Source organism: Rhodococcus sp. HM1, from assembly GCF_023218075.1.
GTDB lineage: Bacteria > Actinomycetota > Actinomycetes > Mycobacteriales > Mycobacteriaceae > Rhodococcus.
Genome location: NZ_JALPTB010000004.1, coordinates 1 through 57288, shown reverse-complemented (window position 1 = coordinate 57288; position 57288 = coordinate 1). Strand labels below are relative to the sequence as shown.

At 69.5% G+C, this 57288-nt stretch carries 54 protein-coding genes and 1 pseudogene (1 of these 55 only partly in view); 38 read left to right on the top strand and 17 right to left on the bottom strand.

Annotated elements, in window-relative coordinates; translation table 11 throughout:
- The 11 genes from M1M07_RS03555 to holA form a co-directional block, all read left to right on the top strand.
- Positions 1-966: the 3' portion of an NADH-quinone oxidoreductase subunit G gene (locus M1M07_RS03555; RefSeq protein ID WP_248673320.1), read on the top strand. 1449 nt of this gene lie to the left of the window's left edge; the window shows 966 of its 2415 coding nt (coding positions 1450-2415); the start codon falls outside the window, past its left edge; the stop codon is at positions 964-966.
- A complete protein-coding gene (gene nuoH / locus M1M07_RS03550; RefSeq protein ID WP_197252197.1) occupies positions 966-2228 on the top strand; it encodes an NADH-quinone oxidoreductase subunit NuoH in 1263 nt (420 codons plus the stop codon). The genes M1M07_RS03555 and nuoH overlap by 1 nt, the downstream gene beginning before the upstream one ends.
- 2 nt (positions 2229-2230) lie before the next feature.
- Positions 2231-2764: an NADH-quinone oxidoreductase subunit NuoI gene (nuoI, locus tag M1M07_RS03545; protein WP_197252219.1), complete on the top strand. Its 534-nt coding sequence runs from the start codon at positions 2231-2233 to the stop codon at positions 2762-2764.
- Positions 2761-3546: an NADH-quinone oxidoreductase subunit J gene (locus M1M07_RS03540; protein WP_197252196.1), complete on the top strand. Its 786-nt coding sequence runs from the start codon at positions 2761-2763 to the stop codon at positions 3544-3546. The genes nuoI and M1M07_RS03540 overlap by 4 nt, the downstream gene beginning before the upstream one ends.
- Positions 3543-3842, top strand: a complete 300-nt coding sequence (gene nuoK, locus M1M07_RS03535) for an NADH-quinone oxidoreductase subunit NuoK (protein WP_197252195.1) — start codon at positions 3543-3545, stop codon at positions 3840-3842. Before M1M07_RS03540 ends, nuoK begins: the two co-directional genes overlap by 4 nt.
- 48 nt (positions 3843-3890) lie before the next feature.
- Positions 3891-5804, top strand: a complete 1914-nt coding sequence (gene nuoL / locus M1M07_RS03530) for an NADH-quinone oxidoreductase subunit L (protein WP_248673319.1) — start codon at positions 3891-3893, stop codon at positions 5802-5804.
- Between the two features lie 7 nt (positions 5805-5811).
- Positions 5812-7449: an NADH-quinone oxidoreductase subunit M gene (locus tag M1M07_RS03525; protein ID WP_248673318.1), complete on the top strand. Its 1638-nt coding sequence runs from the start codon at positions 5812-5814 to the stop codon at positions 7447-7449.
- Positions 7446-9026, top strand: coding sequence for an NADH-quinone oxidoreductase subunit NuoN (gene nuoN / locus M1M07_RS03520; protein WP_248673317.1), 1581 nt, complete (start codon positions 7446-7448; stop codon positions 9024-9026). Before M1M07_RS03525 ends, nuoN begins: the two co-directional genes overlap by 4 nt.
- Positions 9027-9123: 97 nt before the next feature.
- The gene (locus M1M07_RS03515; RefSeq protein WP_248673316.1) at positions 9124-9984 is read left to right on the top strand and encodes a ComEA family DNA-binding protein; all 861 of its coding nucleotides are present in this window, start codon (positions 9124-9126) and stop codon (positions 9982-9984) included.
- On the top strand, positions 9981-12329 hold the full coding sequence (locus tag M1M07_RS03510; protein WP_248673315.1) for a DNA internalization-related competence protein ComEC/Rec2: 2349 nt from the start codon (positions 9981-9983) through the stop codon (positions 12327-12329). Before M1M07_RS03515 ends, M1M07_RS03510 begins: the two co-directional genes overlap by 4 nt.
- Positions 12326-13288 (top strand): DNA polymerase III subunit delta, encoded by a 963-nt coding sequence (holA, locus tag M1M07_RS03505; RefSeq protein ID WP_197252191.1) that lies wholly within the window; start codon positions 12326-12328, stop codon positions 13286-13288. The genes M1M07_RS03510 and holA overlap by 4 nt, the downstream gene beginning before the upstream one ends.
- Positions 13289-13382: 94 nt before the next feature.
- Here holA and rpsT read toward each other — a convergent pair whose 3' ends face one another.
- Positions 13383-13643 carry a 30S ribosomal protein S20 gene (gene rpsT, locus M1M07_RS03500; protein ID WP_197252190.1) on the bottom strand — a complete coding sequence of 87 codons (261 nt, stop codon included), beginning with the start codon at positions 13641-13643 and terminating at the stop codon, positions 13383-13385.
- A 335-nt stretch (positions 13644-13978) separates the two neighbouring features.
- On the opposite strand from rpsT, the gene M1M07_RS03495 reads away from it, so the two are divergent.
- The 4 genes from M1M07_RS03495 to M1M07_RS03480 all read left to right on the top strand — a co-directional run bounded on the left by M1M07_RS03495 (position 13979) and on the right by M1M07_RS03480 (position 18170).
- Positions 13979-15505: a circularly permuted type 2 ATP-grasp protein gene (locus M1M07_RS03495; protein WP_231610515.1), complete on the top strand. Its 1527-nt coding sequence runs from the start codon at positions 13979-13981 to the stop codon at positions 15503-15505.
- A complete protein-coding gene (locus M1M07_RS03490; protein ID WP_248673314.1) occupies positions 15505-16476 on the top strand; it encodes an alpha-E domain-containing protein in 972 nt (323 codons plus the stop codon). Before M1M07_RS03495 ends, M1M07_RS03490 begins: the two co-directional genes overlap by 1 nt.
- A gap of 8 nt (positions 16477-16484) precedes the next feature.
- On the top strand, positions 16485-17315 hold the full coding sequence (locus M1M07_RS03485; protein WP_197252217.1) for a transglutaminase family protein: 831 nt from the start codon (positions 16485-16487) through the stop codon (positions 17313-17315).
- A gap of 72 nt (positions 17316-17387) precedes the next feature.
- Positions 17388-18170: an aquaporin gene (locus M1M07_RS03480; RefSeq protein WP_197252188.1), complete on the top strand. Its 783-nt coding sequence runs from the start codon at positions 17388-17390 to the stop codon at positions 18168-18170.
- 31 nt (positions 18171-18201) lie between these two features.
- On the opposite strand, the gene M1M07_RS03475 is transcribed toward M1M07_RS03480, so the two are convergent.
- Positions 18202-18792 carry a type II toxin-antitoxin system PemK/MazF family toxin gene (locus M1M07_RS03475; RefSeq protein ID WP_197252187.1) on the bottom strand — a complete coding sequence of 197 codons (591 nt, stop codon included), beginning with the start codon at positions 18790-18792 and terminating at the stop codon, positions 18202-18204.
- Between the two features lie 48 nt (positions 18793-18840).
- On the bottom strand, positions 18841-19185 hold the full coding sequence (locus M1M07_RS03470; protein WP_197252186.1) for a hypothetical protein: 345 nt from the start codon (positions 19183-19185) through the stop codon (positions 18841-18843).
- Between the two features lie 78 nt (positions 19186-19263).
- On the opposite strand from M1M07_RS03470, the gene M1M07_RS03465 reads away from it, so the two are divergent.
- A complete protein-coding gene (locus M1M07_RS03465) occupies positions 19264-19557 on the top strand; it encodes an antibiotic biosynthesis monooxygenase (protein WP_197252185.1) in 294 nt (97 codons plus the stop codon).
- Positions 19558-19647: 90 nt separating this feature from the next.
- Here M1M07_RS03465 and M1M07_RS03460 read toward each other — a convergent pair whose 3' ends face one another.
- Together M1M07_RS03460 and M1M07_RS03455 are read right to left on the bottom strand one after the other, a co-directional pair.
- Positions 19648-20343 (bottom strand): SDR family oxidoreductase, encoded by a 696-nt coding sequence (locus M1M07_RS03460; protein ID WP_197252184.1) that lies wholly within the window; start codon positions 20341-20343, stop codon positions 19648-19650.
- Between the two features lie 19 nt (positions 20344-20362).
- Complete coding sequence (locus M1M07_RS03455) at positions 20363-21532, bottom strand: thiolase family protein (protein WP_197252183.1); 1170 nt, start codon at positions 21530-21532, stop codon at positions 20363-20365.
- Positions 21533-21669: 137 nt separating this feature from the next.
- On the opposite strand from M1M07_RS03455, the gene M1M07_RS03450 reads away from it, so the two are divergent.
- The 4 genes from M1M07_RS03450 to M1M07_RS03435 all read left to right on the top strand — a co-directional run bounded on the left by M1M07_RS03450 (position 21670) and on the right by M1M07_RS03435 (position 25623).
- Positions 21670-22179: a helix-turn-helix domain-containing protein gene (locus M1M07_RS03450; RefSeq protein ID WP_197252182.1), complete on the top strand. Its 510-nt coding sequence runs from the start codon at positions 21670-21672 to the stop codon at positions 22177-22179.
- Between the two features lie 185 nt (positions 22180-22364).
- The gene (lepA, locus tag M1M07_RS03445) at positions 22365-24209 is read left to right on the top strand and encodes a translation elongation factor 4 (RefSeq protein WP_197252181.1); all 1845 of its coding nucleotides are present in this window, start codon (positions 22365-22367) and stop codon (positions 24207-24209) included.
- A gap of 27 nt (positions 24210-24236) precedes the next feature.
- Positions 24237-25175 (top strand): nitronate monooxygenase, encoded by a 939-nt coding sequence (locus M1M07_RS03440; protein WP_248673313.1) that lies wholly within the window; start codon positions 24237-24239, stop codon positions 25173-25175.
- Positions 25176-25227: 52 nt separating this feature from the next.
- Positions 25228-25623, top strand: coding sequence for an ABC transporter substrate-binding protein (locus M1M07_RS03435; RefSeq protein ID WP_197252216.1), 396 nt, complete (start codon positions 25228-25230; stop codon positions 25621-25623).
- 2 nt (positions 25624-25625) lie between these two features.
- Here the strand turns inward: M1M07_RS03435 and M1M07_RS03430 are convergent, their stop codons facing one another.
- A complete protein-coding gene (locus M1M07_RS03430; RefSeq protein ID WP_197252180.1) occupies positions 25626-27593 on the bottom strand; it encodes a glycoside hydrolase family 15 protein in 1968 nt (655 codons plus the stop codon).
- 87 nt (positions 27594-27680) lie between these two features.
- Here M1M07_RS03430 and M1M07_RS03425 point away from each other — a divergent pair, with 87 nt between their 5' ends.
- The 6 genes from M1M07_RS03425 to M1M07_RS03405 all read left to right on the top strand — a co-directional run bounded on the left by M1M07_RS03425 (position 27681) and on the right by M1M07_RS03405 (position 32024).
- On the top strand, positions 27681-27902 hold the full coding sequence (locus M1M07_RS03425; protein WP_197252179.1) for a hypothetical protein: 222 nt from the start codon (positions 27681-27683) through the stop codon (positions 27900-27902).
- A 123-nt stretch (positions 27903-28025) separates the two neighbouring features.
- The gene (locus M1M07_RS33175; protein WP_368862555.1) at positions 28026-28118 is read left to right on the top strand and encodes an Ms4533A family Cys-rich leader peptide; all 93 of its coding nucleotides are present in this window, start codon (positions 28026-28028) and stop codon (positions 28116-28118) included.
- A 179-nt stretch (positions 28119-28297) separates the two neighbouring features.
- The gene (locus M1M07_RS03420) at positions 28298-29326 is read left to right on the top strand and encodes a sulfate ABC transporter substrate-binding protein (RefSeq protein ID WP_197252178.1); all 1029 of its coding nucleotides are present in this window, start codon (positions 28298-28300) and stop codon (positions 29324-29326) included.
- A 60-nt stretch (positions 29327-29386) separates the two neighbouring features.
- Positions 29387-30211, top strand: coding sequence for a sulfate ABC transporter permease subunit CysT (gene cysT / locus M1M07_RS03415; RefSeq protein ID WP_248673372.1), 825 nt, complete (start codon positions 29387-29389; stop codon positions 30209-30211).
- Positions 30208-31017, top strand: a complete 810-nt coding sequence (gene cysW, locus M1M07_RS03410; RefSeq protein ID WP_248673312.1) for a sulfate ABC transporter permease subunit CysW — start codon at positions 30208-30210, stop codon at positions 31015-31017. Before cysT ends, cysW begins: the two co-directional genes overlap by 4 nt.
- A complete protein-coding gene (locus tag M1M07_RS03405; protein ID WP_197252175.1) occupies positions 31014-32024 on the top strand; it encodes a sulfate/molybdate ABC transporter ATP-binding protein in 1011 nt (336 codons plus the stop codon). Before cysW ends, M1M07_RS03405 begins: the two co-directional genes overlap by 4 nt.
- Positions 32025-32043: 19 nt before the next feature.
- Here the strand turns inward: M1M07_RS03405 and M1M07_RS03400 are convergent, their stop codons facing one another.
- From M1M07_RS03400 to M1M07_RS03370, 7 genes are all read right to left on the bottom strand, one after another.
- A complete protein-coding gene (locus M1M07_RS03400; protein ID WP_248673311.1) occupies positions 32044-32892 on the bottom strand; it encodes a universal stress protein in 849 nt (282 codons plus the stop codon).
- A 76-nt stretch (positions 32893-32968) separates the two neighbouring features.
- The gene (ppk2, locus tag M1M07_RS03395) at positions 32969-33859 is read right to left on the bottom strand and encodes a polyphosphate kinase 2 (protein ID WP_248673310.1); all 891 of its coding nucleotides are present in this window, start codon (positions 33857-33859) and stop codon (positions 32969-32971) included.
- Between the two features lie 92 nt (positions 33860-33951).
- A complete protein-coding gene (locus tag M1M07_RS03390) occupies positions 33952-34707 on the bottom strand; it encodes a sirohydrochlorin chelatase (RefSeq protein WP_248673309.1) in 756 nt (251 codons plus the stop codon).
- Positions 34704-36005, bottom strand: coding sequence for a sulfate adenylyltransferase subunit 1 (locus tag M1M07_RS03385; RefSeq protein ID WP_248673308.1), 1302 nt, complete (start codon positions 36003-36005; stop codon positions 34704-34706). The genes M1M07_RS03390 and M1M07_RS03385 overlap by 4 nt, the downstream gene beginning before the upstream one ends.
- Before the next feature lie 2 nt (positions 36006-36007).
- Positions 36008-36952 (bottom strand): sulfate adenylyltransferase subunit CysD, encoded by a 945-nt coding sequence (gene cysD / locus M1M07_RS03380; RefSeq protein WP_197252170.1) that lies wholly within the window; start codon positions 36950-36952, stop codon positions 36008-36010.
- On the bottom strand, positions 36949-37674 hold the full coding sequence (locus M1M07_RS03375; RefSeq protein WP_197252169.1) for a phosphoadenylyl-sulfate reductase: 726 nt from the start codon (positions 37672-37674) through the stop codon (positions 36949-36951). Before M1M07_RS03375 ends, cysD begins: the two co-directional genes overlap by 4 nt.
- Entirely contained in the window at positions 37671-39392 is a 1722-nt protein-coding gene (locus M1M07_RS03370) for a nitrite/sulfite reductase (protein ID WP_197252168.1), read from the bottom strand. The genes M1M07_RS03375 and M1M07_RS03370 overlap by 4 nt, the downstream gene beginning before the upstream one ends.
- Before the next feature lie 379 nt (positions 39393-39771).
- On the opposite strand from M1M07_RS03370, the gene hemW reads away from it, so the two are divergent.
- Positions 39772-40986, top strand: coding sequence for a radical SAM family heme chaperone HemW (hemW, locus tag M1M07_RS03365; protein WP_248673307.1), 1215 nt, complete (start codon positions 39772-39774; stop codon positions 40984-40986).
- Between the two features lie 104 nt (positions 40987-41090).
- Here the strand turns inward: hemW and M1M07_RS03360 are convergent.
- Positions 41091-41396, bottom strand: a pseudogene (locus M1M07_RS03360) (type II toxin-antitoxin system VapB family antitoxin); the annotation flags it as partial.
- A gap of 161 nt (positions 41397-41557) precedes the next feature.
- Here M1M07_RS03360 and hrcA point away from each other — a divergent pair.
- From hrcA to M1M07_RS03340, 4 genes are read left to right on the top strand one after another with little or no spacing between them, the layout of a single operon-like run.
- On the top strand, positions 41558-42601 hold the full coding sequence (gene hrcA, locus M1M07_RS03355) for a heat-inducible transcriptional repressor HrcA (protein ID WP_248673306.1): 1044 nt from the start codon (positions 41558-41560) through the stop codon (positions 42599-42601).
- Positions 42602-42643: 42 nt separating this feature from the next.
- Positions 42644-43795, top strand: a complete 1152-nt coding sequence (gene dnaJ, locus M1M07_RS03350; protein WP_197252165.1) for a molecular chaperone DnaJ — start codon at positions 42644-42646, stop codon at positions 43793-43795.
- Positions 43796-43804: 9 nt separating this feature from the next.
- Entirely contained in the window at positions 43805-44566 is a 762-nt protein-coding gene (locus tag M1M07_RS03345) for a 16S rRNA (uracil(1498)-N(3))-methyltransferase (protein WP_197252164.1), read from the top strand.
- A 10-nt stretch (positions 44567-44576) separates the two neighbouring features.
- Positions 44577-45338, top strand: a complete 762-nt coding sequence (locus tag M1M07_RS03340; protein ID WP_197252163.1) for a S9 family peptidase — start codon at positions 44577-44579, stop codon at positions 45336-45338.
- Here M1M07_RS03340 and M1M07_RS03335 read toward each other — a convergent pair.
- A complete protein-coding gene (locus tag M1M07_RS03335; RefSeq protein ID WP_248673305.1) occupies positions 45329-46924 on the bottom strand; it encodes an MFS transporter in 1596 nt (531 codons plus the stop codon). The two genes, M1M07_RS03340 and M1M07_RS03335, sit on opposite strands and share 10 nt — an antisense overlap.
- A 217-nt stretch (positions 46925-47141) precedes the next feature.
- Here M1M07_RS03335 and M1M07_RS03330 point away from each other — a divergent pair, with 217 nt between their 5' ends.
- The 6 genes from M1M07_RS03330 to M1M07_RS03305 all read left to right on the top strand — a co-directional run bounded on the left by M1M07_RS03330 (position 47142) and on the right by M1M07_RS03305 (position 54237).
- Positions 47142-47714, top strand: a complete 573-nt coding sequence (locus M1M07_RS03330) for a TetR/AcrR family transcriptional regulator (protein ID WP_197252215.1) — start codon at positions 47142-47144, stop codon at positions 47712-47714.
- 93 nt (positions 47715-47807) lie between these two features.
- Complete coding sequence (locus M1M07_RS03325; RefSeq protein WP_197252161.1) at positions 47808-49817, top strand: PhoH family protein; 2010 nt, start codon at positions 47808-47810, stop codon at positions 49815-49817.
- A 49-nt stretch (positions 49818-49866) separates the two neighbouring features.
- Positions 49867-50409 (top strand): rRNA maturation RNase YbeY, encoded by a 543-nt coding sequence (gene ybeY, locus M1M07_RS03320; RefSeq protein WP_248673304.1) that lies wholly within the window; start codon positions 49867-49869, stop codon positions 50407-50409.
- Between the two features lie 24 nt (positions 50410-50433).
- Complete coding sequence (locus M1M07_RS03315; protein ID WP_197252159.1) at positions 50434-51741, top strand: hemolysin family protein; 1308 nt, start codon at positions 50434-50436, stop codon at positions 51739-51741.
- 19 nt (positions 51742-51760) lie between these two features.
- Positions 51761-52678 carry a GTPase Era gene (gene era / locus M1M07_RS03310; RefSeq protein ID WP_197252158.1) on the top strand — a complete coding sequence of 306 codons (918 nt, stop codon included), beginning with the start codon at positions 51761-51763 and terminating at the stop codon, positions 52676-52678.
- A 131-nt stretch (positions 52679-52809) separates the two neighbouring features.
- Positions 52810-54237: a wax ester/triacylglycerol synthase domain-containing protein gene (locus M1M07_RS03305; RefSeq protein ID WP_248673303.1), complete on the top strand. Its 1428-nt coding sequence runs from the start codon at positions 52810-52812 to the stop codon at positions 54235-54237.
- A 31-nt stretch (positions 54238-54268) separates the two neighbouring features.
- On the opposite strand, the gene M1M07_RS03300 is transcribed toward M1M07_RS03305, so the two are convergent.
- Together M1M07_RS03300 and M1M07_RS03295 are read right to left on the bottom strand one after the other, a co-directional pair.
- Positions 54269-54847: a TetR/AcrR family transcriptional regulator gene (locus tag M1M07_RS03300; RefSeq protein ID WP_197252156.1), complete on the bottom strand. Its 579-nt coding sequence runs from the start codon at positions 54845-54847 to the stop codon at positions 54269-54271.
- Positions 54848-54849: 2 nt separating this feature from the next.
- The gene (locus M1M07_RS03295) at positions 54850-56268 is read right to left on the bottom strand and encodes an amidase (protein WP_248673302.1); all 1419 of its coding nucleotides are present in this window, start codon (positions 56266-56268) and stop codon (positions 54850-54852) included.
- A gap of 142 nt (positions 56269-56410) precedes the next feature.
- Between M1M07_RS03295 and recO the strand changes: the two genes are divergently transcribed.
- Entirely contained in the window at positions 56411-57259 is an 849-nt protein-coding gene (recO, locus tag M1M07_RS03290; RefSeq protein ID WP_248673301.1) for a DNA repair protein RecO, read from the top strand.
- The last annotated feature ends 29 nt before the right edge of the window (positions 57260-57288 follow it).

The following is a 57288-nucleotide window of genomic DNA, read 5'->3' as shown; positions in this document are numbered from 1 at the left end:
ATCCGGCTCGCCGACGACACCGGTGCCCGGCTCGCGTGGGTGCCGCGCCGGGCCGGTGAACGCGGCGCCCTCGAGGCCGGGGCGCTGCCGACGCTGCTGCCCGGTGGCCGGGACGTCAGCGATCCGCAGGCGCGCAGCCGGGTTGCGCAGGTGTGGTCCGACAGCGTCGGCGGCACCGTCGAACTGCCCGCGAATCCCGGACGCGACACCGCGGGCATCCTCGCCGCGGCCGCGGCCGGCGACCTCGGTGCCCTGATGATCGGCGGAGTCGACCTCGACGACCTCTCCGACCCGCAGTCCGCACGCTCGGCGGTGGAATCGGCCGGATTCGTTGTGAGCCTGGAACTGCGCCGCAGCACCGTCACCGACCTCGCGGACGTGGTGTTCCCGGTGGCCGCCGTCGCCGAGAAGTCCGGTGCCTTCCTCGACTGGGAGGGCCGGGTCCGTGAGTTCGGGATCGCGCTGCGCGGCCCCGGTACCCTGCCGGACCGACGGGTCCTCGACGCGCTCGCCGCCCAGATGGGGACCCGGCTCGGTGTGCCCGACGCGGAGTCCGCGCGCCGCGAACTGGACCTGCTCGGTCCGTGGGAGGGGCAGCGGCCGGCCGATCCGGCGACGGAGACGGTCGAGCCACCCCGCGCCGGTCCCGGAGAGGCGGTCCTGACCGGCTGGCGGATGCTACTCGATGCCGGGCGGATGCAGGACGGGGAACCGTACCTCGCCGGTACCGCTCGACCGCCGGTGGTCCGGCTGTCCGCCGCGACCGCCGCCGAGATCGGCGCCTCCGACGGGGATGCGGTGACGGTGTCCACCGACCGCGGCGCCGTGACGCTGCCGCTCGCGATCACCGAGATGCCCGATCGCGTGGTGTGGCTGCCGCTGAACTCACCCGGCTCCGCCGTCCACCGGCAACTGGGCGTCGGATCCGGCGGGCTCGTACGGATCAGGGCGGGGGAGGTGCAGTGATGGACGGGTATGCAGACCTGTCGGCGTTCGGACACGATCCGTGGTGGCTGATCCTGGTCAAGGCCGTGGCGGTGTTCGCGTTCCTGGTGCTGACCGTGCTCGTGGCGATCTACGCGGAACGACGGGTCCTGGCCCGCATGCAGATGCGGATCGGACCGAATCGGCTGGGACCGCAGGGGATTCTGCAGAGCCTCGCCGACGGCATCAAACTGGCGCTGAAGGAGGGCATCGTCCCGTCCGGGGTGGACCGGCCCGTCTATCTGCTCGCCCCGATCATCGCGACGGTCCCGGCCTTCATGGCGTTCGCGGTGATCCCGTTCGGGCCGGTGGTTTCGGCATTCGGGCAGCGGACGCCGTTGCAGCTCACCGATCTTCCGGTCGCGGTGCTGTACATCCTGGCGGTCACCTCCGTCGGTGTGTACGGCATCGTGCTCGCCGGCTGGTCGTCCGGCTCGACGTACCCGCTGCTCGGCGGTCTGCGTTCGACCGCGCAGGTGATCTCGTACGAGATCGCGATGGGATTGGCGTTCGCCGCGGTGTTCCTGCTCTCCGGCACGATGTCCACATCCGGGATCGTGTCCGGGCAGGTCGGGACGTGGTACGTCTTCCTGCTGCTGCCGTCGTTCCTCATCTACGTCACGGCCATGGTCGGCGAGACCAACCGCGCCCCGTTCGACCTGCCCGAAGCCGAGGGCGAACTCGTCGGCGGATTCCACACCGAGTACTCGTCGCTGCGCTTCGCGATGTTCATGCTCGCCGAATACGTGAACATGACGACCGTGTCCGCGCTGGCCACCACGCTGTTCCTCGGCGGCTGGCGCGCTCCGTGGCCGCTGAACATATGGGACGGTGCCAACTCCGGCTGGTGGCCGGTGCTGTGGTTCGTCGCCAAGGTGTGGGCATTCCTGTTCCTGTTCGTGTGGCTGCGCGCCACCCTGCCCCGGCTCCGCTACGACCAGTTCATGAATCTCGGCTGGAAGGTCCTCATTCCGGCGTCGCTGCTGTGGGTCGTGGTCGTCGCCGTGATCCGGGCGCTCGGCAACGAGGGATACGTGGCCGGGCAGGGCACACTCGCCGCCGTCGGGGTGGTGTGCGTCCTGGCGTTCCTGGTGTTCACCCGGTTGCGGCGCACGTCCGGGGGCGGCGAACCCGCCCGGGCCGCACCGGAGGCGGCCGAACCGTTCGACCCTGGGGCCGGGGGCTTCCCGGTCCCACCGATGCCGGGTCCCGTGCCCGCGCAGCGCACCCCCGCGGAGGGATGACGATGCCCGAATTCCTCGATCCCATCGCCGGTTTCGGCACCACCTTCGCGGCGATGTTCAAGAAGCCGATCACCGAGCAGTATCCCGAGCAGAAACGGCCGCCGGCGCCCGGGTATCACGGCCGCCACCAGCTGAACCGGCATCCAGACGGCCTCGAGAAGTGCATCGGCTGCGAACTGTGCGCGTGGGCGTGCCCGGCCGACGCGATCTACGTGGAAGCGGCGGACAACACCGAGGCCGAACGGTATTCGCCGGGAGAGCGGTACGGCCGGGTCTACCAGATCAACTATCTGCGCTGCATCGGCTGTGGACTGTGCGTCGAGGCGTGCCCGACGCGCGCGCTGACGATGACCGCCGAATACGAGATGGCCGACGACAACCGGGCCGATCTCATCTACGACCGGTCGCGGCTGCTGGCGCCGCTGCAACCCGGGATGGAAGCGCCGCCGCACGCGATGTATCCGGGCGCCACCGAGGAGGACTACTACCGGGGCCTCGTGCCGGGTGCTGCGCCGAAAGAGGGGTCGGAACAATGAACACCCTCACGGTCCTGGCCCAGGACGTCGTCGAGCGCACGTCCACCGGTGAAGCGGTGCAGTTCTGGATTCTCGCCGTCGTCGCGGTGATCGGTGCGATCGGGGTGGTCGTCTCGAGCAAGGCTGTGTACTCGGCGATCTTCCTGGCGCTGACCATGATCGTGCTGGCCGCCTTCTACATCGCCCAGGACGCCCAGTTCCTCGGTGTCGTCCAGATCGTCGTGTACACCGGCGCCGTCATGATGCTGTTCCTGTTCGTGGTGATGCTCGTCGGCGTCGACGCGTCCGAATCGTTCACCGAAACCCTTCGCGGGCACCGCATCGCGGCGGTCGTGGCGGGAATCGGGTTCGGGGTGCTGATCATCGGGTTCCTCGCCGACTCCGAGCTGCCGCCGTTCGCGGGTCTGGTGGACGCCGGTGACGGGCACGTCGCGGGTCTCGCGGAACTGCTGTTCGTGCGGTACGTGTGGGCGTTCGAACTCACCGGAGCGCTGCTCGTCACCGCGACCATCGGTGCGATGGTGCTCACGCATCGCGAACGGACCGGTGAGCGTCTCGGTCAGAAGGAACTGGCCCGCAGGCGGTTCCGGGAGTGGGGTGCAGCGGGGGAGTCGGAGGTGCGGGTGACGCCGCTGCCGAGTCCCGGGGTGTACGCGCGGCGCAACGCCGTCGACGTTCCGGCCCGACTGCCGGACGGCAGCTATTCGCCACTGTCGGTGAGCCGGGTACTCGAGGCCCGGGGCGCGATCGTCGAGAGGCCGGACGAGGAGGAGACCCGATGAATCCGGCGAACTACCTGTACCTTTCCGCATTGCTGTTCACCATCGGCGCCGCGGGTGTTCTCGTGCGGCGCAACGCCCTGATCGTGTTCATGTGCGTCGAGCTCATGCTCAACGCCGTGAACCTGTCGTTCGTGACGTTCGCGCGGATGCACGGAAATCTCGACGGGCAGGTGTTCGCGTTCTTCACGATGGTCGTCGCCGCCGCCGAGGTGGTGGTCGGCCTCGCGATCATCATGACGATCTTCCGCACCCGCCGTTCGGTGTCGGTCGACGACAACAACCTGCTCAAGCACTGAGCCTGCCGAGAGAACTGAGTTTTCCGAGAGCACTGGGAGGAGACCGGGATGGGCGGAACCTCGGCCGTGTGGCTTCTGCCGGCGTTGCCGCTCGCCGGCGCCGCGGTACTGCTGCTGACCGGCCGGCGCAGCGACACGTGGGGACATCTGGTCGGATGCGCGACCGCGCTGGTCTCGTTCGGGCTGGCAGTGGTGCTGTTCGTGCAGATGCTCGGGCGCGCCGCCGACGACCGGGCCGTGCAGCAGGACCTGTTCTCGTGGGTACCCGTCGGCGAGCTGCAGATCGACTTCGGCCTGCAACTGGACCAGTTGTCGATGTGCTTCGTGCTGCTCATCACCGGTGTCGGGTCGTTGATCCACATCTATTCGGTCGGGTACATGGCGCACGGCCCGGACCCGTCGGGCAACACCGCGGGACGGGCACCCGGACGGCGGTTGTTCTTCGCGTACCTCAACCTGTTCCTCGCGGCGATGCTGGTGCTGGTGCTTGCCGACAACTATCTCGGCCTGTACCTCGGATGGGAGGGTGTCGGTCTCGCGTCGTATCTGCTCATCGGGTTCTGGCAGTACAAGCCGACCGCGGCGACCGCGGCGAAGAAGGCGTTCGTCGTCAACCGGGTCGGTGACACGGGCCTGGCCGTCGCCATGATGATCATGTTCTCCTCGTTCGGCTCGATCGGGTTCGCCGACGTCTTCGCCGCGGTTCCGGGTGCGAGCGAAACGGTCTCGACCGCGATCGGCCTGACCTTGCTCCTGGCGGCATGCGGCAAGTCCGCGCAGGTGCCGTTGCAGGCGTGGCTCGGGGACGCGATGGAAGGCCCGACCCCGGTGTCCGCACTGATCCACGCGGCGACGATGGTCACCGCCGGTGTCTACCTCATCGTGCGGTCCGGCCCGATCTTCGACGTCGCGCCGGGCGCGCAACTGGGCGTGGTGATCGTCGGGGCCGTGACCCTGCTGTTCGGCGCGATCATCGGCTGCGCGAAGGACGACATCAAGAAGGCGCTGGCGGCGTCGACGATGAGCCAGATCGGCTACATGGTGCTCGCCGCGGGCCTCGGTCCGGCCGGTTACGCGTTCGCGATCATGCACCTGCTCACGCACGGTTTCTTCAAGGCCGGGTTGTTCCTCGGCGCCGGTTCGGTGATGCACGGCATGAACGACGAGACCGACATGCGCCGCTTCGGCGGCCTGCGCACGGTCATGCCGATCACCTACGTCACGTTCGGTCTCGCGTATCTGGCGATCATCGGGATCCCGCCGTTCGCGGGCTTCTTCTCCAAGGATCTGATCATCGAGGCGGCGTTCGGATCCGGCGGCGCCGAAGGATTCGTCCTCGGCGCGGCCGCGCTGCTCGGCGCCGGCATCACCGCGTTCTACATGACCCGCGTGATGCTCATGACGTTCTTCGGGCGGCGGCGGTGGGCGGAGGACGCGCATCCGCACGAATCACCCGGGGTGATGACCGTGCCGATGGTGGTGCTGGCGATCGGCTCGGTCGCCGGGGGCGCGCTGCTGGCCTACGGTGGGGCGCTGGTGAACTGGCTCGAACCGGTCGTGGGGGAAGAGCACGGTGAACTGCCGGTCCCGGTGTGGGTGCTCACCGTCGTGACCCTCGCGGTGGTGCTCGTCGGTGTCGCGATCGCCTACCGGCAGTATGCGATCCGCGAGATCCCGGTCGATGCACCGGACGAGGTGTCCGCCCTGACCCGTGCCGCGCGCCGCGACCTGTACGGGGACGCGGTCAACGAAGCGGTGTTCATGCGACCCGGACAGCACGCGACCCGCGCCCTCGTCGAGGTCGACGACCGTGCCGTCGACGGTGCCGTCGGTGGGGTCGCCGTGCTGATCGGGGCCGCGTCGGCGCGGCTGCGCACGCTGCAGACCGGATTCTCCCGGTCCTATGCCCTGTCCATGCTGGTAGGCGCGGCCCTCGTGGTCGCCACGATGGTGCTCTGGTGAGGATGCGATGAACCAGTTCCCGTGGCTGAGCGCGTTGTGGCTGGTGCCGGCGATCGGCGCGCTGCTCGTGTGGACGGTGCCGGCGCGCCGGCCCGACCTTGCCAAGGCCGGTGCCCTCGTCGTGTCGCTGGTGGTCGCGGTGCTCGCGATCGTCGTGGCGGTGCGGTTCGAACCCGGGGGAGCGCAGTACCAGTTCGTGGAATCGCACCGGTGGATCCCGTCTTTCGGTGCCGGATACACGCTCGGGGTCGACGGCATCGCGCTGGTGCTGGTCCTGCTCACCGCGGTGCTGGTGCCGTTGCTGCTGCTGGCCGGATGGAACGACACCCGGGACGCCGTGGTGCGGAACGGCATCGGGGGCAAGCGGCCGCACGCGTACGTCGCGCTGATCCTGGTGGTCGAGGCGATGGTGCTGCTGGCCTTCACCGCACTCGACATCCTGCTGTTCTACGTGTTCTTCGAGGCGATGCTCATCCCGATGTACTTCCTCATCGGCGGGTTCGGCCGGGCGCAGGACCGGGCCGCCCGCTCCGCCGCGGCGGTGAAGTTCCTGCTCTACAACCTGTTCGGCGGCCTCATGATGCTCGCCGCGGTCATCGGTCTGTACATCCTGACCGTCGACCAGGAAGTGGGGACGTTCGACTTCCGGGAGGTTGTCGCGCTGGCGACGGCCGGCGAACTCGGTGCCTCCCCGGGGCTGCTGAACGCGCTGTTCCTCGGATTCATGTTCGCGTTCGCGGTCAAGGCGCCGCTGTGGCCGTTCCACAGCTGGCTGCCCGGCGCCGCCGTCGAAGCGACACCGACGAACGCCGTGCTGATGATGGCGATCGTCGACAAGGTCGGCACGTTCGCGATGATCCGGTACTGCCTGCAGCTGTTTCCCGAGGCGTCGGCGACGTTCGCGCCGCTGATCGTCACCCTGTCGGTGATCGGCATCCTGTACGGCGCGATCGCCGCCATCGGGCAGACCGACGTGATGCGGCTGATCGCCTACACGTCGATCTCGCACTTCGGGTTCATCGTGCTGGGCATCTTCGCGATGACCAGCCAATCCCAGACCGGATCGACGCTGTACATGGTCAACCACGGGCTCTCGACCGCGGCGTTGTTCCTCATCGCGGGATTCCTCGTCTCCCGCAGGGGTTCTCGCCTGATCGCCTCGTTCGGAGGGGTCCGCAATGTCGCCCCGATCGCGGCCGGCACGTTCCTCGTCGCCGGTCTGGCGACGCTGTCGCTGCCCGGGCTCGCCCCGTTCATCAGCGAATTCCTGGTCCTGATCGGCACATTCCCGCGCTACGGCGTCGCCGCGGTGTTCGCCACCGGCGCGCTCGTGCTCTCCGCGATCTACGTGCTGTGGCTGTACCAGCGGATGATGACCGGTCCGCTCGCCTCCGGCAACGAGGAGGTCCGCGACCTGGTGCCACGCGAACTGGTCGTCGTCGCACCGCTCGTCGCGCTGCTCATCGTGCTCGGCCTGTTCCCGAAACCCGCGCTCGATGTGATCGACCCGGCCGTGAACCACACGATGACCACGATCGGGCAGACCGACCCGGCGCCCACCGTGCCCGGCCCGGTGCTGACCGGGGCGGTGGTGGGCGCCGATCCGGAAACCGATACGCCCGAGCAGGGAGGTGAATCCGAGTGAACGAGATCAGCGCTCCGTCGATCGAATACGGTCTGCTCTCGCCGATGCTCATCGTGCTCGGTGTCGCGGTCGTGGGAGTGCTCGTCGAGGCATTCGTGCCCCGCCGGGTCCGGCACACGACGCAGTTCGTGCTCGCGATCGCCGGTCTCGTCGCGGCCTTCGTCGCGGTCGTCTCGCTCGCCGGAACCAGCAGTTCGGCGGTGCTCGGCGCGGTCGTGATCGACGGCCCGGCCCTGTTCCTGCAGGGCGCGATCCTGCTGGCCTCGATCCTTGCGGTCGGATTGATCGCGCAACGCCGTGTGGCAGTGGCGGAGGCGGTCGGGGCCGAGACGGTCACGGCCGGGGCCCGGTTCGCCGTCGACGACTTCGCGCCGCAACCCGCCGTGCCGCCGGGAAGCGCCGCCGAGCGCACGGCGGCAGGCCAAGGAATCACCACGTCCGAGGTGTTCCCGCTCGCGATGTTCGCGGTCGGCGGGATGCTGCTGTTTCCCGCATCCGACGACCTGCTCAGCATGTTCGTGGCCCTCGAGGTGCTGTCGCTGCCGCTGTATCTGCTGTGCGGCCTCGCGCGGCACCGGCGCCTGCTCTCGCAGGAAGCGGCGCTGAAATACTTTCTCCTCGGCGCCTTCTCGTCGGCGTTCTTCCTCTACGGCATGGCCATGTTGTACGGGTACGCGGGCACGGTGCGGTTGTCCGGGATCGCGGCGGCCGTCGCCGGCGGGTCCGGCGACGACACCCTCGCCCTGATCGGCGTGGCGCTGCTGGCGGTCGGGTTGCTGTTCAAAGTCGGTGCGGTGCCGTTCCAGTCGTGGATCCCCGACGTCTATCAGGGCGCCCCCACCTCGGTCACCGCGTTCATGGCGTCGGCGACGAAGATCGCGGCCTTCGGGGCGCTGCTGCGGGTGTTCTACGTCGCGGTGCCCGAGCTGAGCGCGAACTGGCAGCCGGTGCTCGGGGCCGTCGCCGTCCTGACGATGGTGGCCGCGTCGGTGATCGCGGTGACCCAGCGCGATGTCAAGAGAATGCTCGCGTACTCGTCCGTCGCTCACGTCGGTTTCGTTCTCACCGGCCTGGTCGCGGCCAACCACGCGGGCGTCGCGTCGACGATGTTCTACCTGCTCGCCTACGGGATCAGCACCGTCGGGGCGTTCGCGATCGTCGGGCTCGTCCGCGACCGCACCGGGGAAGCCGGAGATCTGTCCGCGTGGTCGGGGCTGGGCCGTCGATCCCCGGTCGCCGCAGCGGCATTCGCGCTGTTCCTGCTCGCGTTCGCCGGGATCCCGCTGACCAGTGGTTTCGTCAGCAAGTTCGCGGTGTTCGGTGCCGCGATCGAGGGCGGGGCCGCGCCGCTCGTCGTCGTCGGTGTCGTGTGCAGTGCGATCGCCGCCTACTTCTATGTGCGGGTCATCGTGCTGATGTTCTTCACCGAACCCGGCGACGACGCGGTGACGGTCGTCGCGCCGGGTGCGGTGACCGCGACGGTCGTGGCGGTGTCCGCGTTGGTGACCATCGTGCTCGGGATCGCGCCGCAGCCGGTGCTGGATCTCGCGGACCGGGCGGCTGTGTTCTTCCAGTGAGCGCGGGGTTGTCCACAGGCGCCGGATTCATCCACAGATTCGCCGGATCCTGCGTCGGCGGGTCTCGCGTCGATCCCCGGATGGTTACCGTCGCGGCATGGGGAGCGGCGACGAGGGGGAACGGGTCCGGTCCCGGCTGGACGCGATCGCCCGTGCCGCCGGTGACTACGGGGCCGACGGTGATTACAGGGCTGCCGGTGACGATGGGGAAGAGTCACCGGTCGGCGAGTCGGAACCGCTGCGGCTGATCGACCGATTGCGCGCGGCACGCTGGCAGACGGGCAACGGCGGGACCGCGGCGCTCGGCGTGGTCGGCATCGTCGCGGCACTCGTCGCGTTCGTCGTTGTGTGGCGTGATCAGCCTGTGCCGCAAGCGGTTCCACCGCTTCCTTCGGTGTCGACCGCGTCCGAGCCGCTCGTTTCCGCGCCGAGCGGCGCGGCAGCGGCGCCGGACACGGCCGAGCCCGAAGAACTCGTCGTCAGCGTCGTCGGGTTGGTCGCCGCACCGGGGCTCGTGACGTTGGCGCCCGGTACGCGGGTCGCGGATGCGCTGACTGCCGCCGGGGGAGCGTTGCCGGGCGCCGATCTTACGGGCATCAATCTGGCGCAGCGCGTCGCCGACGGCGACCAGATCGTCGTCGGTGCCGCGCCGCCGGATCCGCCGCCTCCCGCGAGCAGCGTGTCGAGCGTCGGAACCGGTGCGGGATCACGGGCCTCGGCACCGGGAGGCGCGGCATCGGGAGGCACGGCATCGGGAGGTGCGGCGGGACCGGTGAATCTGAACACCGCCGACGAAGCGCTGCTCGACGCGTTGCCCGGGGTGGGTCCGGTGACCGCCGCGGCCATCATCGCCTGGCGCGACGAGAACGGGCCGTTCACGGATGTCGAGCAACTCGGCGAGGTCGACGGCATCGGCCCGTCCCGGCTCGCGCGACTGCGCACGCTGGTCACGGTGTGAACAGCGACCGGACCGCTACGCGGCTCGATGCCCGGCTCGTTCCGTGCGCGGCCGCGGCATGGGCCGTCACGCTGCTCGGTCTGTACGCGGGTAGCCGGGCGGCCCTGGCCGGCACCGTGATCGCCGTGCTGCTCGCCGGGGTCGCCGCGTTCGCCCGCGCACGCGGATCGAGACGGGTCCGCGTGGTCGCGGGACCGCTCCTGGCAGCGTTGCTGATCGGCGCCGGCTACGGCGTCGCCGTCGGGGTGCGTGCCGCAGCCGCCGAGACGCATCCGCTCGCGACCGCGGCGCCGCGCGGAGCGAGCATCACCGCCGAGGTGGTGGTCGACGACGATCCGAAATCGATGCGGCAGAACGCTTTCGGCGGGGAGCCGCAGGTGCGTATCCCGGCGTCGTTGCGGTCCGCACAGATCGGACGCGAGCGCGTCGAGGCGGGCGGCTCGGTCGTGCTGTTCGCGGCGGCCGAAACCTGGTCGGAACTGGTTCCGGGACAACGCATCACGGTGCGCGGCACGCTCGCCGTCGCGGACGGGCCGGGACTCGTGGCCGCGCTGCTGCGGGCCCAGGGACCACCGCGCGCGGTCGCGCCGCCGCCGCTGCATCAGCGGTGGGCCGCGACCGTCCGGGAAGGGCTCGCGTCCGCGGCGCAGGCCGTGCTGTCACCCGATGCCGCCGGGCTGCTGCCGGGACTGATCGTCGGGGACACCTCGAACCTGCCGGACGACGTGCGCGAGGAGTTCCGGGTCGCGGGTCTGACCCATCTGACCGCGGTGTCCGGGGCGAACGTGAGCATCGTGCTCGGCGCGGTGCTGCTGCTCGTGCGGGCACTCGGAATCGGACCGCGCACGGGTACCGTCCTCGCCGCCCTGGCACTCGTCGCGTTCGTCGTCGTGGTACGGCCGTCACCGAGTGTGCTGCGCGCCGCCGCGATGGGATCGGTCGCGCTGCTCGCACTGGTGGTGGGACGACGCAGGCAGGCGATGCCGGCGCTCGCCGCGTCCATCGGGATGTTGCTGATCGTCGCACCGGAGCTCGCAGCCGACGCCGGTTTCGCGCTGTCGGTCGTCGCGACGGCCGGACTGATCGCGGTGGCGCCGGGATGGGTGACGCGCATGCGGGCCCGCGGCATCCCGCGGGCCCTCGCAGAGGTGTGTGCGGTGTCCGCGGCGGCGTTCGTCGTCACCGCCCCGATCGTCGCGGCCCTGTCCGGCTCGGTGAGCGTGGTGGCGGTCGTCGCGAATGTGCTGGTGGCGCCGGTGCTTCCGCCGCTCACCGTGCTCGGGTCCCTGGTCGTCCTGTGCGGCGCGGTGTGGTCGCCGGGGGCGGAACTGCTCGCGCGCGGCGCCGCCCCGATGTTGTGGTGGCTGCTCGAAGTGGCCGACCGCGCGGCCGCGTTGCCCACCGCCGAACTGACGGTGCCGGCGGGTGCGGCCGGTGCCGTGACCGTCGTTGCGGCCATCGTGTGCGGTTGGGTGGTGGCACGGCACCGCCGGCTGAGGAGGATCGTCGCGGTCGCGGCACTGGCCGCGGCGGCCGTGTGTGTGCCGGTGTGGATCGGCCGGCCGGGCTGGCCCGGGACGGGGTGGGTGCTCGTCGCGTGCGATGTGGGACAGGGTGACAGTTTCGTGCTGTCCACCGGCGACGGCGGCGCGATCGTCGTGGACACCGGACCGGACGCGACGGCCGTGGACAGGTGCCTGCGCCGGCTGCGGGTGACTCGCATCCCGATGCTGATGATCACCCATCTGCATGCCGATCACGTCGGCGGTCTCGACGGTGTGCTCGCGGATCGGTCGGTGGCGGTCGTCGTCACGGGTCCGGGCGCGACCTCGCGCCCCGGCGGTGCCGACCTGGTCGCGACCGCGCGGCGGTTCTCGGTGCAGACCCGGGAAATCCATCGGGGGGAGGTGTTCACGATCGGGACGATCACCCTCCGGGTGCTCGGCGACGGCCCGGGCGGTGGTGAGGAGAACGACCGGTCGCTGGTCGCGCGGGCCGACACCCCGATCGGGTCGGTGCTGCTGACCGGCGATGCCGAAGCGGGTGCGCAGGAGGCACTCCTCCGCTCGGGCGCCGAGGTGCGGGCCGACGTGCTCAAGGTTCCGCATCACGGTTCGCGGACGTCGTCGTCGCGGTTCCTTGCGGAGGTGCGTCCCCGCGTCGCGTTGGTCGGGGCCGGACGCGACAACCCGTTCGGGCACCCGCACCCGGAGATTCTGTCGAGTCTGCAGGAACTGGGCACACGCGTACTGACCACCGGCGCGCTGGGGGACATCGCGGTGGTACGGGCCGGGTCCGGGGCCCTTGCCGTCGTGTCCGACCACCGTGGCACGATCGGTCCGTGAGCGCGACGCAACTGCACCTGGTCCTGGGCGACGAAGAACTGCTCGTCGAACGCGCGGTCGCCGGGATCGTCGCCGGAGTACGCGAAACCAGCGGCGCGGGCGCCCAGTTGCCGGTGTCCCGGCTGCGTGCGGGCGATGCCGGTGCCGCCGAACTCGCGGAACTGCTGAGTCCGTCGCTGTTCGCCGAGGACCGCGTGGTGGTGCTCGAAGCCGCCGCCGAGGCCGGCAAGGACGCGGTCGCGTTGATCCTCGACGCGGCGGCCGCGCCACCCGAGGGCGTCACGCTGGTGATCCTGCACAGCGGCGGCGGCCGGGCCAAGGCGATGGTGGGGTCGCTGCAGAAGTGCGGCGCCGAGGTCCACGAATGCGCGAAGGTCACCAAGGCGAGCGAACGTGTCGACTTCGTGCGCGCCGAGTTCCGGGCCGCCGGGGTGCGCGTGGCGCCCGACGTCGTGCAGATGGTGATCGACGCGGTGGGCTCGGATCTGCGGGAGCTCGCCGCCGCGTGCAGCCAGTTGTGCGCGGACACCGGCGGGAAGGTCGATGTGACCGCGGTGAATCGGTACTACTCCGGCAAGGCGGAGGTCACCGGGTTCGAGGTGGCCGAGAAGGCCGTCGCGGGGGACACGGCCGGCGCGCTCGAGGCGTTGCGCTGGGCGATGCACCGCGGTGTCGCGCACGTGCTGCTGGCCGACGCGCTGGCCGACGCGGTGCACACCATCGCGCGGGTCGGGTCCGCCGGGCGCGGTGATCCGTTCAAGATGGCGTCGGATCTGGGTATGCCGCCGTGGAAGGTGAAGAAGGCGCAGGCGCAGGCCCGCGCGTGGAATCCGGACTCGGTCGCGTCCGGACTGGCGATCGTGGCGGCCCTCAACGGTGAGGTCAAGGGCATCGCCGCCGACGCCGACTACGCGGTCGAGCGAGCGGTCCGGCGGATCGCCGCCCTGGCCGGCCGCTGATCACCGCTCCCGGTCCGGGGTCCGGGGTCCGGACGACGAAAGACCGCCCTCACGAGGAGGGCGGTCTTGTCGGAGCCAGAGCTTGCGTTCTACCTCAGAGCTGGTTGGCAACCTTCGCCAGAGCCGACTTCTTGTTGGCGGCCTGGTTCGGGTGGATGACACCCTTGCTGGCGGCCTTGTCGAGCTTGCGGCTGGTGGAGACGAGGAGTTCGACGGCCTTGTCCTTGTCGCCGGCGGCCGCGGCCTCGCGGAACGAACGGATCGCCGTGCGCAGCGAGGACTTGACCGACTGGTTGCGGAGTCGGTTGCGCTCGTTGGTGCGGATCCGCTTCACCTGGGACTTGATGTTGGCCACGCGTAAAATCCTGTCGTTTTGCTGGGTAGCTGGTCGGAAAGCTCTGGGTGCACCAATGCGCACCGACGTACGACGATACCAGCGGGCCGCCGCAATGCCAAAAAGCGGTCGCGTTCGAGGCCCGAATATTTCGTTCCCGTTCCAAATGTTTCGCAGGCGTGACAAGTTTGTTTCCGATTCCGCACCCGGGCCGGACGTGTACGAACATTTCGGACATGAGCCGCCGCAACTCCACCCTCGACGCTGCCAGAACCGGGAAACGACGTCGATCGACGACCACCGACGTCTTCGACGGCTACCCGGACGCGGCCGCCGCCGGAGCGGCGTACGACGAGATGTTCGACGCGGACGGCCGCGTGCGAGCCCCGTACCGGCGCCTCGCGAAGATCCTCGAAGCGAAGGGACCGGAGGACCTCACCGCCCGCACCGAGGCGCTCGGCCGGGCGTTCACCGACCAAGGCGTGACCTTCTCCCTGTCCGGGCAGGAACGACCGTTCCCGCTCGACCTCGTGCCGCGGGTGATCGCCGCCGCCGAATGGACCAAGATCGAGCGAGGCGTCACCCAGCGGGTGCGGGCGCTCGAGATGTTCCTCCACGACGTGTACGGCGAGCAGCACATCCTCCGCGACCGCATCGTGCCCAAACGGCTGGTGACCTCGTGTGAGCACTTCCACCGCGAAGCGGCCGGCATCGTGCCGCCGAACGGGGTGCGCATCCACGTCGCCGGGATCGACCTCATCCGCGACGAGACCGGAACCTTCCGGGTCCTCGAGGACAACCTGCGGTCCCCGTCGGGCGTGTCCTACGTCATGGAGAACCGTCGCGCGATGGCCCGGGTCGCTCCCGACCTGTTTCTCGAACACAGGGTCCGGCCCGTCGGCGAGTACGCACTGCGCCTGCTGCGCGCACTGCGTGCCGCCGCGGCCCCCAACGCCGCCGACCCCACCGTCGTGGTGCTCACCCCCGGTGTCGCGAACTCCGCCTACTTCGAACACTCCCTCCTCGCCCGGCAGATGGGCGTCGAACTCGTCGAAGGCCGCGACCTGTTCTGCCGCGACAACATCGTTTACATGCGCACCACCGAAGGTGAGCAGCAGGTCGACGTCGTCTACCGCCGCATCGACGACGACTTCCTCGACCCGATGCAGTTCCGGCCCGACTCGGTGCTCGGTGTCGCCGGCATCCTCAATGCCGCCCGCGCGGGCAACGTCGTCATCTCGAGCGCTGTCGGCAACGGCGTCGGCGACGACAAGCTGGTCTACACCTATGTGCCGGACATCATCGACTACTACCTCGGCGAGAAACCGCTGCTCCCGAACGTCGACACCCTGCGGTGCTGGCTGGACGAGGAACGTGAGGAGGTCCTCGACCGCATCGACGAACTGGTGATCAAACCGGTCGAGGGCTCCGGCGGATACGGCATCGTGTTCGGCCCCGATGCCTCCGCCGCGGAACTGAAGACCATGGCCCGCAAGATCCGGGCCGACCCGCGCAGCTGGATCGCGCAGCCCGTCGTGCAGCTGTCGACCGTCCCCACCCGGGCAGGCGAGGCGCTCGCGCCGCGGCACGTGGATCTGCGGCCCTTCGCGGTCAACGACGGTGAGGACGTGTGGGTTCTGCCGGGCGGCCTGACCCGGGTCGCCTTGCCCGAAGGGTCGCTGGTGGTCAACTCCAGCCAGGGCGGCGGCAGCAAGGACACGTGGGTGCTCGCGCCCCGCAGCTCGGGCGAGGAGAGCGAACTCGGCGGCGACCGGGTCGTCGCGGAACCGTTGCAGGTCGGATCCGTCGATCGCGGGCCGGAACTGAGCGACACCCAGCAGCAACAACAACAGCAGCAACAGCAGAACGGGAGGGGGCAGTGATGCTGGCGCGCAACGCGGAATCGCTGTTCTGGATCGGCCGCTACGTCGAGCGGGCCGACGACACGGCCCGGATCATGGACGTCGCGGTCCACCAGCTTCTCGAGGACTCGACGGTCGATCCCGACAAGACGTGCCGCCGGTTGCTGCGTGTTCTCGGGTTCGACGAGCCTGCCGGTGCCCTGGACGTGCAGTCCGTCGTCGACCTCGTGGCGTTCGGGCGCGACGGCGGCACGTCGATCGCGTCGACGATCGCCGCCGCCCGGGAAAACGCCCGCGGCGCCCGTGAGGTCACGTCCACGGAGATGTGGCAGTGTCTCAACACCACCTACAACGGTCTCGCCGAACGTGAACGCGCGTCGAAACGCCTCGGCCCGCACGAGTTCTTCCGCTACATCGAAGAACGTGCCGCGATGTTCGCGGGCCTGGCCGACAGCACCCTGTGCCGCGACGACGGCTACCGATTCCTGCTGCTGGGCCGGTCCATCGAACGCGTCGACATGACCGTGCGCCTGCTGCTGTCGCGGGCCGGCGACCGTCCGACCTCCCCGACCTGGGCGACGGTGCTGCGTTCGGCGGGCGGGCACGACACCTACCTGCGCACCTATCGGGGGGCGCTCGACGCGGGCCGCATCGTCGAGTTCATGCTGCTCGACCGGCTGTTCCCGCGCTCGGTGTTCAGCGCGATCCAGGAGGCCGAACGCTGCCTGGCCGAACTCGACTCCTCCGACAACCGGCTCGGAGCCGGGAACGCGGCGCAGCGCCTGCTCGGGCGGGCCCGCAGCGAACTCGAATTCCTCGAGCCGGGGGTGCTCGTGGAGGAACTCGCCGAGCGTCTGCTGATGCTGCAGGACATGTGCCGGCAGGTCGGTGACGCGATTGCGCGTCAGTTCTTCCACTCCGCCCCGTGGGTGGCGTGGATCGATGCGAGGGCCGTGGAACTCGACCGCGTGCCGGTGGAAGGAGAACTGTGAGCTGGCGGATGCGCGTGGTGCACACCACGGGATACGGCTACGACGGGCCGGTGACCTCGTCCTACAACGAGGCTCGTCTCACGCCGCGGTCGGACGGCCGGCAGACGGTGATCTTGTCCCGCGTCGACACCACGCCGGCGACACGGGCCTACCGCTACACCGACTACTGGGGCAGCGGGGTCACCGCCTTCGACCTGCACGCCCCGCACACCTCGCTCGACGTCACCGGCCTGTCCGTCGTCGAAACCACGGTGTCGGGACCGCCCGACACCGTGGTCGATTGGGACGAACTGCGTTCGGAACCGATCCGCGACCGGTTCGACGAACTGCTGGTGCCGACGGTGTTCGTGCCCGCGGACAAGAACCTCGCCAAGGTCGCGCGCGGCCTGGCCCGCGGACTCGACCCGGTCTCGGCGGTGTTCGCCGCCGCGCGGTGGGTGCACGAGGAGATGAACTACGTGCCGGGCTCGACCGGGGTACACACCTCGGCCGTCGAGGCGTACGCGGACCGCAGCGGCGTGTGCCAGGACTATGCGCACCTGACGCTGTTGTTGCTGCGCGCCATGGACATTCCCGCGCGGTACGTGTCGGGATACCTGCATCCGCAGGTCGACGCCGAGATCGGGGTGACCGCCGCAGGAGAGTCCCACGCGTGGATCGAGGCGTGGACCGGGGCGTGGTGGGGTTACGACCCGACCAACCTGTCGTTCATCGGTGAACAGCATGTTTCGGTCGGGGTAGGACGGGATTACGCGGACGTGCCGCCGCTCAAGGGCATCTACACCGGCGGTGGCGCCACGGCGCACGAGGTTGTTGTCGAGGTCACCCGGCTTGCGTAATGTGCCGGACGCAGGGGGAAGTCGAACCGACTCGGATCGGCCCCACGGGGCCGCGAACCTCTAGGTGGTCCCATGACGTCCCAACACGAGACAGCCCAGGAATACGTCGAGACGGAACCGTTCTCGGATGTCAAGAAGTTCGTGGCGGAAGGGATCGGCACGTTCGTGCTGGTGTTCTCCGCCGTCGGCACGGCGGTGTTCGCCGGGGCGAAGGTCGGCAATCTCGGTGTCGCGCTGGCATTCGGCCTCACGCTGCTGTTCCTCGTCTACACGATCGGCCCGATCTCGGGCTGCCACGTCAATCCCGCAGTCACCGTCGGCCAGTTGATCGTCGGCCACATCACCGCGGCGCGTGCCGTCGGCTACTGGGTCGCGCAGTTCATCGGCGGTCTGCTCGCCGGTGTGGTGATCTACACGATCGCGCAGTCGCTTCCGTCCTACGACCGGACCGTGGACGGTCTCGGTGCCAACGGCTGGGGTGCGCACAGTCCGTCGGCGATCACCGGCCCGCTCGGTGGGGTGCTGGAGGAGGGTTACGGCCTCGGCGCCACGATCCTGATCGAGGTGCTGCTCACCGCGCTGCTGGTGTTCGTGGTGCTCTCGGCCACCGATCAGGTGTCGGACGTGCTCATGGCCGGTGTCGCGATCGGTTTCACCCTCGCGGTGATCCACCTGATCGCGATCCCGATCGACAACACCTCGGTCAACCCGGCGCGCAGCCTCGCGGTCGCGCCCTACCAGGTCGGTGCGCTCGGCCAGTTGTGGGTGTTCATCGTGTTCCCGCTGATCGGCGGTGCGCTGGGCGCGCTGGTCTACCGGCTGCTGTTCGGCAACACCCGCGGCCTGCGCGCGTAACGCGCGACCGCTGTCTCGCTGCGCTCCGGCTTCACTGCCAGCCGAAGTCGGAGCGCAGGCGGGTGGCGACCGCGTCGAACCGCTTGCGGTCCAGGATCGCGCCTTCGCGCCGGATGCCTTCCTCGGGGACATCGAGAACCCGGTCGAGCCGAACCCAGCTCGGCCGGTTCTCGGCGTCCCAGGCGCCCGGTCCCAGCGCGAGCCAGTCGCGGTGCCCGTCGCGGTCGCTGTTCGACGAGAGCATCAGGCCGAGGAGCGTCGAGCCGTTGCGGCCGACGACGAGAACGGGCCGGTCCTTGCCCTGGCTCGCGTCCTCCTCGTAGGCGACCCACGTCCACACGATCTCACCGGGATCGGCGCGACCGTCGAGGTCGGGCGCATAGTCGATGCGCCGCGCCCGGTGCGCGGTGGGTGCGCTGCGCGAGGTCACCGGCCGGCCGGGTGTGGGGGCGGGCCGACGGGTCTGCGTCGAGCCGCCGAGGGCGGTGCGTGCTCTGCCCTCGGCCACGATGCGGGCCTTGTCCAAGGCACCGGATCGCTGCAGTTGCTCGAGCAGCCGAGGACCCTGCTCGACCGCCAGCTTGCCCAGTTGCTTGCCCAGTTTCTTCCACGTACCAGCCACGGTCGCCGAGCTTAGCGGCGACGAGGCGACAACGTCCGTGGCGGCAGGTCAACGGCCCTTACGGCGCGTACGGGCCTCGAGGATGCCGATGATGGCGTCGGCGAGGGGGCCGTCCTGGCCGGCGACGGCCTGCTCGAGGTCCTCGATCATGGCGGCCGTGACTCGGGTCTGTTTGAGGTGTTGGCCGGCGACGAATTCGTGGGTCATGAGTTGGGTGTCGAGGTCGTCGATCTTGGCGAGGAGCTGGTCGAGCTCGGCGACGGTGATCTCGACGGTGCCGAACTCGGCAAGCTCCCCGAGACCGGCGTCGGTGGCGCGGTGGGCCGCGAGGTCGCGGCGGGCGCGCAGGCCGGCGAGGAGGCGGTCGAAGGCGGGGGTGTCGTCGCTGTACACGGCCTCGAGCGTAGGGCCCGGAGCGGGCCGACGGTCGTTGCACACGCCCGGCGCGGTCGGGAGCACTACGCTGCGCAGGTGATCCTCGAACACGCACCGCTGCAGGTGAAACCGGGCATGTCCACCGAGTTCGAAGCAGCCTTCGCTCAGGCCCGGCAGATCATCGCCCGGATGCCCGGGTTCCGCCGGCTGAGCCTGTCCCGCTGCATCGAACGGCCCGACGCCTACCTGCTGCTCGTCGAATGGGACACCCTCGAGGACCACACCGAGGGATTCCGCGGATCGGCGGACTACCAGCAGTGGCGTCGGCTGCTGCACCACTTCTACGACCCGTTCCCGACCGTCGAACACTACGAGCAGGTCGACGCCTGACACAGAGGTGCCCGTCATGACGGTTGGTGCATCGAAATACCGGTACACCAACCGTCGTTTCGGGGTGAATCGACAGAGCGGGACGGCTCGTCAGGCGCGGGTCGGGACCCGGCCGGTGGTGGCGGTCGAGAGCACTGCCCTGAACCCGCTCGTCACCTCGTCGGCGAGCGCCTCGTCCACGCCGTCCTCGAGAGCGTCGAGGATGCGGGAGACGACGACGGCGGGGTCGGACTTGGGGACGTCGAGGTGCGCGATCATCGGGGTGTCGGTGTAGGCGAGATGAGCGCCGACCACCTGGGTTCCCTGTCCAGCCAACTCGAGCCGCAGCGCGTTCGTCAGACCCCAGAACGCGGCCTTGGACGGGCTGTACGCCCCGGGCGCCGCCAGCCAGCTCAGCACCGAGTGCACGTCGATCACGGCGCCGCCGCCGCGCCGCGCCAGGGTGGGCGCGACGGCGCGGACGAGTTCGAGCGGCCCGAAGACATTGGTCTCGAACGTGGCCCGGATCTCGTCGATCGGGGAGGTGAGCAGCGAGGGTGCACCGGTGATCCCGGCGTTGTTCACGACCACATCCACATCGGTCGCCGCGGCGGCCGCCGCCCGGATCGAATCGGGGTCGGTGACGTCGAGGTGGATCGGGACGACGCGTTCGTCGTGCCAGTCGTGATCGCGCCGCGCTGCGGCGTACACGCGGTGAGCCCCGCGAGCGAGGAACTGGCGGACGAACTCCCGGCCCAGCCCTCCGGTTGCGCCCGTGACGAGCACGGTGCGTCCTTGGATGTTCATGATTCGTTCCTTCGGTGGGTCAGAGCCGTTCGATGACGGTGGCGTTCGCCAATCCGCCTGCCTCGCACATCGTCTGGAGTCCGAAGCGGCCGCCGCGCTCATGCAGTGCGTGAATCAGCGTGGTCGTCAGGCGGGCGCCGCTGGCCCCGAGCGGGTGCCCGAGCGCGATGGCACCGCCGTGGACGTTCACCTTGTTCAGGTCTGCGCCGGTCTCCTGCGCCCAGGCGAGCACCACCGACGCGAACGCCTCGTTGACCTCGAACAGGTCGATGTCGTCGAGGGTCAGTCCGGCGCGCGCCAGCACCTTGCGGGTGGCGGGAACGACGGCGGTCAGCATCAGCAGCGGATCGTCCCCGGCGACCGCGACGCTGTGCACCCGGGCGAGCGGCGTCAGCCCGAGCTGTGCGGCCCGCTCGCTCGTGGTGACCAGCAGCGCCGCGCTGCCGTCGGTGACCTGACTGGCGTTGGCGGCCGTCACGTTCCACTCGATCTGCGGGAACCTGCGCGCCATCGCCTCGTCGAAGTAGGCGGGACGCAACCCGGCCAGGGTTTCCAGGGTGCTGCCGACGCGGATGCCTTCGTCGGTGCGAACCTCGCCGACGGGGCTGATCTCCGCGTCGAACAGCCCGTTCTTCGTGGCGGTCGCCGCCCTCGCGTGGCTGCCGAGCGCGAACTCGTCCATCTGCGTGCGGGAGATGCCCCAGCGCGCGGCGATCAGCTCGGCGCTGATGCCCTGGGGCACCAGGCCGTCGGGGTAGCATTCGGCGAACGCGACGCCGCTCGGATCGGTCGTCCCGAGCATGCTCGATCCCATCGGCACCCGGCTCATCGACTCGACCCCGGCCGCAACGGCGATGTCGTATGCGCCGGCGATCACTCCCTGTGCCGCGAAGTGCAACGCCTGTTGGCTGCTGCCGCACTGCCGGTCGACGGTGGTGGCCGGCACCGATTCCGGATACCCGGCGGCGAGTGCCGCGCGCCGGGTGACGTTGGCGCCCTGCTCGCCGACGGTGCTGACGACGCCGCCGATCACGTCGTCGATCAGGTTCGGGTCGACGCCACTGCGGTCGACGACGGCGCGGAGGCTGTGGGCCATCAGATCCACTGGGTGGACGTCGTGCAGCGCACCGGTTTCCCGGCCCCGGCCCAGGGGAGTGCGGACGGCCTCGACGATCACTGCGTCTCTCATCGGAGTCCTTCTCGTTCGTGAGCGCCGGGTCGGATCCCGGACGCTCGGTCTGCTGACTGCAACCATCTAGCTATGCAAAACCATACCCAGCAACGACGGATCTGACTATAGCGGCCAAAAGTCAGTATTCTGAGGGCATGGCGATGAAGCTCGAAGGACCCCTCGCGGACCGGTCGGCGTGGGAAACCGGTGAGCACTGCTCGATCAGCCGCGCCATGCGGATCGTCGGAACGCGATCCGCGATGCTGCTGCTGCGGGAGGCGTACTACGGCACCACCCGGTTCGACGACTTCGCGCAGCGGGTGGGCATCACCGAGGCCGTCGCCTCGGCGCGGCTGAAGGAACTCGTCGAAGCCGGATTGCTCGCCAAGAGCCCGTACCGGGAACCGGGGCAGCGCACGCGCTACGAATACGTGCTCACCGACATGGGCCGTGATCTGCTGCCCGCGGTGCTCGCGCTCATGCAGTGGGGCGACAAGTATCTGCACGACGACGGCGGACCGCTGCAGCTCGTCGAGGACGCCACGAGCGCGCCGGTCCGGGTGCAGATCCGCAGCGAGGACGGCACCGAGGTCGGGCTCGACGATCTGCGCGTGCGCATCAACCGCCACGGCAAACGGGACGCCCCGAAGCCGTCTGCGTCCTGAGCGAAGTACCGAGCAGAGTCTCGGGCGGACCCCGCCGCGACCCTGGATGTGCCTGCCGGGCGGGGTCCGGGGGATGATGGGAAGGCGCGGATCGTGGCTGATGCGATCCTGTAGCGGGACGAGAACGGGACCGGTCGCGACGACCCGGTCGGTGTCGGTGTGCGAGTGAGACGAGGGAACAAGGCTTGAGCAGCAACTTTGCGGAAAAGACGTTCACGGATCCGTCGAAGATCCGGAACTTCTGCATCATCGCGCACATCGACCACGGCAAATCCACCCTCGCCGACCGGATGCTGCAGCTCACCGGTGTCGTCGAGGAACGTGCGATGCGCGCGCAGTACCTCGACCGGATGGACATCGAGCGCGAACGCGGCATCACCATCAAGGCGCAGAACGTGCGGCTGCCCTGGAAGGTCGGCGACGAAGAGTACGTCATGCACCTGATCGACACGCCCGGGCACGTCGACTTCACCTACGAGGTGTCCCGCGCGCTCGAAGCCTGTGAGGGCGCGGTGCTGCTCGTCGACGCGGCGCAGGGCATCGAGGCACAGACCCTCGCGAACCTCTACCTCGCGCTCGACAAGGACCTGACGATCATCCCGGTCCTCAACAAGATCGACCTGCCCGCCGCCGATCCCGACCGCTACGCCGCGGAGATCGCCAACATCATCGGCTGCGAACCCGACGACGTGCTGCGCGTGTCCGGCAAGACCGGTGTGGGTGTGGCGGAACTGCTCGACGAGGTGATCCGGCAGGTCCCGCCGCCCGTCGGTGACCCGGACGCACCGGCCCGCGCCATGATCTTCGACTCGGTGTACGACACCTACCGCGGTGTCGTCACGTACGTCCGTGTCGTCGACGGCAAGATCGTGCCGCGCGAGAAGATCAAGATGATGTCGACCGGTGCGACCCACGAACTGCTGGAGGTCGGCATCGTCTCGCCCGAACCGAAGGCGACGGCCGGTCTCGGCGTCGGCGAGGTGGGCTACCTCATCACCGGCGTGAAGGACGTGCGCCAGTCGAAGGTCGGCGACACCGTGACGACCGCGCGCAACGGCGCGACCGAACCGCTCACCGGCTACCGCGAGCCGCGCCCGATGGTCTACTCGGGTCTGTACCCGGTGGACGGCTCCGACTACCCGGACCTGCGCGATGCCCTCGACAAGCTGCAGCTCAACGACGCGGCGCTGACCTACGAGCCGGAGACCTCCGTCGCGCTCGGCTTCGGCTTCCGCTGCGGCTTCCTCGGCCTGCTGCACATGGAGATCACCCGCGAACGGCTCGAGCGCGAGTTCGGCCTCGACCTGATCTCGACGGCACCGAACGTCGTGTACCGCGTCGTCCTCGAGGGCGGCCAGGAACACATCGTCACCAACCCGTCCTACTGGCCCGAGGGCAAGGCCCGCGAGATCTACGAGCCGATCGTCAAATGCACGATCATCGCGCCGAGCGAGTTCATCGGCTCGATCATGGAGCTGTGCCAGAGCCGCCGCGGCGAGCTCGGCGGCATGGACTACCTGTCCGAGACCCGCGTCGAGCTGCGCTACACGCTGCCGATGGCCGAGATCATCTTCGACTTCTTCGACTCGCTCAAGTCCCGGACCCGCGGCTACGCGAGCCTCGACTACGAGGAGGCCGGCGAGCAGCAGGCCGCGCTGGTGAAGGTCGACATCCTGCTGCAGGGCGAGGCTGTCGACGCGTTCAGCGCGATCGTGCACAAGGACGCCGCGGCCGCATACGGCAACAAGATGACCACGAAGCTCAAGGAGCTCATCCCGCGCCAGCAGTTCGAGGTGCCGGTGCAGGCCGCGATCGGATCGAAGATCATCGCGCGCGAGAACATCCGCGCCATCCGCAAGGACGTGCTCGCCAAGTGCTACGGCGGCGACATCAGCCGTAAGCGCAAGCTGCTCGAGAAGCAGAAGGAAGGCAAGAAGCGCATGAAGACGATCGGTCGCGTCGACGTGCCGCAGGAAGCGTTCGTCGCGGCGCTGTCGTCGGAGGCTTCGTCCGACAAGCCCAAGAAGTAGGCGCCACTCCACCGGAAGGATCCCGCCGTGCTCGACACCTGGCTCACCCGTGAACTGGGAATCACCGTTCCGCTCGTCGGGGCGCCGATGGTGGGGCGGGCCGGTGGGGCCCTCGCCGGGGCGGTCACCCGCGCCGGCGGCATCGGCCTGATCGGCGCGGCCCGCTTCCACACCGCCGAGTGGCTCGAGGCCGAGGCACAGACGGCACGGGAGATCGGTGGGGGACTGCTCGGGTTCGGCCTGATGACCTGGGCCCTGGCCGACGACGCCACGCTCCTCGGTACGGTGCTCGACCTGCGGCCGCGGGTGGTGTCGCTGTCGTTCGGCGATCCCGCGCCCTACGTGCAACGCGTGCACGACGCAGGGGCACTGGCCATCTCGCAGATCAACTCGATCGACGATCTGCGGGTCGTCGAGGCGGCGGGAGTCGACGCGGTCGTCGCGCAGGGCCACGAGGCGGGCGGACACACCGGCCGGGTCGGCACGCTGCCGCTGCTGCAGGAGGTTCTCGAGTCGACGTCGCTGCCGGTGCTCGCGGCGGGCGGGATCGCATCGGGCCGCGGTCTGGCGGCGGTGCTCGCGGCCGGCGCCGAGGGAGCGTACGTCGGTACGGCCCTGCTGGCGAGCCCGGAGACCGTCGGGCCGGCCTATGCCCGGCAGAAGTTGGTCGACGCCGGCAGTGGCGACACCGTCTACACCGACATCTTCGACAAGGCGCGGCACATGCCGTGGCCGGAGCGGTGGGGCGGGCGTGCGCTCACCAACGACTTCACCGCGAACTGGCACGGTCGCGGCGTGGACGAGCAGACCCTCGCCGACGCGTACGTCGCCGACGATCCAAACGTCGGGGTCGTGTACGCGGGAGAGGCGGCCGGTCTCGTTCGGGAGCAGAGGCCGGCCGGGGACGTCGTCCGGGATATCGCGACGCAGGCGGAGGCGCTGCTCGCCCGGTTCGGCAAGCAATAACCGCATCCGCGCTATGTAAGCGCTATGTAAGGTAGCCTTCACCGCCGAGCAGATCGCTTCGCTGCAACCCGATCTCGTACTCGGATCGTGGCTCGTCGATCCCGAGACGGATTTCGACACGCTGTCCGCCGTCGCGCCGACGGTCGCGCCGCTCGGCGACACCGGTGTCGACCGCTGGGACGAGCAGGTCCGCGTGCTCGGCGAGATCCTCGGGCGCAGCGACGACGCGGAGAAGATCATCTCCGATCGTGAGGCCGAGATCGCGGAGGCCGCACTGCCGGGGCTCGCGGGCCGGACCGGAGTGCTGTCCCAGTATGTGGTCGGGCAGGGACAGTTCGCCGTCGTCGACTACCCGACCGTCGCCGCGTTCAACACGCCCTCGTCGCTGTCCATCGGCTACGCGCTCGACACGATCCGGCCGCAGCTCGAGGCGATCGCCGGCGTCTGAGATCAGGACGGGTGGAGATGGGCGGGGTGGAACGCGCCGGTCTGGATCTGCTCCTCCGCGCGGATGACGTGCACCACCGCGTTGATCTGCGCCAGGTGGGTGAACGCCTGCGGGAAATTGCCCAGGTGACGGCCGGTGTGCGGATCGATCTCCTCGGCATAGAGCTCGAGCGGGCTGGCGAAGCCGAGCAACCGCTCGCACAGCGCGCGGGCCCGCTCCACCTCGCCGATCTCGACCAGTGCCGACACCAGCCAGAACGAACAGATCGTGAAGGTGCCCTCCTCGCCGGCAAGACCGTCGTCGGTGGTCTCGACCCGGTAGCGCAGCACCAGGCCGTGTTCGGTGAGTTCGTCGGCGATGGCGAGCACCGTCGCGCGGACCCGCGGATCGTCGGCGGGCAGGAACCGTAGCAGTGGAATCAGCAGCGCCGACGCATCCAGAGACGGATGCCCGTACCGCTGGGTGAACACCCCGCGTTCGTCGACGCCGTGCGCGAGGACATCGGCCTTGATCTCGTCGGCCATCTTCTGCCACTGCATCGCGTAGCTCTTCTCACCCTGCATCGCAGCGAGTTTCGCGCCGCGGTCGAGGGCGACCCAGCACATCACCTTCGACGAGACGAAGTGCTGGGGTTCGCCGCGGACCTCCCAGATTCCGCGGTCGGGTTCCCGCCAGTGTTTCAGCGCCTCCTCGACCTGGAGTTTCAGCAACGGCCACAGCGAATCGGGCACGTGCTCACGGGATTTGACGTGGAGGTAGACCGAATCGAGCATGGTGCCCCAGATGTCGTGCTGCGACTGGTGATAGGCGCCGTTGCCGATCCGCACCGGCCTGGCCTCGTCGTAGCCGCACATATGGTTGAGTTCGGATTCCTCGAGGGTACGTTCCCCGCCGACCCCGTACATCACCTGGAGCGGACGGGGAACGCCGTGCTGGTCACGACTCGCGTCGGAGATGAACGAGAAGAAGTCGTCGGCCTCCCGGTCGAGTCCCAGCGTGTACAGGCCCCACAGAGCGAACGTCGAATCACGCACCCACGCGTAGCGGTAGTCCCAGTTGCGTTCACCGCCGGGAGTTTCCGGCAGCGAGGTGGTCGACGCCGCGAGCAGCGCCCCGGTCGGCGCGTAGGTCAGGCCCTTCAACGTCAGCGCACTGCGCTGCAGATAGCTGCGCCACGGATGATCAGGGAATCGGCCCGTGGTGATCCACTCGCGCCAGAAGTCTGCGGTGGCAGCCATTTTCGCGGCAGCCTCCGCGAACGTCTTCGGAGCCGGGTGGTCGGACCACGACAGGGCCACGAACACACTGTCACCCTTGTACATCCGGGTGCGAGCGCGCGCCTCACGTCCTTCGAGACCCAGACGCATATCGGTCGTCAGGCGAAGTTCCGGATGCGAACCGGCCGTTTCCGGGCGGCAGCGCGCGGTCGCCTCCTCGTACACCTTGCCGGTGTACTCCCACACCGTGGACTCCCGGTTGTAGTCGAACGCAGGCTCGCAGCTCATCTCGAACTCCACGGTGCCGCTCACGCAGCGGATCGTGCGCAGCAACACGTGCTCGGCATCCCAGTCCGGCGGCGTCCGGCGATGCGTGCGCGACCGGTCGTCGACCGCGTGCCACGGACCCATCACCAGCGCGTCGCGCACCACGATCCAGCCGGTCTCGGTCTGCCAGGTGGTCTCGAGAATCAGCCCACCGGGAAGGTAGCGGCGCGCGGCGGGCACGGTGTGTCCGTGCGGGCCGATCCGGAAATGCCCCGCGCTGCGGTCGAGAATCGAACCGAACACGCTCGGCGAATCCGGCCGGGGCAGGCACATCCACTCGACGGCGCCGTTGCGGGCGACCAGGCAGGTCGTCTCGCAGTCCGACAGGAACGCGTAGTCGTCGATCGGCGGATACGGGCTCCGGTGGAGTATCGGCGGCGGCCGGTCGTCGGGATCGGGGTCGTCGAAGTCGATCGTGGCTCCCATCACCCAATTCTCGGTCCGGCGCGCTCCGCCTGCACGGGGAACGGCCGACGATTCGGTGGTCGTGGACCCGCCGTCTAAGGTGGGTGCGTGGACCGGGTGGCATCGTGGTGGGACGGATTCGAGCTGTGGCTCGCCGGACTGTCCTTCGTGCCGCAGGCCGCACTGGTACTGCTCGTGATGGTGCCGCTGTGCGCCGGCGCGGCCTGGCTGCTCGACCGCGTTCTCGCAGGGGTGTTCGCGGCCGTCGGACGCCGCGAACACGATGTGCCCGTCCCCGCCACGACCGAACCGACGACGAAGGACCGCTGACATGCCGCGCTCACGCGTGACCCTGGCGCTGATCGCGCTGCTCGCCATCGTCGTCGTCGCCTGGTTTCTCACCCGCTGACCGCGCGGTCGGGCATGATCGGCGGCTCTGCTAGAGTCTCCGGCGTGTCCGTAACCACACTGCCCCGCGTGCGCCACGAGCTGGCGCTGATCGCTGTCGGCAGCTTGTCGGTTGCCGACGTCAGCTGTTGTCGCTGATCGATCCTTCCCGACCCGCGGCATTGCCGCACCGGCTTCCGGGCAATCTCGATCGATCTTCCGTGTGCCGATCCCCGGTATCCGCCGGACGCCTCGGGCAGTGCGCACGGAGCCTTCCGGTGCCGATTTCTGCGGGTCACCACCTCCGTACACCGCTCCTGTAGGAAGGCCCCTGTTCCATGAAGAAACGTTCTGCCCTCGTGTTCGCGGCCCTCGCGGCAGCCACCGCGACCGCGCTGTCCGCTTGCGCGGGCGGCGCGAGCGACACCGTCGGTGAGGACAGCGTGGCGGACGGCTCCGGCGGCACCGTCAACCTGTACGCCTACGCGGTCCCGAAGCCCGGCTTCGACCTGATCATCCCCGCATTCAACGCCACCGAAGAGGGCGAGGGCGTTGCCTTCCAGCAGTCCTACGGCGCCTCCGGCGACCAGTCGCGCAAGGTCAAGGACGGTGCGGCCGCCGACTTCGTCAACTTCTCCGTCGAACCCGACATCACCCGCCTCGTCGACGCGGGTCTCGTCGACGCGGACTGGAACACCGGTGCCTACAACGGCATTCCCTTCGGCTCCGTCGTGACGATCGTGGTCCGCGAGGGCAACCCGAAGAACATCCAGGACTGGGACGACCTGCTCCAGCCGGGTCTCGAGGTCGTGACCCCCAATCCGTTCAGCTCGGGATCGGCCAAGTGGAACCTGCTCGCGCCGTACGCCGCGAAGAGCGAGGGCGGGGCCAACCCCCAGGCCGGCCTGGACTTCGTCAACCAGCTCGTGACCGAGCACGTCAAGATCCAGCCGAAGTCCGGCCGCGAAGCGACCGAGGCGTTCCTGCAGGGCTCCGGTGACGTTCTGCTCAGCTACGAGAACGAGGCCCTGTTCGCCGAACGCAACGGGGACCCCGTCGAGCACGTCACCCCGCCGGTCACGTTCAAGATCGAGAACCCGGCCGCGGTGCTGACGAACTCCCCGAACGCGGACAAGGCCCAGGCGTTCAACGACTACCTGTACACCACCGAGGCGCAGCGCCTGTGGGCGCAGGCCGGATTCCGTCCGGTCGACCCGGCCGTCGCCGAGGAGTTTGCGGCCGACTTCCCGCAGCCGCAGAAGCTGTGGACCATCGCAGACCTCGGCGGCTGGTCTGCCGTCGACGCCGACCTGTTCAAGCAGGGCACCGGCTCGATCGCCGTGATCTACGACAACGCCACGAAGTAGGCCCGTTCCGTGAGTACCACCGAGACACGCCCCGGGGCGGGAGCAGCAGCTCCCGCCCCGGTGGCGCGCCGCCGGAAGCCGCTGTTCGCCTTCACCGGAACGGTCGGCCCACTCGGCGTCGGCGTCGCCACCCTGTGGCTGAGCATCATCGTCCTGCTGCCGCTCGCGGCACTGACCACCCACGCGTTCGCCGACGGGCTGTCCGGCTTCGTCGACGCTCTCACCGCCCCGGCCGCGCTGGCCACGCTGCGGATCACCGTCGTCGTGTCGGTGATCGTCGCGTTGATCAACGCGGTGATGGGAACCCTCATCGCCTGGGTGCTGGTGCGCGACGAGTTCCCGGGCAAGAAGGTCGTCAACGCGCTGATCGACCTGCCGTTCGCGCTGCCCACGATCGTCGCCAGCATCGTGCTGCTGTCGCTGTACGGGCCGATGAGCCCGATCGGCCTGCACCTGAACGCAACCCAGCCCGGTCTGATCATCGCGCTCGCGTTCGTGACGCTGCCGTTCGTGGTCCGGGCCGTGCAACCGGTGCTGCTCGAAACCGATCGGGAGGTCGAGGAGGCGGCGGCGTCGCTCGGTGCCGACAACTTCACCATCTTCCGTTCCGTCGTCCTGCCGACCCTCGGGCCCGCCATCCTCGGCGGTGCCGGTCTCGCATTCGCCCGCGCCATCGGCGAATACGGCTCGATCGTGCTCATCGGCGGCAACATCCCGTACAAGACGCAGATGGCGTCGCAGTACATCCAGCAGCAGATCGAGATCGACCGGCCGGTCAACGCCGCCGCCGTGTCGGTCGCTCTGCTGTTCATCGCGTTCGTCGCGCTGTTCGTGCTGCGGGTCGTCGCGAACCGCGGCCGGCGCCGAGAGGAGAACGACGCGTGAAACTCTCCGCGTTCACCCGGATCTCCCTGCGCACCGTCGCGCTGGGTTACCTCTTCTTCCTGTTGCTCGTGCCGATCGGCGTCATCCTGTACCGCACGTTCGAGAACGGCATCATGGCGTTCGTCGAGTCGATCAGCACGCCGGCCGCGATCTCGGCACTGAACCTGTCGCTGCTCATCGTCGCGATCGTGGTGCCGCTCAACGTCGTCTTCGGCATCGTCGTCGCGCTCGCGCTCGTGCGCGGCCGCTTCCCGGGTCGCGGTCTGCTGCAGTCGGTCGTGGACCTGCCGTTCGCGGTGTCACCGATCGTGGTCGGTGTCGCCCTGATCATGTTGTGGGGCGCCGGCGGCTGGTTCGGCGGCCTCGAGTCCCTCGGACTCAAGGTGATCTTCGGCCTGCCCGGCATGGTGATCGCCACGATCTTCGTGACGTTGCCGTTCGTGGTGCGGGAGGTCGAACCGGTCCTGCACGAGATCGGCGAGGAACAGGAACAGGCCGCCGCCACCCTCGGTGCGAACGCGTGGCAGACGTTCTGGCGGATCACGCTGCCGGCCATCCGCTGGGGCCTGACCTACGGCATCGTGCTCACCGTCGCCCGCGCACTCGGCGAATTCGGTGCGGTCATCATGGTGTCGTCCGGGTTCCCCGGTGTCTCCCAGACGTTGACGCTGCTGGTGCACGCCCGGTACATCGATGACCACAACACCTTCGGTGCCTACAGTGCCGCGACCCTGCTCATGGCCATCGCCGTGCTCGTGCTGCTGCTGATGACCCTGCTCGACCGCAAGAGGAGTGCCGACAAATGATCACCGTCACCGGGGCCCGCAAGAACTACGGGGATTTCGCGGCGCTCGACAACGTCGACATCGAGATTCCCTCCGGTTCGCTGACCGCGCTGCTCGGCCCGTCCGGCTCCGGCAAGTCGACGTTGCTGCGGTCGATCGCGGGTCTCGAGACCCTCGACTCCGGCACCGTGCACATCGCGGGCAAGGACGTCACCGACGTGACGCCGCAGAAGCGCGACATCGGGTTCGTGTTCCAGCACTACGCCGCGTTCAAGCACATGACCGTGCGGGAGAACGTCGCGTTCGGCCTGAAGATCCGCAAGCGCCCGAAGGCCGAGATCGACAAGAAGGTGGGGGAGCTGCTCGAAATCGTCGGGCTCGACGGATTCCAGCAGCGCTACCCGGCGCAGCTGTCCGGTGGTCAGCGTCAGCGTATGGCCCTGGCCCGCGCGCTCGCCGTCGACCCGCAGGTGCTGCTGCTCGACGAGCCGTTCGGCGCGCTGGACGCGAAGGTCCGCGCCGATCTGCGCACCTGGCTGCGCCGGCTGCACGACGAGGTGCACGTGACGACCGTGCTGGTCACCCACGACCAGGAGGAAGCGCTCGACATCGCCGACCGGATCGCGGTCCTCAACCGTGGCCGGATCGAGCAGGTCGGGACGCCCGAGGATCTCTACGATCGCCCCGACAACGACTTCGTGATGTCGTTCCTCGGCAGCGTCTCCAAGCTCAACGGGCAGCTGGTGCGGCCGCACGACATCCGGCTCGGTCGCACCCCGGAACTCGCCGAGGCTCGGAGCGAGGGCACCGCCGAGTCGCTGGGGATCACCCGCGCGACTGTCGAACGGGTCGTGCACCTCGGATTCGAGGTGCGGGTGGAGCTGCACAACGAAGCCACCGGCGAATCGTTCACCGCGCAGGTCACGCGCGGCGACGCGCAGGCCCTGGGGCTGCGTCCGGGGGAGACCGTCTACGCCCGCGCCACCCGGCCGCCCGCCCTCGACGAGGTCGTGGTGACCGGCGTCTGACGATCGCCGCCCGGTCCGGTCAGTTCTCGCGGGCGACCAGGACCGGGCACCGGGCGTGATGCAGCAGCGACTGGCTGGTGGATCCGAGCACCGCGGCGGTCATCGGGCTGCGGCCGTGGCTGCCGACGACGACCAGCTGCGACCGCGCGGAATGCTCGAGCAGCGCCTCCTCCGGCTTGCCGCGCTCGACGCTGTGCGTGACCTCGACGTCCGGATAGCGGCTCCGCCATCCGGCGAGGCTCTCGGCCACCAGCGCGGTCTGCTGTTTCACGTAGTCGTCCCAGTCGATGAACCGGGAACCCTCCCCGTAGGTGAGGGTCGACTGCTCGGTCCAGCTGTGGACGGCGACCAGAGGGGCGCCGACGAACGCCGCGAACTCGAAGGCGTGCTCGATCGCCTTCGCGCTGAGTTCACTGCCGTCGACCCCGACGGCCACCGGACGGCCGTTGACCGCCTCGGGGGGCGGTTCGCCCCGCCACGACACAACCGGGCACTTCGCGTGATTGGTCGTGTACACGACGTCGGAGCCGTGGAACATCGACTGCCACTCGGTGGTAGTCAGGTGACCGAGCACGAGCATCCGGGCCGTTCCGGACTTCTCGACCAGCACCTTCTGCGGTGTGCCGTGTTCGATGTCGCGTTCGATCTCGACCCCACCCGGTCCGGCCCGCACCGCGGTCTCGGCGGCGTCGAGGAGTCCTTCGGGGTCGCCGTAGTCGCCCCCGGATCCGTTCGGTTGCACATGGAGCAGGTGGAGAGGCTCGCCGAACCGTTGCGCGACGGACGCCGCCCAGCGCGCGGCACCCAGCGCGCTGTCCGATCCGTCGATGCCCGCCACGATTCCGCGTCTGATCGATGCTGTGCTCATGGTGGTGACTCCTTGGACTCCCATCCAGTGTGAGCCAGATCGCACGATCTTGTCAGCATTCCGCACGCGAGGCGGATCAGTCTCCGACGGCGTGCTTTCCGCGTTGCACGATCTTCGGGTCGGGGTCAAACACCACCTGCCGGTCCTTGTCGTCGTAGTCGAACCTGTTCAGGAAGTGCCGCATCGCGTTGATGCGGGCGCGCTTCTTGTCGTTGGATTTGATCGTGGTCCACGGCGCGTGGTCGGTGTCCGTCCGGCGGAACATCTCCTCCTTCGCCGCGGTGTACCTGTCCCACTTGTCCAGTGACTCGAGGTCCATGTTCGACAGCTTCCAGCGGCGGACCGGATCGAGCTGGCGGATTGCGAACCGGGTGCGCTGCTCGTTGCGGGTCACCGAGAACCAGAACTTGGTCAGGGAGATCCCGGCGTCGATGATCAGCTGCTCGAAGAGCGGCACCTGCGTCATGAAGCGCTCGTACTCGTCGTCGGTGCAGAAGCCCATCACCCGTTCCACACCCGCGCGGTTGTACCAGGACCGGTCGAACATCACCAGCTCACCGGCCGTGGGGAAGTGCTCGATGTACCGCTGCAGGTACCACTGTCCGCTCTCGCGTTCGGACGGTTTGCTCAGCGCGACCACCCGGGCGTGCCGCACGTTGATGTACTCCTGGAACCGTTTGATCGTGCCGCCCTTGCCGGCGGCGTCACGACCTTCGAACACGATGATGTGCTTGGAACCGTTCTCGAGCGCCCAGGACTGGAACTTCAGCAGCTCGATCTGCAGCAGGTACTTCTCGACCTCGTACGTCGCGCGGTCCATGCGGTGGTCGTACGGGTAGTTCTCCCGCCAGGTGTCGACGGCGCGGCCGTCGATGTCGATGAGATCGGGGTCTTCGCCGTGGTCGTCGCGCACGGAGAACCCCTCGGTGCGGAGCCGGTCGATGTAGTGGCGCAATTCGCTCTGCACGGGAGTCTCCTGGTCCTCGGTGCAACGGGGAACGGCATCCGTTGTAACCGTTGCAGATGAACCAGGGTAGAACGACACGCTGCCGCGCGGGCTCAGGCGCTGCGCAGCACCCGGGTGCGCTCGGTGTCCGCGAGGGCCTCGTAGTACCGGCGCTCGACGAGGAATCCGACGGCGTCGCCGGTGGCGAGGGGAGCGGCGAACCGGACGTCGGGGAAGACGGACCGCGCGGCGTCGCAGGCGCGGTCCCACAGGAGACCGGGAGCGAGCAGCCACGGCGCGACGACCAGCCGGCGGGCACCGGCCTCGCGGAGTTCGGCGAGCGCGTCGACGACACCGGGGGCCGACGTCGCGAAGCATGCGCGCACGTGGGTCCACGAGGTGCCGTCGAGCAGTCGTGGCGCGACGGCGGCGGTTGCCGCGTCGGCGCCGGGTCGCCGGGAACCGACCGCGCACATCGCGATTCCCACGGACGGGTCGAGGCGCGAGACGCCGGTCGCGGCCACGTGGTCCCGTGCCGCCGCGGTCAGCAGACGGTCGGCGCCGAGGACGTCGGTGCACACCACATCGAGACGGGGGTGCCGGACGCGGGCGTCGGCGAGGATACCGGGCAGATCCACGCGCGCGTGGAATGCGCTGCCCAGCAACAGCGGAACGACGACCACGCGCCGATGCCCCTCGGCGGCGACGGCGTCGAGGGCCTGCCGCACCGAGGGCGCGTTGAGATCCAGGAACGCCAGGCGCACGGACCAGCCGGGTCGTCGCGCCCGCAACGCCGTGAGCGCGGCAGCCATGGCCTGCGCGGAGCGCGGGTCACGGCTGCCGTGCGCGACGGCGATCACCGGGATCATGCCGGGACGGATTCCCCGAGCTCGATCTGAGCCAGACCGTTGCCCACCAGGCCGGCGGCGAGCGTGTTGCCACCCGCCGGATCGATGAGCAGGAAGCTGCCGGTGCGGCGGTTCACGGTGTAGTCGTCGGCCGGGATCGGCTCCGCGACGCGCACCGAGATGCGGGCGATCTCGTTGAGCTCCACCGTGTCCGGGTGGGGGATCGACGTCAGGTTCTGCTCGTCGAAACGCTCCTCGAGCGCGCCGACGATGGCCTGGGTCGTGCGGGTGCCGTGCTTGAGCAGCAGCCGGGCGCCGGGGCGCAGCGGCTTCTCGGCGAGCCAGCACACGGTCGCCTCGAACTCGCCGAGCGGCTCGGGTGCCTTCTCGGGAGACGCGATGAGGTCACCGCGGGAGATGTCGACGTCGTCGGCCAGGATCAGCGTGACCGAGCGACCCGCGTACGCGACGTCGAGTTCGCCGTCCGCGGTATCGATGCGCTCGACGGTGGTGCGGATGCCCGAGGGCAGCACGACGACCTCGTCGCCGGGACGCACCGAACCGGACGCGATCTGCCCGGCGTAGCCGCGGTAGTCGGGGTACTCGGCGGTGCGGGGGCGGATCACGTACTGGACCGCGAAGCGCAGGCCGGACTCGTGACGGCCGTGCACGTCGGCGTCGACGGGGACGGACTCGAGGTGCTCGATGAGCGTCGGGCCGTCGTAGTACGGGGTGTTCTCCGAGCGGGTCGCGACGTTGTCGCCGTGCAGTGCGGAGACCGGGATCTCCTGCACGTCCTCGGGCGCCCAGCCCAGCGACGAGGTCAGCTCGTTGAACTCGGCGGAGATCTGCGCGAACACCGTCGCCGGATCCTCGACGAGGTCGATCTTGTTCACCGCGAGCACCAGCTTCGGCACACCGAGCAGCGCGAGGACGGCGGCGTGCTTGCGGGTCTGCGAGATCACACCCTTGCGGGCGTCGACGAGCAGCACCACGAGCTGCGCGGTGGACGCGCCGGAGACGGTGTTGCGGGTGTACTGGACGTGGCCCGGGGTGTCCGCGAGCACGAAGCTGCGCTTCGGGGTCGCGAAGTACCGGTAGGCGACGTCGATGGTGATGCCCTGTTCGCGTTCGGCGCGCAGGCCGTCGACGAGCAGAGACAGGTCGGGGGTGTCGAGGCCCTTGTCGACCGACGCGCGGGTGACCGCGTCGATCTGGTCGGCCAGGACGGACTTGGTGTCGTACAGCAGGCGGCCCACCAGGGTGGACTTGCCGTCGTCGACGCTGCCCGCGGTAGCGAGTCGAAGCAGGTCGCTCATGATCAGAAATAGCCCTCTCGCTTGCGGTCTTCCATGGCCGCTTCGGAAACTCGGTCGTCACCGCGGGTCGCACCGCGCTCGGTCAGGCGGGAGGCGGCGACCTCGGCGAGGATCTCCTCGTTGGTCGAGGCCTCGGACAGGATCGCGCCGGTGGTGGAACCGTCGCCGACGGTGCGGTACCGCACCGAACGGGTCTCGAGTTCCTCGCCCTCGGCGGGGCCGCCCCACACGCCGGGGGTCATCCACATGCCGTCGCGCCGGTACACCGGACGCTGGTGCGCGTAGTAGATGCTCGCGAGCTCGACGTCGTCGCGGGCGATGTACCGCCAGATGTCGAGTTCGGTGAAGTTGCTGAGCGGGAACACCCGGACGTGCTCGCCGGGGGCGTGTTTGCCGTTGTACAGGTTCCACAGCTCGGGACGCTGACGCTTCGGATCCCACTGCCCGAATGCGTTGCGCAGCGAGAAGATCCGCTCCTTGGCGCGGGCGCGTTCCTCGTCGCGGCGGCCGCCGCCGAACACCGCGTCGAAGCGGTTCTCGGAGATGGCGTCGAGCAGCGGAACGGTCTGCAGCGGGTTGCGGATGCCGTCGGGCCGCTCGGTGAGGCGGCCGTCGGCGAGGTAGTCCTCGACCTTCGCGACGTGCAGGCGCAGGTTGTACTTCTCGACGACGTGGTCGCGGAAGGCCAGAACCTCGGGCAGGTTGTGTCCCGTGTCGACGTGCAGCAGCGCGAACGGCAGCGGCGCGGGCCAGAAGGCCTTGAGCGCGAGGTGCAGCAGCACCGTCGAGTCCTTGCCGCCGGAGAACAGGATCACTGGACGTTCGAACTCGCCGGCGACCTCACGGAAGACGTGGATCGCCTCCGACTCGAGCGCGTCGAGAGTGTCGAACTTGTTGCCGTCCAACTTGATTCGGGATTCCGAAAGGTTCGTGTCGATGAGTGTCATGAGGAGTGCAACCCGCATTCGGTCTTGGCTCGGCCGGCCCACCGTCCGCTGCGCGGATCGGCTCCGGGAAGTGGTTTGACGGTGCAGGGGGCGCATCCGATGGACGGATAGCCCTCGTCGACCAGGGGATTGACGAGAATCCCGTGCTCGTCGATGTAGTTCTGCATGTCCTCGTCCGACCACGCGGCGATCGGGTTGATCTTCACCAACCCGAACGCCTCGTCGAACGAGACGAGCGGCGCGTTGGCCCGAGTCGGGGCCTCGACCCGGCGGATGCCGGTGACCCACGCGCGGTAACCCTTCAGGGTTTCCTTCAGCGGCACCACCTTCCGCAACCGGCAGCACTCGTTCGGATCACGCGCGAACAGATCCTTGCCGAGCAACTCGTCCTGCTCGGCCACCGAGTGCGCCGCCTTCGCCTCGACGAGATTCACCCCGTACACCTGGGTGACGGCGTCCCGGGTGCCGAGCGTCTCGGCGAAGTGGTACCCGGTGTCGAGGAACAGCACGTCCACGCCCGGCCGCACCTGCGCGGCGAGATGCACGAGCACCCCGTCCTGCATGTTCGACGCGACGACGTAGCCGCTGCGGTCGCCGCTCACTGCGGAACCGAAGGTCTCCTCGGTCCATTGCAGCAATTCCAGTGCCGAGGCGCCTTCGAGGCTCGCTGCCCCCTGCGCGGCGAGAATTCGAAGGTCCTCGGTGGTCTCTGTGGTGGTCATCGAAGGTCCGCCTCCTCTGCGCGCACAGCCCACTGAGCGAACCGCTCGCCCTCGGACCGCTGTTTGACGAAGTTGCGCACCACTCGCTCGATGTAGTCGCCGAGCTCGGTGCTGTTCACCTTGTGCTGCCGCAGTTTCCGGCCGAAACCGCTGTCCAGGCCGAGGCTGCCGCCGAGATGCACCTGGTAGCCCTCGACCTGGTTGCCCTCGCCGTCGTCGACGAGCTGGCCCTTGAACCCGATGTCCGCGATCTGCGACCGGCCGCACGAGTTCGGGCAGCCGTTGATGTTGATGGTGATCGGGACGTCGAGCTGCGCGTTGATGTCCGCGAGCCGCTCCTCGAGCTCCGGTGCGAGCACCTGGGAACGCTTGCGCGTCTCGACGAACGACAGCTTGCAGAACTCGATGCCGCTGCACGCCAGCAGATTCCGCCGCCACGCGGACGGACGGGCCTGCAGGCCGAGCGGTTCGAGCTCGGCGATGAGCTCGTCGACCTTGTCGTCGGGCACGTCGAGGACGATCAGCTTCTGGTACGGGGTGAAACGGATCCGGTCCGAGCCGATCCGCTCGACCGCGTCGGCGACCTTCGTCAGGATGGTGCCGGACACGCGGCCCGCGATGGGGGAGAACCCGACGGCGTTGAGGCCGTTGCGCAGCTTCTGCACGCCGACGTGATCGATGGGGCGCGCGGGCTGTTCCGGTGCGGGACCGTCGATGAGCGGACGCTTCAGGTACTCCGTCTCGAGAACTTCGCGGAACTTCTCGATGCCCCAGTCCTTGATGAGGAACTTCAGGCGGGCCTTGGACCGCAGCCGGCGGTAGCCGTAGTCGCGGAACACCGCGACGACGCCTTCCCACACGTCCGGAACCTCGTCGAGCGGGATCCAGGCGCCGACCCGCTGCGCGAGCATCGGGTTCGTGGACAGACCGCCGCCGACCCACAGGTCGAAGCCGGGACCGTGCTCGGGGTGCTCGACGCCGATGAACGCGACGTCGTTGATCTCGTGCACGACGTCCTGCTGTCCGGAGATCGCGGTCTTGAACTTGCGCGGCAGGTTCGAGTACTGCGGGTCGCCGATGTAGCGACGGACGATCTCGTCGATCGCCGGGGTGCCGTCGATGATCTCGTCGAGGGACTCACCGGCGAGAGGGGAACCGAGCACCACGCGCGGGCAGTCGCCGCACGCCTCGGTGGTCTTCAGACCCACCGACTCGAGGCGCCGCCAGATCTCCGGGACGTTCTCGACCTCGATCCAGTGGTACTGGACGTTCTGCCGGTCGGACAGGTCGGCGGTGTCGCGGCCGAACTCGGTGGAGATGCCGCCGATGGTGCGCACCTGCTCGACGTTGAGCGCGCCGCCGTCGCAGCGCACCCGCATCATGAAGTACTTGGCCTCGAGCAGATCGATGTTCTCGTCACCGGTGTAGGTGCCGTCGTAGCCCTGCTCGCGCTGGGTGTAGAGACCCCACCATCGGAACCGGCCGCGCAGATCGGACTTGTCGATGCTGTCGAAACCCTGGTGCGCGTAGATCTCCTCGATCCGGCGGCGCACGTTGAGCGGATTGTCGTCCTTCTTGGTCTGCTCGTTGGCGTTGAGCGGCTCGCGGTAACCGAGAGCCCACTGGCCTTCGGCCCGGCGCTTGGCCGGGCGTGCCGCCCGCGGCCGTGCGGGAGCGGCGGGATCTCCGGCGGGGGAGACGTCGGTGGTCGACGACATGCAGGGACTCCTGGGATTTGGCGAGGGACCGGGTCGGGGACGTCGCTGTGGGCTGTACTTCGCGCAGACATGCCTCGACCCGGCAGGAACTGAGGGCTTGCCGGGGTGGTGCCGGCCGGCGGCAGTAGGTGACTGACTACCGACAGTCGGCGCAGGAACAGACGGCACAAGGCTGACAGCAGGACGCGCAGACGCGCTTGAAGTCGACGTGGCGGCGAGCCACGAGTCGCACTCCGAGTCCGGTCATGGCGACCATTGTGCCATGTCACGGGGGCGAAGCCGAATCCTGGACGACATTTCCACCCAAATCGCGGGAAATACCGAGGTCACCGCACCGCGGCCGGTCGGCGCCCCTCCCGGCTCTGGAACACTGGAAGCCGTGAGCGAGACGAGAACGGGCAACGCAACCGCGACCGACGACGGATTCGAACTCCCGGCCGCGGCCCGCGCCGGAGTCGGCAGCCGGCCGTTCGGGGTGTACGTGCACGTGCCCTTCTGCGCGACCCGCTGCGGCTACTGCGACTTCAACACGTACACCGCGGGAGAGCTGGGGTCGTCGGCGTCCCCGCAGTCCTGGCTCGCGGGCCTGCGGCGTGAACTCGACATCGCCGCGGACATGCTCGGCGCACCCGCCGCAAACACCGTGTTCGTCGGTGGCGGCACCCCGTCGCTGCTCGGCGCGGACGGCCTCGCCGACGTGCTCGGCGCCGTCCGATCCAGCTTCGGGCTCGCCCCGGGCGCCGAGGTGACCACCGAATCCAACCCCGAATCGACCGGACCCGAGTTCTTCGCCCGGATCCGCGACGCCGGCTACACCCGCGTGTCGCTGGGCATGCAATCCGCCGCCTCGCACGTGCTGGCCGTGCTCGACCGCACCCACACCCCGGGACGGCCCGTCGCGGCGGCCCGGGAGGCCCGCGCCGCCGGGTTCGAGCACGTCAACCTCGACCTCATCTACGGCACCCCCGGCGAACGCGACGAGGACCTCGACCGCTCCCTCGACGCCGTGCTCGAGGCCGGCGTCGACCATGTGTCCGCGTACGCGCTGATCGTCGAGGACGGCACCGCCCTCGCGCGGAAGGTGCGCCGCGGGGAACTGCCCGCACCCGACGACGACGTCCTCGCGGCCCGCTACGAACGCATCGATTCGCGGCTCGAGGAAGCCGGGCTGACCTGGTACGAAGTGTCCAACTGGGCGCGAGCCGACGAGCCGTCCGCGCGGTGCGCGCACAATCTCGGGTACTGGGACGGCGGCGACTGGTGGGGCGCGGGCCCCGGCGCGCACAGCCACGTCGGTGGGGTGCGCTGGTGGAACGTCAAACATCCCGCCCGCTACGCCGACACCCTCGCCCAGGGACGGCTACCGGTCGGCGGCAGCGAGCAGCTCACCGCCGACGACACCCACACCGAACTCGTCATGCTCACCGTCCGGCTGCGCACCGGCCTGCCGTGGGCGGCACTGGGCGCGTCGGAACGGGAGGCCGCACGGACGGTCGTCGCGGACGGGCTCGCCGATCTGCGCGGCGATCACCTGGTGCTCACCGACCGGGGCCGGCTCCTCGCCGACGCGGTGGTCCGCTCGATCCTCGTCTAGCTGCCGTTTCGCCCGTCGGGCAGGCCGGTGTCGAGGTCGATCCAGCTCGCCTCGGTGCTCGGAACCCCCGTGCCCGGGATCTCGGCACCCGGACCGAGCGAACCGCCCGGAGTCAGCGCGTCGTAGTCGAACACCCGCGCGTGCATGACGGTGCGGTTGCGCAGCGCCGACCGCACCGCGCGATGCAGGCCGTCCTCGAGATACAGGACGCCCTGCCACTGCACGGCATGCGGGAACAGATCGCCGTAGAAGGTGGAATCCTCCGACAGCAGCCGATCGAGTTCGAGGACCTTCGTGGTGGTGACGATCTCGTCGAGCCGAACCTGCCGAGGTGGGATCCGAGACCAGTCGCGCAGCGACAGGCCGTGATCGGGATACGGTTTGCCGTCCCGGACACCCTTGAAAATCATGAATCCACAGTACGACGGACCCACGGCACCGCCGTCGCCTCGGGACAGTGCGCCGCGGCGACTAGACTGGAACGACGAGGCACACTGCGCGCGGCGCCGCGTGCGGGTCGCGCGTGGGCCCGAACCGTGAAGTGTGGCGACAGATACGGAGGTGGGCGGGGATGTCGAGCACCGAGGAACGGCGATTCCAGGTGTTGCGCGCGATCGTTGCGGACTATGTCGCCACCAAGGAACCCATCGGATCGAAGACGCTCGTCGAGCGGCACAACCTCGGCGTGTCCAGCGCGACCGTCCGCAACGACATGGCCGTACTCGAGGCCGAGGGATACATCACCCAGCCGCACACGAGCTCGGGACGCGTGCCCACCGACAAGGGATACCGCCAGTTCGTCGATCGGATCGCCGACGTCAAACCGCTCTCGGCAGCCGAACGCCGCGCGATCCTCCAGTTCCTCGAATCCGGTGTCGATCTCGACGACGTGCTGCGCCGCGGGGTGCGGTTGCTCGCACAGCTGACCCGGCAGGTCGCGGTCGTGCAGTACCCGACGCTGTCGGCATCGTCGGTGCGTCACCTCGAGGTCGTCGCACTGACCCCGGCCCGGCTGCTGCTGGTGCTCATCACCGATTCGGGCCGGGTCGATCAGCGCATCGTCGAACTCGGCGATGTCGTCGACGACGAGGACCTGTCCCGACTGCGCGAGCTGCTCGGCTCGGCGCTGTGCGGCAAGCGGCTCGCCGCGGCGTCGATCGCCGTGTCGGAACTGGCCGAGGAGGCCCCCGACGATCTGCGCGACGCGGTGATCCGCTGCGCGACCGTCCTCGTCGAGACGCTCGTCGAGCATCCCGAGGAGCGACTGGTGCTCGGCGGCACCGCCAACCTGACCCGCAACGCCGCCGACTTCGACGGTCACGCGGGGGTGCCCGGGTCGCTCCGTGCCGTCCTCGAGGCCCTCGAGGAGCAGGTCGTGGTGCTCAAGCTGCTCGCGGCCAGCCAGGACGCGGGTCGGGTGACCGTCCGGATCGGCGAGGAGACGCAGGTCGCGGAGATGCGCGGGACGTCGGTGGTGTCCACCGGTTACGGCGCCGCCGGTACCGTATTCGGCGGCCTCGGTGTGCTGGGCCCCACTCGGATGGACTATCCGGGAACCATCGCGTCGGTTGCGGCCGTTGCGCGATACATCGGTGAGGTGCTCGGCGAACGCTGAGCACCGTTCATGTGTGTAGAGAAGTAAGGACGAGAACCTAACGTGGCACGGGACTACTACGCGACGCTCGGCGTGTCGAAGAACGCGACCGACCAGGAGATCAAGCGCGCGTACCGCAAGCTGGCGCGTGAGCATCACCCGGATGTGAACCCGGACGAGTCGGCGCAGAAGCGCTTCCAGGAGATCTCCGCGGCCTACGAGGTGCTGTCGGATCCGGAGAAGCGGCGCATCGTCGACCTCGGCGGCGATCCGCTGGCGTCCGGTGGCGGCGGTGCGGGCGGCTTCGCCGGCGCCGGGTTCGGTGGTCTCGGCGACGTGTTCGAGGCGTTCTTCGGTGGCGGCGCCGGCGGCGCCGCGCGCGGGCCTCGCGGTCGCGTGCAGCCCGGTGCCGATTCGCTGCTGCGCACGCGCCTGACGCTCGAGGAATGCGCGACCGGTGTCACCAAGACCATCACCGTCGACACCGCGATCCTGTGCGACGGCTGCGCCGGATCGGGCACCAACGGCGATTCGAAGCCGGTCGTCTGCGCGACCTGTGGCGGCGCCGGCGAGGTCCAGTCCGTGCAGCGTTCGTTCCTCGGCCAGGTCATGACGTCCCGTCCGTGCCCGACCTGCCGCGGTGCAGGCGAGACCATCCCGGACCCGTGCCGCAAGTGCGGCGGCGACGGCCGCGTGCGGTCGCGCCGCGACATCACCGTCAAGGTGCCCGCCGGTGTCGGCAACGGCATGCGCATCCGCCTCGCCGCGCAGGGTGAGGTCGGTCCCGGTGGCGGCCCCGCCGGCGACCTGTACGTCGAGGTGATCGAGCAGCAGCACGACGTGTTCGTCCGTGACGGCGACGATCTGCACTGCACGATCCGGGTGCCGATGATCGACGCGGCGCTGGGCACCACCGTCACCGTCGACACGATCCTCGACGGCCCCACCGAGATCACGGTGGACGCCGGCACACAGCCCGGCTCGGTCGCGGTGCTGCGCGGACACGGCATGCCGAAGCTGCGGTCGGGCACCCGCGGCGATCTGCACGCCCACCTCGAGGTCGTCGTGCCGACCAAGCTGGACCACAAGACGACCAAGCTGCTCGAGGACCTGCGTCGCCACAACGACCGCGACCGCGCCGAGGTCGTGTCCAACAGCTCGCAGCACTCCGGGGGCCTGTTCTCCCGGCTGCGCGACGCGTTCAGCGCCCGCTAGGCGACGGCGGTGGCCGCGACCCTGTTCTATCTGGACCCCCTGCCCGGCACCGGTGAGGTCGCCGTGCTCGACGGCAAGGAAGGCCGGCACGCGGCGACGGTCCGGCGCATCGCGGTCGGGGAGCGGCTCGTGCTCTCCGACGGCCGCGGCGGTGTCGCCGACGTCGAGGTGAGTGCCGTGGCGAAGGACCGGCTCGAGGCGACCGTCCTGGATCGCCGGGAGCTGGCCGCACCGTCCCCGTCGGTCACCGTCGTGCAGGCGCTGCCCAAGTCGGAGCGGTCGGAGCTGGCCGTCGAACTCGCCACCGAAGCGGGCGCGGACGCGTTCGTGCCGTGGCAGGCCGCGCGGTGCGTCGCGCGCTGGGACGGACCCAAGGCCGACAAGGGGGTGGCCCGCTGGCAGGCCGTCGCGGTCGCGGCGGCCAAGCAGTCCCGCCGGGCACACATTCCGCCCGTCGCGCCGGTCACCCGCACCGCCGGAGTCGTGGCGCTCGTCCGCGAGACGGTCGCGCGCGGCGGAGTCGTCGCGGTGCTGCACGAGTCGGCGACCGCACCGTTCGCGTCGCTGCCGCTCGCGGACGCGTCCGAGCTGGTGCTCGTCGTCGGGCCCGAAGGAGGTCTCGACGACAACGAGGTCGCCACGTTGACGGAGGCGGGGGCGACGCCCGTGCTGCTCGGCCCGACGGTGCTGCGCACGTCCACGGCCGCCGCGGTGGCGCTCGGAGCGATCGGAGTGCTGTCCGGTCGCTGGGGCGCACGCCCGCTCGACTAGCGTTTCGGCCATGTCGCGTACCCGCATCGCCTACGGCTCGGAACCCCAGCAGTTCGGTCATCTCTACCTCCCGGACGGTGCGGCCGGGAACGGGCCGGTGCCGGTCGTGATGGTGATCCACGGCGGGTACTGGAACGGCAACTACCACCTCAACCTGGGCACGCCCCTCGCGACGGAACTGGCCCGGCGCGGCGTCGCCGCGTGGAACATCGAATACCGCCGTCTCGGCGCGGGTGGACGGTGGCCGGAGATGTCCGCCGACGTCGTCGCCGCGCTCGACGCGACCGCGACGCTCGTGGCGGACCACGCCCGCGCCGCGGGCATCGAACTCGACCCGACGCAGGTGCGGGTCGTCGGGCACTCGGCCGGCGGCCAGCTCGCGGTGTGGCTCGCGGGTGAGGACACGGCGGTGCGGCCGTCGCTGGTGGTCGGTCAGGCCGCGGCCCTGGACCTGGCGTCGGCGGGGGAGCGGGGCCGGCGCGTCGACTATCTCGAGGACCTGTTCGGCGAGCCGTTCGAGGACAACCCGCACGTGTACCGATCGGCGTCGCCGCGGCATCGCGTGCCGATCGGCCGGCCGATCGTGCTGGTCCACGGATCCGAGGACGAGCAGGTGCCCGCGAAGGTCGCGGCGCGTTACGCCGACGCTGCCCGCGAGGCCGGTGACGAAGTGGCCCTGCACGTCGTCGACGGGGAGGACCACTTCGCGTTCCTGAACAAGGACAGCGTCTGCTGGAAGCTGTCGCTGGACCTGCTGCTCGATCAGGCCTGACCGGTTCCGACGGGCACCCGCCCGGGCAGGATCACCGTGACGACGACGGTGCCGACCGCCAGCGCGATGCCCCCGACCAGCGCGGCGTCGACGATCGCGTGGGCGAACGCCGCGCTCGACGCATCGAGCAACGGCTGCGCGTAGGACTTCGCGAACGGATTCGCGGCCAGTTCCTCCGCGACGATCGCGGCGCCACCGACCGAATCACCGGCCGCTTCGAGCGCGAGTGCCGCCTTGTCGGCCAGGTCGCCGGTGAGGTTGTTCAGCGGCAGACCGGACAGGAATCCGGCGATCTCGTCGTGGTACGACGTCGCGAGCACCGACCCGAGCAGTGCGATGCCGACGGATCCACCGAACTCGACGGCGGTGTCGTTGAGGCCGCCGGCCGCGCCCAGATCGGTGTCGGGGAATCCGCCCATGATCAGGTCGGTCGCGGGCGGGGTCGCCAGGCCGATGCCGAGACCGACGAGCAGCAGCGACGCCAGGAAGATGTCGTAGCCGGAGGTCGGTTCGAGCGCGGCGAGCAGCAACACTCCGGCGGAGGTCGCGGCCATTCCGCATGCCACGAGGATGCGGGCACCGAACCGCGGAACGAGGCGACCGCCCAGCGCGGCGCCGGCCGACACCGACCCCGCGAGCGGAAGCAGATGCAGACCCGTCTCGAGCGGTCCGTAGCCGAGCACGAACTGGAACTGCTGGGCGACGAAGTAGATGAGCCCGAAGGTCGCAAAGAACAGCAGCAGCACCGAGATGCACGCGCCGCCGACCGCGCGGTCGGCGACCCGCCGCAGGTCCAGCAGTGGCTGCGGGTGTCGCAGCTCCCACGCGACGAATGCGACCGCCGCGACGACCGATGCCCCGAGCGCCCCGAGTGCGGAGAGGCTCCAGCCGAAGTGGAAGCCGTCGATGATCGCGTAGACGACGCCACCGACGGCGACCACGGACAGGGCGCCGCCGATCCAGTCGACGCGGGTGAGGCCGTCGGCCTTCGAGGCCGGAACCAGCGCGAGGGATGCGACCGCGGCGAACGCGGCGATGGGAACGTTGATCAGGAACGTCGATCCCCACGAATGGCTCTCGAGGAGCCACCCGGCCAGCAGCGGCCCGAGTGCGATGGCGAGACCGGACGTCGCGGCCCATGCGGCGATCGCGCGTGCCCGCTCGGAAGCCGGGAACATGGCCACCAGCAGCGACAGGGTCGCGGGCATGATCACGGCGGCGCCGGTGCCCATGACGATGCGCGCGACGATCACCGCGGTCGCGCTGTCGGCGAGGCTGCCTGCGATCGCGCCGGCCGCGAAGATCGCCAGGCCGGTCAGGAGCGCGGCCCGGCGGCCGTAGCGGTCGCCGAGCACGCCGCACAGCAGCATCAGCGCCGCGTAGGGGACGGTGTAGCCGTCGATGATCCACTGCATGTCGGCGCTGGTGAGGGCGAGTTCGCGGAGCATGCTCGGCGCCGCGACGATGAGCGCGGTGTTGGCCATGACGACGATCAGCAGGCTCAGGCACAGCACCGCCAACCCGGCCCAGCGGCGTGGATAAGGCGGTGCGGGTGTGGACGCCGCGTGACCGGTGACTGTCGTCATGGACCTCTCCTCAGGGTGATCTCGAACACCAATTGCACAACTGTGTGCAACCTAGATTTCTGCACACGGGTGTGCAACTAAACTTGATCGAGGTCACAGATGTTCGGTGGAAGAGGTGTGCAACGTGCAGGAACCCGTCGCGCGACAGGCGAATTCGCACACGCCACCGGCACGGACCCGGACGAACGCCAACCGGCGCCGCATCCTCGACGCCGCGATGGAGTCCTTCGCAGCCGATCCCGACGCGAGCATGGACGACGTCGCCCGTGCCGCCGGCGTCGTCCGGCGCACGGTCTACGCGCACTTCCCGAACCGCGATGCCCTCGTCGACGGCATCGCCGCCGACGCCGCCGCGGAACTGGCCGCCGCGGTCGACCTCGCCGAACCCGAGGATCCCGACGTGGCGCTGGCGGTCGGTGCGCTCCGGACCTGGCCGGTCGGGGACCGGTACCGGTTGCTGCTGTCCTTCGCCCGCAAGGAAGTGGGCGAACAATGTATCGCCGACCTCGTCGCGCCCCTGCGCACTCGCACGCTCGACATCGTCGAACGCGGACGCGCCGCGGGGATCTTCTCCGACTATCTGCCGTCGGTGGTGCTGGTCGGGATGATGGAAGGCCTCACGATGGCGACCCTCGAACAGGCCAATCTGGGCCTGGTCCGCGACTCGGGCGAGAGCATCGCGCTGGGTGTGCTGGTGCTGGCCGGGGTTTCCCCGGAACGGGCCGCCCGGGTCGTCGAACAGGCCCGCCGGTGGCTGCACGAGCACGCCCCCGACCAGGCCCGGGGGTAATGCGGTGAATGTCGGTACTGCCCAGGGCTAGACTGGCACGATCACGACGACCGTCGTGTGGGAGCCGAACGGAAAGCAGGCCGTACCGTCCACGTGAGTGAATCAGACGACATCCGCGACTCCGCGGAACCTGAACGGACCATCGTCCGATCCAGTCTCGACCTGCCGCCGGAAGCGGCGGCTCCGCTGCTCGGGGCGGCCGACGAGAATCTCGTCGCGCTCGAGCGCGTGCTCGATGCGGACATCCACGTGCGCGGCAATTCCGTCACCCTCACCGGGACTCCCGCCGAGGTCGCGCTCGCGGAACGGGTCCTCGGCGAACTCGTCACGATCGTCGGCCGTGGCCAGCCGCTGACCCCCGACGCCGTGCGCCGCACCGTGGGCATGCTCACCCAGGGGCTGTCCGAATCGCCGGCCGACGTGCTGAGCCTGGACATCCTGTCGCGGCGCGGCAAGACGATCCGGCCCAAGACGCTCAATCAGAAGCGATACGTCGACGCGATCGATGCCAACACCATCGTCTTCGGCGTCGGCCCCGCCGGTACCGGCAAGACCTATCTCGCGATGGCGAAGGCCGTGCAGGCCTTGCAGACCAAGCAGGTCACCCGCATCATCCTGACCCGCCCGGCCGTCGAGGCCGGCGAACGTCTCGGATTCCTGCCGGGCACCCTGCACGAGAAGATCGATCCTTACCTCCGTCCGCTGCACGACGCGCTGCACGACATGATGGATCCGGAGGCGATCCCGAAGCTCATGCAGGCCGGCGTCATCGAGGTCGCGCCCCTGGCGTATATGCGTGGCCGGGCGCAGCCGTTGTCCACCAAGGTCCTCACGCCCGAGGGGTTCCGTCCGATCGGCGACGTGAAGGTCGGCGACGAGGTGATCGGTTCGGACGGTCGGCCGACCGAAGTGCTCGGCGTCTACCCGCAGGGATTCAAGGACATCGTGCGGGTGACTACCCAGGACGGGGCGTCCACCCTCTGCTCGACCGATCACCTGTGGTCGGTCTACACCCGCAGCGATCGCAGGCGCGGCAAGGGGCCGCGGGTGCTCGAGGCCAAAGAGATGATCGGCAATCTCCGTGCCGCGCACTACCACCGCTACGAGATTCCGATGCTCGCCGAGCCGGTCGAGTTCGCTCCCGTGCCGGTGCCGATGGATCCGTATGCGCTGGGACTGATGCTCGGTGACGGCTGCATGGCCGGCGTGGCGACGCCGAGCTTCAGCACAGCCGACCCGGAACTGGTCGAGGCAGTCTGGGGCACGAAGTCGCCGACCAAGTTCGTGCCGAAGGAGTACCTGCACAATTCGGCCGACGTGCGCCTCGCCGTCTTACAGGGTCTTCTCGACTCCGATGGTGGACCGGTCATTCAGACCGGTCGGACGTGCCGAGTGCAGTACGCGACTGTGTCGGATCAACTGCGCGACGACGTCCTCTTCCTCGTGCAGTCGTTGGGCGGCGTCGCATACAGCCGCACCCGGCCTGCCGAAGGTCGGAAGCCCGGAAACGCCCGCGGCCGCGACGTCGAGTACCGGCACGACGGGCACATCGTCGACATCCGTCTGCCCGAAGGATGCGTGCCGTTCCGGCTCCGAAGGAAAGCAGAGAAGTACGCGGAGAACAGCCCCAAGACACCTCGGCGGTACATCGAGAGCATCGAATCCGCCGGTACCGAGGAGGCGGTCTGCATCAGGGTCGCCGCTGCCGACTCGCTGTACGTCACAGAGGATTTCCTACTGACGCACAACACCCTGAACGACGCCTTCATCATCCTCGACGAGGCCCAGAACACCACCGCCGAGCAGATGAAGATGTTCCTGACCCGCCTCGGCTTCGGCTCGAAAATCGTTGTCACCGGCGACATCACCCAGGTCGACCTGCCCGGTGGTGCCCGTTCGGGCCTGCGCGCCGCCACCGAGATCCTCGACGACATCGACGGAATCCACTTCGCGACGCTCGACAGCAGCGACGTGGTGCGACACAAGCTCGTGTCCGACATCGTCGACGCCTACGGCCGCTACGAAGCCCAGCGTTCCGGCGAGGTCGCCCTCGGCAACCGGGCACAGCGGCGCGCCACGCAGCACCGGGTGCAGCGCCGATGAGCCACCCCCACTTCCGAATCCCGTCAGCAGTGCAGAAGGAACGACACCGATGAGCATCGAGATCTCCAACGAATCCGGGATGGACGTCGTCGAGGAGAATCTGCTCGACGTCGCCCGCTTCGTGATCGCGCGGATGGACGTGCACCCCGCGGCGGAGCTGTCGATGGTGCTCGTCGACTCCGATGCCATGGCCGATCTGCACATGCGGTGGATGGACCTGCCGGGTCCCACCGACGTGATGTCGTTCCCGATGGACGAACTCGAACCGGGCGGTCGCCCGGACGCACCCGAACCGGGTCCGTCGATGCTCGGTGACATCGTGCTGTGCCCGTCGTTCGCGGCGGATCAGGCCGCCAAGGCCGGGCATTCCCTCGACCACGAACTCGCCCTGCTCACCGTGCACGGCATGCTGCACCTGCTCGGCTACGACCACGCCGAACCCGAGGAGGAGAAGGAGATGTTCGGTCTCCAGAACCAGCTCCTCGAGGAGTGGTACGAGGAGCTGCGCCGCGCCGAACACGAGGCCCGGCTCGCCGCCCGCGACCAGCAGCTGCTCGGCAAGGTCGGTCTGTCCGACAATCCCGAGCAGTAGCGGGGCCGTCGTGGGAGCAAACGCATGAGCGCCCTCGCACTCGTGGCGATAGCGGTCGTCCTGGTGCCGCTCGGCGGCATGTTCGCCGCCGTCGATTCCGCGCTGAACACCGTCTCCGCTGCCCGCGTCGACGAACTCGCGAAGGACGAACGGCCGGGAGCACAGCGGCTGAGGCAGATCCTCGAGGATCGCCCCCGCTACGTGAATCTCATGGTCCTGCTTCGGATCCTGTGCGAGATCACCGCGGCCGTGGTGCTCGCCGGGGCGCTGCTCGAGGTCCTGGACCGGACGTGGGCGCTGGTCGTGAGCGCCGCGGTGATGGTGGTCGTCGACTACGTCGTCATCGGGGTCGGGCCGCGCACGCTCGGCCGCCAGCACGCCTATCCGATCGCACTGGCCGCGACGATCCCGCTGCGGTTCCTCGGCGTGCTGTTCGGCCCGATCGGCCGGCTGCTCATTCTCGTCGGTAATGCCCTCACCCCGGGCCGCGGCTTCCGGAACGGCCCGTTCGCCAACGAGATCGAACTGCGCGAGCTCGTCGACCTGGCGCAGGAACGCGGCGTCGTCGCCGACGACGAACGCCGCATGATCCAGTCGGTGTTCGATCTCGGCGACACCACCGCCCGCGAAGTGATGGTGCCGCGCCCGGAGATGGTGTGGATCGAGGAGGACAAGACGGCGGGGCAGGCGACCTCGCTCGCCGTGCGCAGCGGTCACTCCCGGATCCCGGTCATCGGCGAGAACGTCGACGACATCCGTGGCGTCGTCTACCTCAAGGACCTCGTCCAGCAGACCTACTACTCGCGCGACGGCGGACGCAGCGTTAAGGTCGCCGACGTGATGCGGCCTGCGGTCTTCGTCCCGGATTCGAAACGGCTCGACGACCTGCTCGCGGAGATGCAGCGCGACCGCAACCACATGGCGGTGCTCGTCGACGAATACGGCGGCATCGCGGGACTGGTCACCATCGAGGACGTCATCGAGGAGATCGTCGGGGAGATCGCCGACGAATACGACGCCGACGAGACCCCCGATGTCGAGGACCTCGGCGACGGCACCTACCGGGTGTCCGCGCGTCTGCCCGTCGAGGACCTCGGTGAACTGTTCGACATCGAAATCGACGATGACGAGGTCGACACCGTCGGTGGTCTCCTCGGCTTCGAACTCGGCCGGGTGCCGCTGCCGGGTTCGGAGGTCACCACCCGCGGGCTGATCCTGCGCGGCGAAGGCGGTCCGAACGCGCGCGGTCGGGTGCGGATCAACACCGTGCACGTCCAGCGCGCCCCGGCCGACGAGCCCGAGCCCGAACCCGCCGAGGAATCCGAACGATGACCCACACCCAGGAGCTTGCATGACCGACACCGACTTCCGTTCCGGCTTCGTGTGTTTCGTGGGCCGTCCGAACACCGGTAAGTCCACGCTCACCAACGCTCTGGTCGGCAGCAAGATCGCCATCACCTCGTCGCGGCCGCAGACCACCCGGCACACCATCCGCGGGATCGTGCACCGCGACCACGCACAGCTGATCCTCGTCGACACTCCGGGTCTGCACCGGCCTCGCACGCTGCTCGGGCAGCGGCTCAACGACCTTGTGCGCGATACCTATTCGGAGGTCGACGCGATCTGCCTGTGCATTCCCGCCGACGAGAAGATCGGCCCCGGTGACCGGTGGATCCTCGATCAGGTGCGCAACGTCGCGCCGCGCACGACGCTCATCGGCGTCGTCACCAAGATCGACAAGGTCGGTAAGGAACAGGTCGCCGCGCAGTTGCTGGCGGTGTCGAAGCTGCTCGGTCCCGACGCCGAGGTCGTGCCGGTGTCGGCGGCGTCCGGGGAACAGGTCGAGGTGCTCGTCGACGTGCTCGCCTCGCACATGGAACCCGGTCCGGCCTTCTACCCGGACGGCGAGCTCACCGACGAGCCCGAGGAAACCCTCATGGCCGAGCTCATCCGCGAGGCCGCGCTCGAGGGCCTCGGCGACGAACTTCCGCACTCGCTGGCCGTGGTCATCGAAGAGGTGGTCGAACGTGAAGGCCGCACCGAGAAGCAGGGCGAGATGCTCGACGTGCACGCCCTGCTGTACGTGGAGCGGCCGAGCCAGAAGGGCATCGTCATCGGCAAGGGCGGCGCGCGACTGCGCGAGGTCGGTACCGCGGCCCGCAAGCAGATCGAGAAGCTTCTCGGCGTGAAGATCTATCTCGACCTGCACGTGAAGGTCGCCAAGGACTGGCAGCGCGACCCCAAGCAGCTCGGGCGGCTCGGCTTCTGACACGCCCGGTCCGGCTCCGCCCCGCCCGCTCGAACCCCGAGAAGGTACGGTCGTTCGGGTGCGTCACTAAATTTTGACGCATCCGAGAGAACACCGATCAGTGACCGAAGTCGCTTCACGGGGGAAGAGACATGGGCAGGAAATCGGGAACCGAGCTCGCGGCGCGTGACGCCGTGTATGTCTACGGGGACCGCGCGAACCGGGGAGACACTCCCAGCGTCATGACGCATTTCTACGTCTTCGACACACGGCAGGGGAGTGCGCCGATCGCGACCCACGCCGAGGCCGTCGACTGGATTCTCGGGCGCACCCACCGGACCCCCGCGCTGCGCAGGCGCCTGCAGCGGGTGCCGTGGGACCTCGGCTATCCGTACTGGGTCGAGGCCGCCGTCGACCCGGATCACCACATCGACTTCCGGCGGATCGGGCACACGACCCGCCCCCACCTGCACCGGCTGTTCGCCTCGCTCGCGGAACAGCCCCTCGACTTCGGCCGCCCACTCTGGAAACTCCACGTGCTGTCCGACGTGCGGGGTGTCGGCGACCTCCCGGACCACGCGACCGTCGTCGTGCTGCGGGTCCACCACTCGATAGCCGACGGAAAGGGCGCGGTGCAGATCGCGCGCGCTCTGTTCGACGACCCGGCTGCGGAACCCTCCCGGGGCGGCACCCCGGTCCCGGTTCCCGGCCCGGTCGCGGCGGTCCGGAAACTGCCCGGCGACTACGTGCGCTACGCGGGGGCCGTTCGCCGGTGGATGAGGGGCCGGCGGTCGCTCCGTGCGCTGGTCGCCTCCGGTGAGATCGCCCAGCCCGGGACCCCACGCCCGCGCACCCGGTTCAACGTCGTGGACGACAGCACCCGCCTGTTCGGCCGGGTCCGGTTCGAGCTGCGGGACGTCCGGGCCCTCGGGCATGCCACCGGGACGACCGTCAACGACGTGATACTGGCGGTGGTCTCGGACGCGGTGGGCACCTACCTCGCGGAGCGGGGTGAGACGCCGGCGGCCTCGCTGGCCGCCCATGTTCCGATCTCGGTCGGGGCCAGGTCCGGTCTGGTGGCCGAGAACAAGATCAGCGATCTGCACGTCGATCTGCACACCCACCGGACCGATCCGCTGACGCGGCTGCATCTGATCCACGAGTCGGTGGCCCGCGAGAAGGGCCGGGTGTGGCGACCGGAGTGGATCGCCGTCGAATCGTCACTCGACGCGGTGCCGTCCCTGTGCATGCGGTACTCGCTGTGGCGGGCCGTGCGCAAGGCGGTCGTGTCGACCTGCGGCCGTGCCGGGGCGACGAACACCGGCCTCTCGAACGTGCCACGCGGCTCCGCCGAGGCCCTGCGGTTCGGGGACAGTCCCGCCGTGGGCGGATTCAGCGTGCCCTGCCTCAACCGGCTCGTCGGCCTGATGCACTCGGTCGTGACGCTCGGTGACGCACTCGACCTGACCTTCTCGACGAAGCAGGCGGTGATGCCGGACCCCGAGGCGTACGAGCATCTGCTGGAGGGTGCCTTCGACCGCCTGTGGTCGGCCGTTCCCGCGACCGCGTCGGCGTTTTAGCGATCTACGGCCGCGCCGGCGCGACAGCGGGCTACGACTGCGGGTGAGCCCCGCCGGTGAGGACGGCGCCCTGCAGCAGCAACAACACCGACGTCGACAGGTCGCTGCCACCGCCGGTCGACAAGCGCCGCAACTGAAGTCCGGCGACGGTCGCGACCAGGGTCGGCGCGACCGCCACGGGATCCGGCAGCCCGAGTTCGGTGAGGATCGCGACCGTCAGCTCGTCGTACGCCGCCCAGCAGCGGTCCGCGGCGGCGCGGAGTTCGGGGTCGCGGCCGGCCTGGACGTACAACTCGAACGGCGCGATCCGCTCGGCGGAGAACGCGAGGTCCTCGGCGACGCGTTCGGCGAGTCCGGCGGCCTCGGCGAGCGAAACACCTTGATTGCGATGGGATTCGGCGATCTCGCGCAGCCGGGTCGTCTCCTCGGCGACGAACGTCTCGAGCGCCGCCCGCAGCAGGTCGGGCTGGCTCGGGAAGTGGTAGGTGATCGAGCCGAGCGAGACGTTCGCGTGCGCGGCGATGCGCCGGTTGGTGACTCCGGCGACGCCGTCGGTTCCGATCAGATGCAGGGTCGAGGCGACGATACGGTCGCGGACGGACGTGGACACCGTCACCACCAGCGTTCCGGGATCGCCTCGTGCCAGCACAGCGACGACTCCAATTGGGCGGCAAGGGAAATCAGCAGCGGTTCGGAGTTTGCGGGACCGAGCAGCTGGGCGCCGATGGGCAGGCCCGCGTCGGTGAAACCGGCCGGCACGTTGATCCCCGGCCAGCCGAGCACGTTCCACGGCCACGCATAGGGGCATGCGGCGGTGATGACCTTGTCGGTCTGCCAGCCGCCGATGTCGTCGATCGCGTCGATCGGGAGCGGGGGCATCGCCGTGGTGGGGGCCAGGACCACGTCGAACCGGTCGAAGATCGCGCCGACCCGCCGTCGCAACCGCGGTTCGTAGGCGCGTGCCGCGCGCAGCGGTGCACCGCCGAGCAGGTGTCCGGTGCGGGCGTTCGCGCGGGTGCGGACGTCGGCGAGGGACGGGTCGGGAAGCCGGTGCAGCCAGTCGTCGAGACCGGCCATCGAGCGGGGCAGGAAGTTCAGGCCGAACGTGATGCCGTAGTCGGGGTCGGCGACGGTGACCTCGTGGCCGAGGTCGCGGAGGGCCCGGGCGATCGAATCGACGCCGGCGCGGACCTCGGGGGTGAGGCGGGTTCGTGTCGCGGTGAACGGGGTGCGCAGCGCCAGCGCGATGCGCAGACGTCCGGGGTCCTGACGGACGGCGTCGGTGACGGTGACCGGATCGACGTGGTGGCGGTCGCCGGGGTGGTTGCCGGACACCGCGTCGAGCAGCAGGGCGGCGTCGGCGACGGTGCGCGCGAGGACGCCGTGGGTGGTCAGCCCGTTGAACGCCTCGGGGTCGGGCCACATCGAGATCCGCCCGCGTTGCGGTTTGATGCCGACCAGGTGGCTCCACGCGGCGGGGATGCGGACGGAACCGGCGCCGTCGGAGCCGAGGGCGGCCGAGACGAGCCCGGCGGCCACCGCGGCGGCGCTGCCTCCGGAGGACCCGCCCGGCGTGTGCTCGCGCGACCACGGGTTGCGGGTGTGCCCGAACGCGATGCCGCCGGTGAGCGGCCACTGGCCCAGTTCGGGCGAGTGGGTCTTGCCGACGATGACGGCCCCGGCTTCGCGCAGGCGTCGTACGACCTCGGCGTCGTAGTCCTGGGGCGGGAATTCGCCGGCGCAGCCGAAGGCCGTGGGTTCGCCGGCGATGTCGGTGTCGTCCTTGACTGCGATCGGCACGCCGAGCAGCGGGTGACGGTCGCCGCACGCACGTCGGCGGTCGGCCTCGGCGGCCTCGGCGAGCGCGGCTTCGCGTCGGACCACCCGGAACGCGTTGAGCGTGCCCTGCGTGGCCTCGATCCGCTCGAGCGCGGCCCGGGTCAGGTGCACCGACGTGACGGTGCCGTCCGCGAGCGCGGCGGCTTCGGCGGCGAGTCCGGCCGCGCGGGTGTCTTCCCTGGAAGTGGTCATCGAACGCCCCCTGTTCGTTCGAACGAACAATAACGCGTTCCAGTTGTGCGGGCAAGCCCGCCCGTGTGCCTTTGTGGCGGTCCCGGGCGCCGGAAAGGCGCACGACCCCTCGCCTGTCCGCCCAGCATGAAAGACTCACGGAGTGAGGTTGTATCGGGACAACGCGGTGGTGCTCCGCCAGCACAAATTGGGTGAGGCGGATCGCATCGTCACCCTGCTCACCCGCCGTCACGGGCTGGTGCGAGCCGTCGCGAAGGGCGTGCGCCGCACCCGATCGAAGTTCGGTGCCCGGCTCGAACCGTTCGCGCACATCGACGTTCAGCTGCATCCCGGCCGCTCGCTCGACATCGTCACGCAGGTACAGACTCTCGACGCCTTCGCGGCCGACATCGTCGACGACTACAGCCGGTACACGACCGCCTGCGCGATCCTCGAAACCGCCGAGCGGCTCGCCGGCGAGGAACGTGCCCCGGCGCCGCGCCTGCACGCGCTGACCGTCGGTGCGCTGCGTGCCCTGTGCGACCGGATCCGCCCACCGGAGCTGATCCTCGACGCCTACCTGCTGCGAGCCATGACCTACGCCGGTTGGGCGCCCGCGATCGGCCGTTGCGCCCGCTGCGACCGGCCCGGTCCGCACACCGCGTTCCACGTCGCCGCCGGGGGAGCGGTCTGCGTGCATTGCCGGCCGCCCGGCGCGGCTACCCCGGCACCGGGTGTCCTCGCCCTGATGGACGCCCTGAACCACGGGCGGTGGGACGGCACCGAGACCGCCGACCCGGCGGTGCGCAGCCAGGCCAGCGGCCTGATCGCCGCGCACCTGCAGTGGCACCTCGAACGGCGGCTGCGCACGCTACCGCTCGTCGAGCGTTCCACCGACCGTCCGGCAGCCGGTGCTGTAGGGCGTGACGCCGGTGCCGTGGGGCCCGACGCCGATGCCGTCAGGCAGGATGAAGACCGTGATTCGACGACGCGCCCCGCAAGCATCGCCTGACCGCGCGATCCGGCCACCGGCCCCCCACC

What these genes read in the sequence shown, in the direction of transcription:
- nuoH (WP_197252197.1), top strand. Translation starts at nt 966, where the DNA reads ATGGACGGGTATGCAGACCTGTCGGCGTTCGGACACGATCCGTGGTGG.
- nuoI (WP_197252219.1), top strand. Translation starts at nt 2,231, where the DNA reads ATGCCCGAATTCCTCGATCCCATCGCCGGTTTCGGCACCACCTTCGCG.
- M1M07_RS03540 (WP_197252196.1), top strand. Translation starts at nt 2,761, where the DNA reads ATGAACACCCTCACGGTCCTGGCCCAGGACGTCGTCGAGCGCACGTCC.
- nuoK (WP_197252195.1), top strand. Translation starts at nt 3,543, where the DNA reads ATGAATCCGGCGAACTACCTGTACCTTTCCGCATTGCTGTTCACCATC.
- nuoL (WP_248673319.1), top strand. Translation starts at nt 3,891, where the DNA reads ATGGGCGGAACCTCGGCCGTGTGGCTTCTGCCGGCGTTGCCGCTCGCC.
- M1M07_RS03525 (WP_248673318.1), top strand. Translation starts at nt 5,812, where the DNA reads ATGAACCAGTTCCCGTGGCTGAGCGCGTTGTGGCTGGTGCCGGCGATC.
- M1M07_RS03515 (WP_248673316.1), top strand. Translation starts at nt 9,124, where the DNA reads ATGGGGAGCGGCGACGAGGGGGAACGGGTCCGGTCCCGGCTGGACGCG.
- M1M07_RS03495 (WP_231610515.1), top strand. Translation starts at nt 13,979, where the DNA reads ATGTTCGACGCGGACGGCCGCGTGCGAGCCCCGTACCGGCGCCTCGCG.
- M1M07_RS03490 (WP_248673314.1), top strand. Translation starts at nt 15,505, where the DNA reads ATGCTGGCGCGCAACGCGGAATCGCTGTTCTGGATCGGCCGCTACGTC.
- M1M07_RS03485 (WP_197252217.1), top strand. Translation starts at nt 16,485, where the DNA reads ATGCGCGTGGTGCACACCACGGGATACGGCTACGACGGGCCGGTGACC.
- M1M07_RS03480 (WP_197252188.1), top strand. Translation starts at nt 17,388, where the DNA reads ATGACGTCCCAACACGAGACAGCCCAGGAATACGTCGAGACGGAACCG.
- M1M07_RS03460 (WP_197252184.1), bottom strand. Translation starts at nt 20,343, where the DNA reads ATGAACATCCAAGGACGCACCGTGCTCGTCACGGGCGCAACCGGAGGG.
- M1M07_RS03455 (WP_197252183.1), bottom strand. Translation starts at nt 21,532, where the DNA reads ATGAGAGACGCAGTGATCGTCGAGGCCGTCCGCACTCCCCTGGGCCGG.
- M1M07_RS03450 (WP_197252182.1), top strand. Translation starts at nt 21,670, where the DNA reads ATGGCGATGAAGCTCGAAGGACCCCTCGCGGACCGGTCGGCGTGGGAA.
- M1M07_RS03430 (WP_197252180.1), bottom strand. Translation starts at nt 27,593, where the DNA reads ATGGGAGCCACGATCGACTTCGACGACCCCGATCCCGACGACCGGCCG.
- M1M07_RS03420 (WP_197252178.1), top strand. Translation starts at nt 28,298, where the DNA reads ATGAAGAAACGTTCTGCCCTCGTGTTCGCGGCCCTCGCGGCAGCCACC.
- M1M07_RS03405 (WP_197252175.1), top strand. Translation starts at nt 31,014, where the DNA reads ATGATCACCGTCACCGGGGCCCGCAAGAACTACGGGGATTTCGCGGCG.
- M1M07_RS03400 (WP_248673311.1), bottom strand. Translation starts at nt 32,892, where the DNA reads ATGAGCACAGCATCGATCAGACGCGGAATCGTGGCGGGCATCGACGGA.
- M1M07_RS03390 (WP_248673309.1), bottom strand. Translation starts at nt 34,707, where the DNA reads ATGATCCCGGTGATCGCCGTCGCGCACGGCAGCCGTGACCCGCGCTCC.
- M1M07_RS03385 (WP_248673308.1), bottom strand. Translation starts at nt 36,005, where the DNA reads ATGAGCGACCTGCTTCGACTCGCTACCGCGGGCAGCGTCGACGACGGC.
- cysD (WP_197252170.1), bottom strand. Translation starts at nt 36,952, where the DNA reads ATGACACTCATCGACACGAACCTTTCGGAATCCCGAATCAAGTTGGAC.
- M1M07_RS03375 (WP_197252169.1), bottom strand. Translation starts at nt 37,674, where the DNA reads ATGACCACCACAGAGACCACCGAGGACCTTCGAATTCTCGCCGCGCAG.
- M1M07_RS03370 (WP_197252168.1), bottom strand. Translation starts at nt 39,392, where the DNA reads ATGTCGTCGACCACCGACGTCTCCCCCGCCGGAGATCCCGCCGCTCCC.
- hrcA (WP_248673306.1), top strand. Translation starts at nt 41,558, where the DNA reads ATGTCGAGCACCGAGGAACGGCGATTCCAGGTGTTGCGCGCGATCGTT.
- M1M07_RS03340 (WP_197252163.1), top strand. Translation starts at nt 44,577, where the DNA reads ATGTCGCGTACCCGCATCGCCTACGGCTCGGAACCCCAGCAGTTCGGT.
- M1M07_RS03335 (WP_248673305.1), bottom strand. Translation starts at nt 46,924, where the DNA reads ATGACGACAGTCACCGGTCACGCGGCGTCCACACCCGCACCGCCTTAT.
- M1M07_RS03330 (WP_197252215.1), top strand. Translation starts at nt 47,142, where the DNA reads ATGGAGTCCTTCGCAGCCGATCCCGACGCGAGCATGGACGACGTCGCC.
- ybeY (WP_248673304.1), top strand. Translation starts at nt 49,867, where the DNA reads ATGAGCATCGAGATCTCCAACGAATCCGGGATGGACGTCGTCGAGGAG.
- M1M07_RS03315 (WP_197252159.1), top strand. Translation starts at nt 50,434, where the DNA reads ATGAGCGCCCTCGCACTCGTGGCGATAGCGGTCGTCCTGGTGCCGCTC.
- era (WP_197252158.1), top strand. Translation starts at nt 51,761, where the DNA reads ATGACCGACACCGACTTCCGTTCCGGCTTCGTGTGTTTCGTGGGCCGT.
- M1M07_RS03305 (WP_248673303.1), top strand. Translation starts at nt 52,810, where the DNA reads ATGGGCAGGAAATCGGGAACCGAGCTCGCGGCGCGTGACGCCGTGTAT.
- M1M07_RS03295 (WP_248673302.1), bottom strand. Translation starts at nt 56,268, where the DNA reads ATGACCACTTCCAGGGAAGACACCCGCGCGGCCGGACTCGCCGCCGAA.